General features: G+C 64.9%; 53 protein-coding genes and 1 pseudogene (2 of these 54 cut by a window edge). 37 read left to right on the forward strand and 17 right to left on the reverse strand.

All coding sequences use genetic code 11. The annotated features are described in order from the left end of the window. The 8 genes from AC06E7_RS11055 to AC06E7_RS11090 form a co-directional block, all read left to right on the forward strand. Positions 1-63: the final stretch of a TcfC E-set like domain-containing protein gene (locus AC06E7_RS11055; protein WP_478064670.1), read on the forward strand. It extends 2484 nt beyond the left edge of the window; 63 of the gene's 2547 nt are visible here — the last part of the coding sequence; its start codon lies beyond the left edge, outside the window; the stop codon is at positions 61-63. Next, positions 60-1298 carry a hypothetical protein gene (locus AC06E7_RS11060; protein ID WP_478064672.1) on the forward strand — a complete coding sequence of 413 codons (1239 nt, stop codon included), beginning with the start codon at positions 60-62 and terminating at the stop codon, positions 1296-1298. Before AC06E7_RS11055 ends, AC06E7_RS11060 begins: the two co-directional genes overlap by 4 nt. A gap of 172 nt (positions 1299-1470) precedes the next feature. Beyond that, the gene (locus tag AC06E7_RS11065) at positions 1471-1638 is read left to right on the forward strand and encodes a hypothetical protein (protein WP_176472691.1); all 168 of its coding nucleotides are present in this window, start codon (positions 1471-1473) and stop codon (positions 1636-1638) included. Between the two features lie 315 nt (positions 1639-1953). After that, positions 1954-2856 carry an alpha/beta hydrolase gene (locus AC06E7_RS11070; RefSeq protein WP_478064674.1) on the forward strand — a complete coding sequence of 301 codons (903 nt, stop codon included), beginning with the start codon at positions 1954-1956 and terminating at the stop codon, positions 2854-2856. Between the two features lie 91 nt (positions 2857-2947). Then, positions 2948-4330 carry a YncE family protein gene (locus tag AC06E7_RS11075; protein ID WP_478064676.1) on the forward strand — a complete coding sequence of 461 codons (1383 nt, stop codon included), beginning with the start codon at positions 2948-2950 and terminating at the stop codon, positions 4328-4330. 52 nt (positions 4331-4382) lie between these two features. Then, positions 4383-5435, forward strand: a complete 1053-nt coding sequence (locus tag AC06E7_RS11080) for a heme/hemin ABC transporter substrate-binding protein (RefSeq protein WP_478064678.1) — start codon at positions 4383-4385, stop codon at positions 5433-5435. A 13-nt stretch (positions 5436-5448) separates the two neighbouring features. Next, positions 5449-6489 carry a FecCD family ABC transporter permease gene (locus tag AC06E7_RS11085; RefSeq protein WP_478064680.1) on the forward strand — a complete coding sequence of 347 codons (1041 nt, stop codon included), beginning with the start codon at positions 5449-5451 and terminating at the stop codon, positions 6487-6489. Next, positions 6486-7307, forward strand: coding sequence for a heme ABC transporter ATP-binding protein (locus tag AC06E7_RS11090; protein ID WP_478064682.1), 822 nt, complete (start codon positions 6486-6488; stop codon positions 7305-7307). The genes AC06E7_RS11085 and AC06E7_RS11090 overlap by 4 nt, the downstream gene beginning before the upstream one ends. On the opposite strand, the gene AC06E7_RS11095 is transcribed toward AC06E7_RS11090, so the two are convergent. Next, a complete protein-coding gene (locus AC06E7_RS11095; protein ID WP_478064683.1) occupies positions 7285-9483 on the reverse strand; it encodes a TonB-dependent siderophore receptor in 2199 nt (732 codons plus the stop codon). The genes AC06E7_RS11090 and AC06E7_RS11095 overlap by 23 nt on opposite strands. A gap of 518 nt (positions 9484-10001) precedes the next feature. Between AC06E7_RS11095 and fusA the strand changes: the two genes are divergently transcribed. From fusA to AC06E7_RS11135, 8 genes are all read left to right on the forward strand, one after another. Then, positions 10002-12038 (forward strand): elongation factor G, encoded by a 2037-nt coding sequence (gene fusA, locus AC06E7_RS11100; RefSeq protein WP_478064685.1) that lies wholly within the window; start codon positions 10002-10004, stop codon positions 12036-12038. Positions 12039-12183: 145 nt separating this feature from the next. Then, a complete protein-coding gene (locus AC06E7_RS11105) occupies positions 12184-13104 on the forward strand; it encodes a M14 family metallopeptidase (protein ID WP_478064687.1) in 921 nt (306 codons plus the stop codon). Positions 13105-13168: 64 nt separating this feature from the next. Continuing rightward, on the forward strand, positions 13169-13909 hold the full coding sequence (gene modA, locus AC06E7_RS11110; protein ID WP_478064689.1) for a molybdate ABC transporter substrate-binding protein: 741 nt from the start codon (positions 13169-13171) through the stop codon (positions 13907-13909). A gap of 3 nt (positions 13910-13912) precedes the next feature. Next, complete coding sequence (gene modB, locus AC06E7_RS11115; protein WP_478064690.1) at positions 13913-14596, forward strand: molybdate ABC transporter permease subunit; 684 nt, start codon at positions 13913-13915, stop codon at positions 14594-14596. Next, entirely contained in the window at positions 14586-15254 is a 669-nt protein-coding gene (locus tag AC06E7_RS11120; RefSeq protein ID WP_478064692.1) for an ATP-binding cassette domain-containing protein, read from the forward strand. Before modB ends, AC06E7_RS11120 begins: the two co-directional genes overlap by 11 nt. A 114-nt stretch (positions 15255-15368) precedes the next feature. Continuing rightward, complete coding sequence (locus AC06E7_RS11125; RefSeq protein ID WP_068851863.1) at positions 15369-16793, forward strand: basic amino acid/polyamine antiporter; 1425 nt, start codon at positions 15369-15371, stop codon at positions 16791-16793. A 13-nt stretch (positions 16794-16806) separates the two neighbouring features. After that, on the forward strand, positions 16807-18234 hold the full coding sequence (locus AC06E7_RS11130) for a basic amino acid/polyamine antiporter (protein WP_478064694.1): 1428 nt from the start codon (positions 16807-16809) through the stop codon (positions 18232-18234). After that, a complete protein-coding gene (locus tag AC06E7_RS11135; protein WP_478064696.1) occupies positions 18231-19952 on the forward strand; it encodes an alpha/beta hydrolase in 1722 nt (573 codons plus the stop codon). The genes AC06E7_RS11130 and AC06E7_RS11135 overlap by 4 nt, the downstream gene beginning before the upstream one ends. 7 nt (positions 19953-19959) lie before the next feature. Here AC06E7_RS11135 and AC06E7_RS11140 read toward each other — a convergent pair whose 3' ends face one another. Genes AC06E7_RS11140 through AC06E7_RS11150 form a run of 3 tightly spaced genes read right to left on the reverse strand, consistent with a single transcriptional unit; the run spans position 19960 to position 21496 of the window. After that, positions 19960-20511 carry a TIGR00645 family protein gene (locus AC06E7_RS11140; protein ID WP_210132500.1) on the reverse strand — a complete coding sequence of 184 codons (552 nt, stop codon included), beginning with the start codon at positions 20509-20511 and terminating at the stop codon, positions 19960-19962. Positions 20512-20523: 12 nt separating this feature from the next. Next, the gene (locus AC06E7_RS11145) at positions 20524-21018 is read right to left on the reverse strand and encodes a DUF6491 family protein (protein WP_217538095.1); all 495 of its coding nucleotides are present in this window, start codon (positions 21016-21018) and stop codon (positions 20524-20526) included. A gap of 16 nt (positions 21019-21034) precedes the next feature. Beyond that, positions 21035-21496, reverse strand: a complete 462-nt coding sequence (locus AC06E7_RS11150) for an outer membrane lipoprotein (RefSeq protein ID WP_068851874.1) — start codon at positions 21494-21496, stop codon at positions 21035-21037. A gap of 312 nt (positions 21497-21808) precedes the next feature. On the opposite strand from AC06E7_RS11150, the gene arcA reads away from it, so the two are divergent. The 6 genes from arcA (at position 21809) to AC06E7_RS11180 (ending at position 31748) form a co-directional block, all read left to right on the forward strand. After that, entirely contained in the window at positions 21809-23059 is a 1251-nt protein-coding gene (gene arcA / locus AC06E7_RS11155) for an arginine deiminase (RefSeq protein WP_478064699.1), read from the forward strand. Between the two features lie 73 nt (positions 23060-23132). Beyond that, positions 23133-24293 carry an efflux RND transporter periplasmic adaptor subunit gene (locus AC06E7_RS11160; RefSeq protein WP_478064701.1) on the forward strand — a complete coding sequence of 387 codons (1161 nt, stop codon included), beginning with the start codon at positions 23133-23135 and terminating at the stop codon, positions 24291-24293. Further along, positions 24290-27439, forward strand: coding sequence for a multidrug efflux RND transporter permease subunit (locus AC06E7_RS11165; RefSeq protein WP_478064703.1), 3150 nt, complete (start codon positions 24290-24292; stop codon positions 27437-27439). The genes AC06E7_RS11160 and AC06E7_RS11165 overlap by 4 nt, the downstream gene beginning before the upstream one ends. Further along, on the forward strand, positions 27432-28850 hold the full coding sequence (locus tag AC06E7_RS11170; RefSeq protein ID WP_478064705.1) for an efflux transporter outer membrane subunit: 1419 nt from the start codon (positions 27432-27434) through the stop codon (positions 28848-28850). Before AC06E7_RS11165 ends, AC06E7_RS11170 begins: the two co-directional genes overlap by 8 nt. 40 nt (positions 28851-28890) lie before the next feature. Beyond that, positions 28891-30357 (forward strand): DcaP family trimeric outer membrane transporter, encoded by a 1467-nt coding sequence (locus tag AC06E7_RS11175; protein ID WP_478064707.1) that lies wholly within the window; start codon positions 28891-28893, stop codon positions 30355-30357. Positions 30358-30365: 8 nt separating this feature from the next. Continuing rightward, positions 30366-31748, forward strand: coding sequence for a MipA/OmpV family protein (locus AC06E7_RS11180; RefSeq protein WP_478064709.1), 1383 nt, complete (start codon positions 30366-30368; stop codon positions 31746-31748). Here the strand turns inward: AC06E7_RS11180 and AC06E7_RS11185 are convergent. Next, positions 31745-32341, reverse strand: coding sequence for a DUF308 domain-containing protein (locus tag AC06E7_RS11185; protein ID WP_184123654.1), 597 nt, complete (start codon positions 32339-32341; stop codon positions 31745-31747). The genes AC06E7_RS11180 and AC06E7_RS11185 overlap by 4 nt on opposite strands. A gap of 146 nt (positions 32342-32487) precedes the next feature. Between AC06E7_RS11185 and AC06E7_RS11190 the strand changes: the two genes are divergently transcribed. Then, on the forward strand, positions 32488-33879 hold the full coding sequence (locus AC06E7_RS11190; protein WP_478064712.1) for a metal-dependent hydrolase family protein: 1392 nt from the start codon (positions 32488-32490) through the stop codon (positions 33877-33879). 5 nt (positions 33880-33884) lie between these two features. On the opposite strand, the gene AC06E7_RS11195 is transcribed toward AC06E7_RS11190, so the two are convergent. Next, positions 33885-34259, reverse strand: a complete 375-nt coding sequence (locus AC06E7_RS11195) for a hypothetical protein (RefSeq protein WP_320458676.1) — start codon at positions 34257-34259, stop codon at positions 33885-33887. A 279-nt stretch (positions 34260-34538) separates the two neighbouring features. On the opposite strand from AC06E7_RS11195, the gene AC06E7_RS11200 reads away from it, so the two are divergent. The 6 genes from AC06E7_RS11200 to AC06E7_RS11225 all read left to right on the forward strand — a co-directional run bounded on the left by AC06E7_RS11200 (position 34539) and on the right by AC06E7_RS11225 (position 42627). Then, positions 34539-37715 (forward strand): autotransporter family protein, encoded by a 3177-nt coding sequence (locus AC06E7_RS11200; protein WP_478064714.1) that lies wholly within the window; start codon positions 34539-34541, stop codon positions 37713-37715. A gap of 101 nt (positions 37716-37816) precedes the next feature. Next, positions 37817-38281, forward strand: a complete 465-nt coding sequence (locus AC06E7_RS11205) for a hypothetical protein (RefSeq protein WP_478064716.1) — start codon at positions 37817-37819, stop codon at positions 38279-38281. Between the two features lie 44 nt (positions 38282-38325). Then, entirely contained in the window at positions 38326-39114 is a 789-nt protein-coding gene (locus AC06E7_RS11210) for a CHAD domain-containing protein (protein WP_478064718.1), read from the forward strand. A gap of 307 nt (positions 39115-39421) precedes the next feature. Continuing rightward, on the forward strand, positions 39422-39808 hold the full coding sequence (locus AC06E7_RS11215; protein WP_478064720.1) for a DUF1622 domain-containing protein: 387 nt from the start codon (positions 39422-39424) through the stop codon (positions 39806-39808). Between the two features lie 231 nt (positions 39809-40039). Continuing rightward, a complete protein-coding gene (locus AC06E7_RS11220; protein WP_478064722.1) occupies positions 40040-41137 on the forward strand; it encodes a DUF4062 domain-containing protein in 1098 nt (365 codons plus the stop codon). A gap of 680 nt (positions 41138-41817) precedes the next feature. Continuing rightward, the gene (locus AC06E7_RS11225; RefSeq protein ID WP_478064724.1) at positions 41818-42627 is read left to right on the forward strand and encodes a hypothetical protein; all 810 of its coding nucleotides are present in this window, start codon (positions 41818-41820) and stop codon (positions 42625-42627) included. 266 nt (positions 42628-42893) lie between these two features. Here the strand turns inward: AC06E7_RS11225 and AC06E7_RS11230 are convergent, their stop codons facing one another. The 8 genes from AC06E7_RS11230 to AC06E7_RS11265 form a co-directional block, all read right to left on the reverse strand. Further along, a complete protein-coding gene (locus AC06E7_RS11230; protein ID WP_478064726.1) occupies positions 42894-43343 on the reverse strand; it encodes an HIT family protein in 450 nt (149 codons plus the stop codon). After that, on the reverse strand, positions 43343-44200 hold the full coding sequence (locus AC06E7_RS11235) for a macro domain-containing protein (RefSeq protein WP_478064728.1): 858 nt from the start codon (positions 44198-44200) through the stop codon (positions 43343-43345). Before AC06E7_RS11235 ends, AC06E7_RS11230 begins: the two co-directional genes overlap by 1 nt. Before the next feature lie 13 nt (positions 44201-44213). Beyond that, positions 44214-44723 carry a TIR domain-containing protein gene (locus tag AC06E7_RS11240; protein WP_478064730.1) on the reverse strand — a complete coding sequence of 170 codons (510 nt, stop codon included), beginning with the start codon at positions 44721-44723 and terminating at the stop codon, positions 44214-44216. Between the two features lie 300 nt (positions 44724-45023). Beyond that, positions 45024-45629, reverse strand: a complete 606-nt coding sequence (locus AC06E7_RS11245) for a hypothetical protein (RefSeq protein WP_478064732.1) — start codon at positions 45627-45629, stop codon at positions 45024-45026. Positions 45630-46271: 642 nt separating this feature from the next. Next, a complete protein-coding gene (locus tag AC06E7_RS11250) occupies positions 46272-46865 on the reverse strand; it encodes a hypothetical protein (RefSeq protein WP_478064734.1) in 594 nt (197 codons plus the stop codon). Positions 46866-46951: 86 nt separating this feature from the next. Further along, positions 46952-47707: a hypothetical protein gene (locus tag AC06E7_RS11255; protein ID WP_478064736.1), complete on the reverse strand. Its 756-nt coding sequence runs from the start codon at positions 47705-47707 to the stop codon at positions 46952-46954. Positions 47708-47824: 117 nt separating this feature from the next. Beyond that, complete coding sequence (locus AC06E7_RS11260) at positions 47825-48706, reverse strand: hypothetical protein (protein ID WP_478064738.1); 882 nt, start codon at positions 48704-48706, stop codon at positions 47825-47827. A gap of 164 nt (positions 48707-48870) precedes the next feature. Next, positions 48871-49602 (reverse strand): SDR family NAD(P)-dependent oxidoreductase, encoded by a 732-nt coding sequence (locus AC06E7_RS11265; RefSeq protein WP_478064739.1) that lies wholly within the window; start codon positions 49600-49602, stop codon positions 48871-48873. Between the two features lie 154 nt (positions 49603-49756). On the opposite strand from AC06E7_RS11265, the gene AC06E7_RS11270 reads away from it, so the two are divergent. Beyond that, complete coding sequence (locus tag AC06E7_RS11270) at positions 49757-50074, forward strand: winged helix-turn-helix transcriptional regulator (RefSeq protein WP_249834295.1); 318 nt, start codon at positions 49757-49759, stop codon at positions 50072-50074. 69 nt (positions 50075-50143) lie between these two features. On the opposite strand, the gene AC06E7_RS11275 is transcribed toward AC06E7_RS11270, so the two are convergent. Both AC06E7_RS11275 and AC06E7_RS11280 read right to left on the reverse strand, forming a co-directional pair. Beyond that, positions 50144-50686: an alpha/beta fold hydrolase gene (locus AC06E7_RS11275; protein ID WP_478064950.1), complete on the reverse strand. Its 543-nt coding sequence runs from the start codon at positions 50684-50686 to the stop codon at positions 50144-50146. Between the two features lie 11 nt (positions 50687-50697). Continuing rightward, on the reverse strand, positions 50698-51042 hold the full coding sequence (locus AC06E7_RS11280) for a hypothetical protein (protein WP_478064742.1): 345 nt from the start codon (positions 51040-51042) through the stop codon (positions 50698-50700). Between the two features lie 259 nt (positions 51043-51301). Here AC06E7_RS11280 and AC06E7_RS11285 point away from each other — a divergent pair, with 259 nt between their 5' ends. Next, positions 51302-51802 (forward strand): hypothetical protein, encoded by a 501-nt coding sequence (locus AC06E7_RS11285; RefSeq protein WP_478064744.1) that lies wholly within the window; start codon positions 51302-51304, stop codon positions 51800-51802. Between the two features lie 45 nt (positions 51803-51847). On the opposite strand, the gene AC06E7_RS11290 is transcribed toward AC06E7_RS11285, so the two are convergent. Further along, on the reverse strand, positions 51848-52201 hold the full coding sequence (locus tag AC06E7_RS11290; protein ID WP_478064746.1) for a response regulator: 354 nt from the start codon (positions 52199-52201) through the stop codon (positions 51848-51850). A gap of 178 nt (positions 52202-52379) precedes the next feature. On the opposite strand from AC06E7_RS11290, the gene AC06E7_RS11295 reads away from it, so the two are divergent. The 6 genes and pseudogenes from AC06E7_RS11295 to AC06E7_RS11320 all read left to right on the forward strand — a co-directional run. Then, on the forward strand, positions 52380-53528 hold the full coding sequence (locus AC06E7_RS11295; protein ID WP_478064748.1) for a two-component system sensor histidine kinase NtrB: 1149 nt from the start codon (positions 52380-52382) through the stop codon (positions 53526-53528). A 1-nt stretch (position 53529) separates the two neighbouring features. Next, positions 53530-53949 carry a hypothetical protein gene (locus tag AC06E7_RS11300; RefSeq protein WP_478064749.1) on the forward strand — a complete coding sequence of 140 codons (420 nt, stop codon included), beginning with the start codon at positions 53530-53532 and terminating at the stop codon, positions 53947-53949. A 40-nt stretch (positions 53950-53989) separates the two neighbouring features. Continuing rightward, a complete protein-coding gene (locus tag AC06E7_RS11305; protein WP_478064751.1) occupies positions 53990-54475 on the forward strand; it encodes a DUF4126 domain-containing protein in 486 nt (161 codons plus the stop codon). Positions 54476-54691: 216 nt separating this feature from the next. Further along, on the forward strand, positions 54692-55558 hold the full coding sequence (locus AC06E7_RS11310; RefSeq protein ID WP_369968758.1) for an SDR family oxidoreductase: 867 nt from the start codon (positions 54692-54694) through the stop codon (positions 55556-55558). Between the two features lie 33 nt (positions 55559-55591). Continuing rightward, a pseudogene (locus AC06E7_RS11315) lies at positions 55592-55741 on the forward strand (NAD(P)-dependent dehydrogenase); the annotation flags it as partial. A gap of 43 nt (positions 55742-55784) precedes the next feature. Further along, positions 55785-56695, forward strand: partial view of a glycoside hydrolase family 15 protein gene (locus tag AC06E7_RS11320; protein WP_478064754.1) — the 5' end (the start) only. 913 nt of this gene lie beyond the right edge of the window; the window shows 911 of its 1824 coding nt (coding positions 1-911); its start codon is at positions 55785-55787; its stop codon lies off the right edge, out of view.

Consider the following 56695-nt stretch of genomic DNA (forward strand, 5'->3'; position numbering starts at 1 on the left):
CCTTCCGACCTCACACAAGCGCAGCCCGGTGCAACCGGATCGGCTGCTGGAGCAATGCCATGACCCTTGGTACCCACGCAGACACAATATTCCAACGCCTGCGCTGGGCGGTGTGCGCGCTGGCGCTGCTCGCGGGCACAGGTAACGCGGCCGCGGCCGACATCTACATCTCGGCCGAGTTCAAGCCGAGCACCCTGAATCCGGACAAGCGCGAGTTCGTCAATACCACGCCCTGGTCCGGCGTGTGCAACAGCACGCACCTGCAGGCATGCATCAACAACAACTGGTGGAGCATCGATACCAAGATCCGCGGTACCAAGCAGGCGGTCTACGAGCCGAACTACGGGCCCAACGGGTTCTATATCGGTATGCCAGACGCACGAACCGTACGCGTCACCTCCGATGACGGCCTGCATACCTTTGACCTTGGGTTCAACATCATCGGCGCAGCCATGCGACTGGTGGATGAGGATCGGGATGGGCCATGGGAGCCCGCGTCGGTGGGAAATCCGTCCAACTGCAACAGGGGACTGTCAAATGCCAGTGCGCAGAACCGCTCCACAATGCGAATGTTCCTGCGCCGCGATGGGGGACATGGTGTCGTGGCCTGTGCATTGCACTGGCAGGCGACGAACAACTACCTCATTACCGAGCTTGACTTCACCTACAAACTCACCACGCCGGAGCCGCTTGGGATGCCCAGCGGGGTGTATCACGGTGTCACCACGTTCACCGTGGGTGGTACGGGTGAGGGCACCGACTTCGACCTGGGTAACGGCGTAGCGCTTGATGACAGGGTGGTGAACATCCACTTCGAGTTGGACGTCCACCATCCCTTCGAACTCGAGCTGCCACCCGGGAGTGAGCGCGCGGTGCTGGCGCCCAAGGGCGGCTGGACGCAGTGGAGTGACCACGGCATCGTGCCGAAATCGCTTGAGCGGGAACTTCCGTTCACCATCAGCAGCTCTGGCCAGTTCAGTGTATCGCTGCAATGCGAGTACCCGCTGCCGGATGGCCGGTGCGCGATGCGGAACACGACGAAGCAGGCTGACGATGCGCCCTTGGACGTCCAGCTGACCTTGCCGGGCTTCCGCGTGGCATCCACCGGTGCAGATGCGGTGGGACTGGCGTTGACCACGACGATGGCGCCGCCGATCTTCACCACGCAGTCGCTGGCGATCCGCAGACCCTCGCAGCTTTATTTCGCGGTGAACGGTGACGCCGTCCGCAACATGCTGGACCATGCTGGCAGCCGCTATCGTGGTGATGTGACCGTGATCTTCGATGCGGATCCTTGAATCACCTGTTGTGCGACAACGGCGTGACGACGAACTCGCCCAGTTCTGAACTGTTTACGTACATGCGTGATCCGTTGACGCGCGGCATCGTCAGCGCACGCGGCGGTAACGCGGCGGTCCCTAGTCTTGGCTCACCGGCATCGCTTTCGACGCCGTCTACCGGAGAAGCATGATGGGCAACCAACAGAATCCGCAGCAGGGCCAGCAGAATCCGCAGCAGGGCCAGCAGAACCAGCAGAACCAGAAGGACCAGCAGCGCCAGGGCCAGCAGCAACAGCAGGACCAGAACCAGAAGGGCGAGCGCAACCAGCAGGGCGGCCAGCAGGAAGAAGAAGAATAAGCTGCAGCAGCAACGCTATGACCGGAGTCCGGCCTTTGGGCCGGACTTTCCGTTTGTTGGGTCACGACCAACGGTCGTGACCTACCGTTGCCGCTGAGACAAACCGTCGTGACCTACCGTTGCGGTTGAGTCACGATCAACAATCGGGTGCCGTTGCAGGGTGTTCACGAAGCAAGTGATACCCATTCGCATTTCGGGTACACTGGGGCGATCGCCTTGCCCTGGGTCGTGCCCGCCGTGTTTTCACGTCTGATCCCCGTTTTCTCTCCGTGGTTGCGCAACGCTGGCGTTGCCGCAGTACTCGGCGTGGTCGCGATGGCGCCGGTTGCCGCCCAGCAACGCAACCCGCTGCAGAAGGTCGGCGAGACCGTACTGGACCAACCGCCGCAGAGCTATCGGTTCGAGCGTTTCGTGATTGAAAGCGGCGAGCCTGCACGGCGCTGGCGCGTCAACGTCGGCGTGCCTGTGCGCAAGGCAGACGCGCCTGCGCCGGTGCTGTACATGCTGGATGGCAACGCAGCGGCCATGGTGTTCGACCAGGCGATGCTGAGCGACCTGGCCGCACATGCCGCGCCGGTGCTGGTGTTCATCGGGTACGACAACGACCTGCGCATCGATTCACCCGCCCGCACGCTCGACTACACCGCGTGGGTGGATACGGCCGATGATGAGAACGGCATGTCCCAGTCCAGCGGCGGCGGCGCCAAGGCGTTCCTGGAGGTCATCCAGCAGCGGATCAAGCCCGAGGTGGAGCGCCGCGCCCGGGTGGACACGCAGCAGCAGTCGCTCTGGGGCCACTCGTTGGGCGGGCTGTTCGTGCTCAGCACGCTGTACACCCAGCCGACCGCATTCCAGCAGTACGTGAGCGCCAGCCCCTCCTTGTGGTGGAGCCAGGGCGCGCCGCAGGGCGCGATGGAGCAGGAGTTCATCGCCCACCCCGCGCCGGCGAAGCTGTGGCTGATGCTCGGCGGTGACGAGCGCAGCGGCAACCGCGGCGTGCGTGACATGAGCAACCCGCGCGTGGTGGCGCACCTGCGCCGCATCGCCGGTGCCACCCCCGATGCCGCGCATGCCCTGAGCGGGCGCCTGGCCAAGGTGCCCGGGCTGCAGGTGACCTACCGCGAATTTCCTGGCCTGGGCCACGGCCCGATGCTGCCGGCTTCGCTGAAAGCAACGCTGGCGGCGCTGTACGGCGTGGCCGACAAGAGCGCCGATTGATTTTTCCTTACCCAGGCTGCGCCGATCCGGCCCTGCCAAGGCAACCCTTGTGACACGCGCCGCTGGCGCGCCCCTACAGAAGGAGTCTGCTATGTCCCGATTGATTTCCCTCCCGCGCGTTGCCGCGTTGGCCCTGGCCTTGTCGCTGGCCAACGGCGCGGTGTCCGCACAGCCGGTGTTCGATGCGCCGGCCAACGGCTTCCGTGGCAAGGTCAGCGCCCGCAACGAGAACGTGATTCCCGGCAGCACCGCTGAAGTGACCGGGCGCGCGTTCGTACCCGGCCAGCAGGTGACGCTGCTGCGCGGCGAGACCGTGCTCAACGCCACGCCGGTGGTGGTGGACGAACAGGGCAACTTCAAGGCCAGCGTGCAGATCCCGGCCGACGCCGTGCCCGGCCAGCACCCGGTGGTGGTGCGCGCCAGCCAGCCGGCTGCTGCGACCGTGGTGGCCCTGCGGGTGTCGCCGAACCTGCCGCTGAGCGGCCAGCAGGCATTCCAGCAGAGTTCCGGCAAGCTGGTGCAGGGGCTGTACCAGAGCGCCTACAGCGCGGGCAGCAACGCGCTGTTCGTGACCTCGGCGGTGGGCAGCCCGCCGGTGACCCAGTCGCAGCTGCTCAAGGTGGACCCGAAGACGCTTAAGGTGGTCAAGGCGATCACGCCGGCACAGGTGCCCGATGCCAAGGGCGGCAGCGTGTTTGCGGTGTATGGCGTGGGCGTGGACGATGCCAACGGCAACGTGTGGGTCAGCAACACCCGCCAGGACACGGTGGCGGTGTACCGCCAGTCGGATCTTTCGCTGGTGCACCAGTTCCCGGTGGGCGCGGTGCCGCATGCGCGTGACGTGGTGGTGGATGCCAAGCGTGGCAAGGTGTTCGCGTCGGCGGCTGGCGAAGACCATCTGTCGGTGTTCGATGCCAGAACCTTCAAGGCGCTGGAGCCGATCACGCTGGCATCCGGCGTGGACGACGAGAAGTTCGTGCCGATGAGCCTGGTGCTGGATGAAGCCAGCGGCAAGCTGTTCACGGTGAGCATCGGGACACCGGAAGCGGCAGTGATCGACGTGGCCAGCGGCAAAGTGGACAAGGTGATCGACCTGGGCAATTCGATCAGCGCCTCCGGCGTAGCCTTCGATGCGAAGCGCAACCGCCTGTTCGTGGCCTCGCAGGGCACCGACAACCTGCTCATCGTCGACGTAGCCAGTGGCAAGGTCCTGCACGATGTGCCGGTGGGCGCGGGTGCGCTGAACGTGGCGTTCGAACCGGTGTCCGGCCTGGCCTACGTCACCAATCGTGGTGCCGGCACGGTGACCGTGGTGGATGGCGACGGCAAGGTGGTCGGCAACCTGGACGGCGGCACGTTCCCGAACCACGTCCGCGAAGACGGCAAGGGCAACGTGTTCGCGGTCAACAAATCGCGCGCTGCGGAAGACCCGAAGGGCGACCGCATCACCCGCATCACCCCGACCCGCCGCTGATGCATTCCGCGCGCGGGGCTGCGGTCCTGCGCGCACCTGACGGAGTTATGACATGTCCAGTTCCCTGACCGCGCGCCGGCATCTGCTGGTGCTGGCCTTGGCAGCCGCACTGACTGCCTGCGGCGGCAAGCCCGCGGAAACCGCAGCGCCTGCCGCAGCCGCGCCGAAGGCGGCCAACGCAAACGCATCATCGCCTGCCGCGCTGCCGCAGGGCTGGCTGCACCTGGCCGGCGCCAATGTGCCCTCCAGCACCAACCTGATGCCGGTGCTTCCGGTGACGGTGACGTCCGACGACGGCGAACAGGTCACGGTGAAAGACGCCTCGCGCATCGTGGCTGGCGGTGACGATGTCATCGCGGTGATCGAAGCGCTGGGCCTCGGCGGCCAGGTGTATGCCGCGCCGCTGCGTTCGGCCACCGAAGCAGGGCGCAAGGCCCCCAAGCAGTTCCTGTTCAACCGCACCACCGGCGTGGAAGGCGTGCTGAGTCTGGAGGGGACGCTGTTCCTGGGCAACAGCCTGCGCCGGCATACCGAGCTGGCGAAGAAACTGCGCGGTGCCGGAGAGGCGGCCGTGGTGATCGATGACCTGCAGCCGGCGCCGGACAAGGTGCGCAAGGTGGCGGCCGCGCTGGGCGTGGCCGAGGCCGGCAACGCGCTGGCAGCGCAGGTGCAGGCGCAACTGGAGGAAGCCGCCGCGATCGCGTCGAGCAGCAAGGTGCACCCGCGGGTGATCCATCTTTCCGCGACCGGGGCTGGCGGCGCGCCGACCGTGGCGGGCGCCGACAGTGCCTCGGGCAAGCTGATCGGGTTGGCCGGTGGCGTGAACATCGGCACCGAAGCGGGCGTGGCCAACTATTCCGCGCTGAGCAATGAAGGCGTGGTGGCCGCAGCGCCCGAGGTCATCCTGGTGACCGAAAACGATCTGCAGCTGTTCGGTGGCGAGGCGGGCCTGTGGAAGGCCTACCCGACGTTGAAACAGACCCCGGCCGGCGCGGCCAACCGGGTGTGGGTGATGCCGGACGTGCAGTTGAAGGCGGCCAGCGTGGGCTCCGGCAGCGGTGCGGTGGCCTTGGCCAAGGCGCTGGCCGCACTGCCGTCGCCGTGAGCAGGACGCTGTGATGGAACGCGCTACACGCAGACGTGCAGGCGGATGGGTGCTGGCGATGATGGCGCTGGCCCTGCTCGGTGCGATCCTGGCTTCGTTCGCGGTCGGGCCGTTGCGCCTGCCACCGCTGGAGGTGGTGCAGGCGGTGGCGGTCAAGCTGGGCATGCTCGACCCCGCGCAGGTCAGCCAGCGCGACATGGCGGTGGTCTGGAACCTGCGCATTCCGCGTGCGCTGCTGGGCGCGCTGGTGGGGGCATCACTGGCGATGGCCGGGGCCAGCCTGCAGGGGCTGTTCGGCAATCCACTGGCCGATCCGGGCATCGTGGGGGTGACCCAGGGCGCGGCGCTGGGCGCGGTGGCGGCCATCGTGCTGGGCGCCGGCAGTGTGGGCGGCTGGACGCTGCCGCTGGCGGCCTTTGCCGGGGGTGCGGCGGCGATCAGCCTCACCTATGCGCTGGCGCGACCCGGGCGTAACACGGGCACGGCGACCTTGCTGCTGGTAGGCATTGCGATGGCGGCGTTCTGTTCGGCGGCGATCGGGTTCCTGACCTACATCGCCAGCGAAAGCGAGCTGCAGTCGCTGGTGTTCTGGCAGATGGGCTCGCTGGCACAGGCCGACTGGACTGACCTGGCGGCGGCGCTGCCGGTGTTCGTGCTGGGGACGTTCGCGCTGCTGCGGCTGTCCACGCCGCTGGACATGCTGGCGCTGGGGGAGCGCCAGGCGCAGCACCTGGGTCTGGACGTGAAGCGCACACGGCTGAAGCTGATTGCGTTCAGCGCGCTGCTGGTCGGCGCGGCCGTGGCGTTCGCCGGTTCCATCGGCTTCGTGGGGCTGGTGGTGCCGCACGTGGTGCGCATGCTGGTGGGCCCCGGGCACCGCTGGTTGCTGCCGGTGTCTGCAGTGACTGGTGCGGTGTTGATCGTGGTCGCCGATACCGCCGCACGTACGCTGGACCCGCCCGCGGAGATTCCGCTGGGTTTGTTCTCGGCAGCATTGGGTGCACCGTTCTTCCTGTGGCTGGTGCTGCACCAGCGCCGGAGCGGCACGGTATGAGCGCGCCGTTCCTGCAATTGGACGGCGTGGGCGTTCGTTTCGGTGAGCGGTCCATCCTGCACGACATCCACCTGGGGTTCGTGCCGGGCACGGTGACGGCGCTGGTCGGACCGAACGGGGCGGGCAAGTCGACGCTGCTGGCGGTGGCCAGTGGCGACGTCGAGGCCGATGCCGGGCAGGTGATCCTGCACGACAAGCCGATCGCGCACTGGAAAGCGATGGCGTTGGCGCGCGAGCGGGCGGTGATGCCGCAGGACCATGCAGTGCGCTTTGCGTTCACGGTGGACGAGGTGGTGGCGATGGGGCGGTTGCCGCACCCGGCCGATGCGTTGCGCGATGCGGCGCGGGTGGAACAGTCGCTGGGCCAGGCCGAGATGGTGGGGTTGCGGCGGCGCGAGGTGCAGACGTTGTCCGGCGGTGAGGCGGCGCGGGCCACGTTCGCGCGGGTGCTCACCCAGGACACGCCGTTGCTGCTGCTCGATGAGCCGACCGCGGCGCTGGACCTCCGTCACCAGGAGCGGACGCTGCGTGCGGTGCGGCAGCTGGCCGACAGCGGCGCGTGCGTGATCGTCGTGCTGCACGACCTGAACCTGGCGGCGGGGTATGCCGACCGGATCGTGTTGCTGGAGCAGGGCAGGGTGGCGGCTGATGGAACGCCGGACCAGGTGCTGACGCGCGAGCACATCGAGCGGGTGTACCAGCAGCCGGTGCTGGTGCTGCGGCACCCGCAACGCGATGTGCCGTTGGTGGTAGTCGCCGATCCCCCGCATAGCGCCACGCCCTGCGTGGCTGGGATTACCAGCCAAACGTCGCCGTAGCCATCACCGTACGGCCGCTGCCGTAATAGCAGGACGACACGCCGGTACAGGTAGACACATACCGCTTGTCCGCCAGGTTGCTGGCGTTGAGCGCGAGCTGCACGTGCGTGTTGCCATGCTGGCCCAGGTCATAGCGCAGCGCAGCATCGAACAGGGTGTAGGACGGAATGCGGTACAGGTTGGCGCTGTCGCCGTAGCTCACGCCGTTGTAGCGCGCGCCAGCCGCCAGGCTCACGCCACGCAGCGCACCGGCCTGGAAGGTGTAGTCGGCCCAGAATGAAGCGCTGTAGTCGGGCACCATGGCCAGCTGCTTGCCCTTGTAGGCCGCTGACGTCAGCATTTCCGAGTCCATACGCGAGGCCGCACCGATCAGGCTCAGGCCCTCGATCGGCGTGATGCGGCCTTCCAGTTCGATGCCGCGCACGCGGCCTTCGTCGCCCTGGATCGAGCAGACCGCCGTGCCGGTGGCGCCGCAGTTGCGGTGGCTGGCCACGGGGTCATCGACAATCATGTCCTGCTGGCGCAGGTCGTACACGGCCAGGGTGACCAGCCCATCGACGCTGGCCGGCTGGTACTTCAGACCGGCTTCCCATTGCGAGCCGGTCACCGGGTCGAACGCGGTCTGGGTGAAGCTGTCCAATGGCGACTTGTTGGAGGGCTGGAACGATTCGGCATAGCTGACATACGGGGTCAGACCGCTGTCGAACACATACAGCACGCCGGCACGACCGGTGAACGCTTCGTTCTTGATCACGTTGTGCGCACCCGGTTGCGAGATGCCGGTGGCGATGTTGCGGGTGGCGCTCAGCGTGTCGTCCTTGGTCCAGTCATACCGGCCGCCCAGGGTCAGGCGCCAGTGGCCGGCGGCCAGCTGGTCCTGCAGGTACACGCCGCTCTGCCGGTTGATGCCGGCGGTGGGTGTTTCGGTGGTGACGGTGGGCTGGTACGGGTAGTAGACGGGATCGAAGATGTCGATCGCGCGCGGGTTGGTCATCGCGCTGCGCACGCCTTCCCAGTCTGCCCGTTGCCAATCCCAGCCGAGCAGTACGGTGTGGTCCACCGCGCCCGTGCTGAAGCGGGCCTGCAGGCGGGTATCGAAGGTGTCGCCGTCGGAATCGCCGGTGCCCTGTACGCCGCGCCGGTTCTGGGTGCGGCCATCGGCATTGAGCGCGCCGAAGGTGACCACGCCGCGGTACAGCGAATCCACATGGGTGCGGCGTGCGTTCTGGGTCAGGGTAAGGTGGTCGTTGAACTGGTGTTCGAACATCCAGCCGGCCGTCCACAGCGTGCGGTCGAAGGTATTCCAGTCCGGCTGGCCGATGAAGGTGCTGTTCTTCATGTGGCCATGGGGCGTGGCGTTGAGGGTGCCGGCCATTGGCAGGAACTGGTAGGTGGAGCCGCCGTCGTCCTTCTGGTACATGCCGAGCAGGGTGAGGCGGGTGCGTTCGGCGATCTGCCAGGTGTAGCTGGGCGCGAGGAACCAGTGTTCCTGCGCCGTGTGCTTGATCTGGGTGTCGCCATCCCGGTACAGGCCGACCAGACGCAGCAGGTGCGTGTTGTCGTCGCTGCCGGTGCCGACGTCGAAGGCCGCGCTGTACTGGCCGTTGGCATCCACGCCCAGGCGCAGCAGCTGCTGCGGGTCCGGGGTGGGGGTCTTGCTGACCTGGTTGACCATGCCGCCGGGTGCGACCTGCCCGTACATCACCGCGGACGGTCCCTTGAGCACTTCCACGCGTTCCAGGTTCCAGCTGTCGAACATGCTGCGGTTCCACTGGCTGCCCTGCGGCGCGCGCATGCCATCGAGGGTTACGTTGTTGGCCCAGCTGCCGGCATCGAACCCACGGATGCGGAAGTCGTCCACGCGGTTGTCGATGCCGCTGCTTTCCAGGCTCACGCCCGCTACGTAGCGCATGGCGTCGTTGAGAGACTGCACGCCACGCGCATCGAGTTCGGCGCGTTCGATCACGGCGACGGACTGTGGCGTTTCCGCAATGCTGGTGGTGGTCTTCGTGGCGCCACTGGTGCTGTTGGCCGCGCGGTAGGCATTGACCTGGACGGCATCCAGATCGGTGGCGTTCTGCGCAAAGGCGACAGGAGCGGCGGCGCTGGCGATGCAGCAGGCGAGGGCAAGCAGGTTGGGGCGCAACCGGCGGAACGAAGCGGGGGAGGGGGTCATGTACTGCCAGCGTCAAGGTCGTCGCAGAGCGACGTTGACCCGCCATTTTAAGGATTCCGACACGCAATGCAATTGCGACCTATTCGCATGTACTAGCGGGGGCGGAGGGAGTTAACTCCGCGCCCGCGTGATAATCCGCTCGACATAGCCGTCAGTGTTCTACCCGTGGCAGCAAAAACCGCTTGCAACCCGTACGCAGAGGTCTAGAATTCGCCGCAGATCCTCTCAACCGCCGCCATGAACTCGATGCCGCTCCTGACGTTTTTTACTCGCACCCGCGCTTTCGCGGGACGGGCGCGTCTGCCTCGCGGCTCCTCTGGCGGCTGATCGGATTCGATCACCGCAGGACCCCAGACAGAGCGCCCATTGGGCGCTTTTTTCGTTTCAGTGTTCCGTAACACCACGCATCAAGGAGAACGTGCCATGCACCAGATCGCCGAGCCCCAAACCTGGCCGCACGCCCGTTAGCCAACGGCGGCGTGCGGCTCCCTGATGTTGGCAGCAGCGAGACCCCTTTTATGAACACCCAGACCCAGAACCTCCGGCGCAACCTCGGCATCATTGCCCACATCGACGCCGGTAAAACCACGCTCACCGAACGCCTGCTGTGGAAAACCGGCGAGATCCATCGCGTCGGTGAAGTCCACGATGGCGCGGCCACCACCGACTTCTCGGCGATCGAGCGCGAGCGCGGCATCACCATCGGCGCGGCCGCCGTGCAGGCGCATTGGGCGCCGCGTGGCGAACCCACCCATCACCTGACCCTGATCGACACGCCCGGGCATATCGACTTCGCCATTGAAGTCGAACGTTCGCTGCGCGTGCTCGACGGTGCGGTGGCGGTGTTCTCCGCCGTGGATGGCGTGCAACCGCAATCGGAAACCGTGTGGCACCAGGCCCGTCGCCATGGCGTGCCGCTGATCGCGTTCGTCAACAAGATGGACCGCATCGGCGCCTCGTTCGAGCGCGTGCTGGCGCAGCTGCAGGACAAGCTGCAGGCGCGGCCGTGGGCGCTCGGCTGGCCGTTGGGCGCCGAGAACGCCTTCCACGGCTGGGTTGACCTGGTCGACCGCAGCACCGTGCAGTGGGACGACGCCGGCACGCCGACCCGCACCGCGTGGACCACCGCTGAGCACAGCGAGTGGGAGCCGCGGCGTGCGGAACTGGTGGAAGCGGTGGCCGACCACGACGAACTGCTGGCCGAAGCCTGGCTGGACGGAAGTGCGGTGGAACCCGCCGCGCTGCGCGCTGCGCTGCGCCGGGCCACGCTGGCCGGTGCCGGCGTGCCGGTACTGGCGGGTGCGGCGTTCAAGAGCAAGGGCATTGAAACCCTGCTCGATGCCATCGTGGACTACCTGCCCGCGCCGGAAGACCGGCCGGCCGTGGTGGCCACGGAGGAAGCGGGCGAGGTCAGCCTGCCGCCGGATCCGAATGGGCCGCTGGCGGCGCTGCTGTTCAAGATCACGCACCAGCACCATGGGGCGTTGAGCTTCGTACGGGTGTATTCGGGCACGCTGAAGGTGGGCGATGCGTTGGCCAGTTCGCAGCATGCGCAGGGACGCCGGGTCAGCCGGCTGGTGCGAGTGCAGGCCGACCAGACCCACGACATCAAGCAGGCGGTGGCCGGTGACATCGTGGCGGTGCTGGGCTGGAAGGATGCGGTGAGCGGTGAAACGCTCAGTGCACCCTCGCGCCCGCTGTTGCTGGACACCATCCAGGCGCAGCACGCGGTGCTGGCGTGGCGGTTGACTGCGGAAAAGTCGGCCGACCTGATCCGCATCGCGCAGGGCCTGTCCAGCCTGGCCCAGGAAGACCCGTCGTTCCGCGTCGAAACCGAAGCGGACAGCGGCGAAACCCTGGTCTGGGGCATGGGCGAGCTGCACCTGGAGGTGATGGTGGAACGGCTGCGCACCGAGTGGAACGTCAACGTCCGCACCGGCGCGCCGCGCGTGGCCTACCAGGAAACGCTGAAGCAGGCGGTGCGTGGCATCGAAGGCAAGGTGGTCAAGCAGACCGGCGGCCAGGGCCAGTACGCCCGGGTGGTGCTGGATGTCAGCCCACGCGGGGACGGCGAGGTGCATTTCGTCGACCGCACCGTAGGCGGGGTGATCCCGCGCGGTTTCGTGGCGGCGGTGGAGAAGGGCGTGCGGAGCGCGCTGTCGGAAGGGCCGCGTGGCCATCCGGTGGTGGGCATCGAGGTGGCGCTGGTCGATGGGCAGACCCATGCCAAGGATTCGTCCGACATGGCGTTCCATCGGGCCGGTGCCGAAGCGGTGAAGGCCGCGCTGCTGCAGGCTGGAACACGCCTGCTGGAGCCGGTGATGGAAGTGGCCATCCACGTGCCGTCGGTGAATGTCGGTGACGTGGTGGGCGACCTCAACCGCCGCAGTGGCCGCATCGCGTCCATCGAGGACCAGGGGGGGCGTGCGGAAGTGGTGGGCTACGCGCCGCTGGCGCAGTTATCCGGCTACACCACCTCGCTGCGCTCGCTGACCCAGGGCCGCGCATCCAGCGACATGCGCTTCAACGGCTACGAAGAAGTACAAGCCGCCTGAATGTCAAAAGGAAAGGGGCCGGCAACGCCGGCCCCAACCAGGCGACCAAGGATCGTAGTGACACGCCATGCGTGTCAAAGCCATGACCCTGCGCACGTAAAACAGCCATGCGTGATAATAGGCGCAACCGTTTCAGGAGCGCCCCATGACCACCCCCCATTTCTACCCCGTCGGTACCCCCGGCCAACCCTGGGGCGATGCCGAACGTGCGGCATGGCGCGCGCGCCAGGTCGTGCAGCGCCACTACGCCAACGACGTGGTCGCCGCCTTGAATGCGCTGCCCGATGCACTGGAAATCGTCCAGTACGGCCAGCTTGAATCCATCACCGACACCTACCCGCTGCTGCTGGCCAAGACCCGCAACTGGAACCCGGCGCTCCCCACCGCACTGGTCACCGGCGGTGTGCACGGTTACGAAACCAGCGGCGTGCACGGTGCACTGCAGTTCCTGCGCGACCACGCGCAGGAGTATGCCGGCCGCATCAACCTGATCGTCGCCCCCTGCGTGTGCCCCTGGGGCTACGAACGCATCCAGCGCTGGAACCGCGATGCGATCGATCCCAACCGCAGCTTCCGCGACGGTGGCCGCATTGTTGAAACGGCCTCGCTCATGCACTGGGTCGCCGCCCGCAACGACGACCTGCTGGTGCACCTGGACCTGCACGAAACCACCGACAGCGACGCGCATGAGTTCGACCCGGCGCTGGCCTCGCGCGATGGCAAGCCGTGGCACCCGGAAACCATTCCCGACGGCTTCTATGTGATCGGCAACAGCGAGAATCCGGAACCGGCCTTCCAGCGTGCCCTGATCGCCGCCGTGGCCCCCATTACCCACATCGCCCCCGCCGACGCGCAGGGCAACCTGGTCGGGCTGCCGCTGCAGTCGCCGGGCGTGGTGTGGGGCGAATCGCGCTCGATCGGTGCCTGCGCGGGGTTCACCAGTGCCCGCTTCGCCACCACCACCGAGGTGTACCCGGACAGCCCGCGGACCACGTCGGCGGAGTGCAACGCCGCACAGGTGGCTGCCGTGCGCGCCGGGTTGGACTTCGCGCTGCAGGCAGGGTAACGGTCTTCGCGCGGCGGGCATCCCGCCGTGGCTATCATCGGCGCAACCCTCCGGGACCTGACCGATGAAACGATTGCTGTGCCTGTTGCTGATGGTGGCCGCGTTGCCGGCCACTGCCGCCGAACTGACCGTGTCGGCCGCGTCCAGCCTGACCGAAAGCTTCCGTGACATCGCCAGCGCGTACGAGGCGGCGCATCCAGGAACGAAGGTCGATCTGAACTTCGCCGCATCGGGCGTGCTGCTGCAGCAGGTTTCGCGCGGTGCGCCGGTGGATGTACTGGCCACTGCCGATACCGAAACGATGGTGCAGGCGGCGAGGGCCGGACTTCTGGAAACCGATTCCCGCCAGATCTTCGCCACCAACCAGCTGGTGGTGGTGGTGCCGCCGGGCCGCAGGGATGCACCCACATCCTTGGCCGCGCTGGCAGGGAAGGGCGTGCAGCGGGTGGCGATCGGCAATCCGGACAGCGTGCCGGTGGGCCGCTATGCACGCGCCGCGCTTCGGGACGCCGGGTTGTGGGAGGCGATGGCAGGCAAGACCATCACCACCCAGAACGTGCGCCAGTCCCTCGATTACGTGGCGCGCGGCGAAGTGGACGCCGGTTTTGTCTACGCCAGCGATTACCAGGCCACGCCCGGCCGCGTGGTGCGTGCCTTCGACGTGCCGCTGAAGACCCCGATCAACTACCCGGTGGCGGTGATCAAGGACAGCGCCCGTGCGGCGGAAGCGCGCCGTTTCGTGGCCTTCGTGGTCTCGCCGCAGGGTCAGGCGATCCTGCGCCGCCACGGTTTCGGCGCGCCCTGATCGATGGCGCTGGACTGGTCCGCGCTCTGGTTGTCGCTGAAGGTCGCCGGCTGGGCCACGGCGATCAACCTGGTATTGGGCATTGCGCTGGGCGCGCTGCTGGCGCGGCGCCGTTTCCCCGGGCGTGAGCTGCTGGACACGCTGCTGACCCTGCCGATGGTGCTGCCCCCGACCGTGCTGGGGTATTACCTGCTGGTGGTGATCGGGCGCAACGGACCACTTGGCGCATGGTTGCAGTCCAGCTTCGGCATCAACCTGGTGTTTACCTGGCAGGCAGCGGTCATCGCCTCTGCTGTTGCCTCGCTGCCGCTGGTGTTCAAGCCGGCACGCGCGGCGTTCGAGGACGTGGACGGGCAGCTGGAGCAGGCTGCGCGCACGCTCGGTGTCTCCGAGTTCGCACTGTTCCTGCGGGTCAGCCTGCCGCTGGCCTGGCGCGGCATCCTGGCGGGGCTGCTGCTGGCATTCGCGCGGTCGATGGGAGAGTTCGGTGCCACCTTGATGGTGGCCGGCAGCATTCCCGGGCGCACCCAGACCCTGTCCATCGCGATCTACGAAGCCGTGCAGGCCGGGCATGACGACACCGCCAACGGGCTGGTGATCCTCACCTCGGTGGTGTGCATCCTCATCCTGCTGGCGGCGGCGCGGCTGGTCGGCGGGCGCCGCCGGGAGATACGCGATGTGGCTTGAGCTGGACATTCGCCGCACGCTGGAAGCACCCGGCCAGCAGTTCACGCTGGACGTGCAGCTGCAGTGCAGCCAGCGGCAGGTGGTGCTGTTCGGCCCCTCCGGCGCGGGCAAGAGCCTGACCCTGAAGGCCATCGCCGGCCTGCTGCGGCCGCACGATGGCCATGTGCGGCTGGGCGGTGCGACGCTGTTCGACGCCGCGCAGGGCGTTTACCTGCCACCCCAGCAGCGCCGGTTGGGTTACGTGTTCCAGGACTACGCTCTGTTCCCGCACCTGACCGTGCGCCAGAACATCGCGTTCGGCCTGCGTCGCGGCTGGTTCAATCCCCGGCGACGCGAGGCCGACCCCGAGGTGGAACGCTGGATGGCGGCACTGCGCATCGAGCACCTGGCGCAGATGGTGCCGGCCCAGCTGTCGGGCGGACAGCGCCAGCGCACGGCGTTGGCACGGGCGCTGGTGACACGCCCGCAGGCGCTGCTGCTGGACGAGCCGTTTGCCGCACTGGACCACGCGTTGCGCGATCACCTGCGCCAGGAACTGCAGGGCGTTCTGGAGGCCACCGACATTCCGCTGCTGCTGATCAGCCATGACCCGGTGGACGTGGCGATGTTCGGCCAGCAGGTGGTGGAGCTGGTCGACGGACAGGCAAAACACCGCTGAATACCGCTGAAAACACGCTCCGATGACGGTTTCCGGATAGTGGCAAAGCACTCACGTCGAATTGACGATTTGCTCTCCATCCTGAATGCTCCAGCCTGCCAGTGGACGCCTGCCATGTCCTCGAACGTCGTGAAGATGACGCGCACGCAACTTACCGCCATGGTGGTCGGCGGCATGATCGGCGCAGGTATTTTCTCCCTCCCGCGAACCTTCGCCGGTGCCACCGGCCCACTGGGTGCGGTGGTGGCGTGGCTGATCGCCGGCCTGGGCATGTACACCCTGGCCCGCGTGTTCCAGCTGCTGGCCGAGCGCAAGCCGGATCTGGACGCCGGTGTGTTCGCCTATGCGAAGGAGGGCTTCGGCGACTACCCCGGGTTCCTTTCCGCGTTCGGCTACTGGATCGGCAGCTGCATCGGCAACGTGTCGTATTGGGTGCTGATCAAATCCACCCTGGGCGCGTTCTTCCCGATCTTCGGGGATGGCAATACCGTCGTTGCGATCCTGGTGGCCTCGGCCGGCATCTGGTTGTTCCACTTCATGATCCTGCGCGGTGTGCAGCAGGCCGCGGCGATCAACAAGATCGTCACCATCGCCAAGGTCATCCCCATCGTGGTGTTCCTGGTGATCATGGCCTTTGCCATGAAGATGGACGTGTTCCAGTTCAATTTCTACGGCGGAGGGCTGGAAGGCGGCATCTTCGAACAGGTGCGCGCGACCATGCTGGTCACGGTGTTCGTGTTCCTCGGCATCGAAGGCGCCAGCGTGTACTCGCGCTACGCCAAGGAACGCAAGGACGTGGGCGCGGCCACCATCACCGGCTTCCTGGTGGTCACCACGTTGATGGTGCTGGTGACCCTGCTGCCGTTCGCGGTGCTGGAGCGGGCCGACATCGCGGGCATGCGCCAGCCCTCGATGGCCACCGTGCTGGAAGCGGTGGTGGGCCATTGGGGCGCGGTGTTCGTCAGCGTCGGGCTGATGGTGTCGGTGCTGGGCGCCTACCTGGCGTGGTCGCTGATCTGCGCCGAAGTGTTGTCGGCCGCGGCGCGCACCAAGGACATGCCGGCCATCTTCGCCCGTGAGAACGCCAACGGGGTGCCGTCGGCGGCACTGTGGGCGACCAACATCATCATCCAGCTGATCGTGATCACCACCTACTGGTCGCGCGATGCGTTCTCGCTGATGCTCAACCTGACCAGCGCGATGTCGCTGATTCCGTTCCTGCTGGTGGCCGCGTACGGGTTGAAGATCACCCGGCGCGGAGAGACCTACAACGAGCGCCCCAACGAACGCGGGCGTGACCTGACCCTGGCGATCCTGGCCACGATCTATACCGCGTTCCTGCTATACGCCGGCGGCATCAAGTTCATCGTGCTCTCGGCGGTGCTGTATGCACCGGGCAGCCTGCTGTACTTCTGGGCGCGGCGCGAGCAGGGCGAGAAGATCTTCACCAAGGCATCGGATTTCATCATCCTGGCCGTGGCGGTGATCGCTGCCATCGTGGGCGTGTACTGGATCGCAACGGGCTACATCCAAATCTAAGGACCACGCCGCGATGAGCCCCGCCGTGGGTAGCCGCAAGCTGTCGCTGCTGGAGCTGACCGCGCTGGTGGTCGGGTCCATGATCGGTTCGGGCATCTTCGCATTGCCCGCTGCGTTCGCCGCCAACACCGGGGTGAACGGTGCGCTGCTGGCCTGGGCGATCGCCGGCACCGGCATGCTGATGCTGGCCTTCGTGTTCCAGTCGCTGTCGCGGCTGAAACCGGAGCTGGACACCGGCATCTATGCGTATGCAAAAGCAGGGTTCGGCGACTACGCCGGCCTGCTTTCGGCGGTGGGCTACTGGCTGGGCTGCTGCCTGGCCGACGTGGCCTGCCTGATCCTGATCAAGGCCACCCTGGGCCAGTTCTTCCCGGTGTTCGGCGACGGCACCACGGTGGTGGCGATCCTGTCCGCCTCGCTGCTGCTGTGGGGCTTCCACTTCCTGATCCTGCGCGGCATCAAGGAAGCGGCGCTGATCAACACCATTGCCACGGTGGCCAAGCTGGTGCCGCTGGCGGTGTTCATCGTGTTCCTGGTGCTGGGCTTCCGTGCTGATGTGTTCGCGCTGAACCTGTGGGGCGGCGAGCCGCCGGGCGCCGGCACGCTGTGGGAGCAGACCCGCGGCACGCTGCTGCTGACCGTGTTCGTGTTCGTGGGCATCGAAGGCGCCAGCGTGTACTCACGCCATGCGCGCCGCCGCGAGGATGTGGGTATTGCCACCGTGGCCGGCTTCCTGGGCGTGCTCTGCCTGCTGGTGATGGTCACCATCCTGTCCTATGGCATCCTGCTGCGCCCCGACCTGGCCGCACTGCGTACCCCGTCCATGGCGGGGGTGATGGAAGCCATCGCCGGGCGCTGGGGCGCGCTGTTCATCAGCATCGGGTTGTTGATCTCGGTGCTGGGCAACTACCTGTCCTGGTCGCTGCTGGCCGCCGAAGTGCTGCACTCGGCCGCGCTCAACGATGCGATGCCGCGTGCGCTTGCCCGCGAGAACCGTGCAGGGGTGCCGGACGCCGCGCTGTGGCTCACCAACGGCGTGATCCAGACCTTCCTGCTGGTCAGCTGGTTCGCCGACTACGCCTTTACCCTGGCGCTGAAGATGACCAGCGCGATGACACTGGTGCCGTACCTGCTGGTCGCCGCGTACCAGCTGAAGCTGTCGTTGGGCGCCGAGGGCGGCGTGGATGCGCCTGCCCATGCACGGATGCGCTGGATTGCCGGCATCGCCACGGTCTACGCCGCGTCCATGCTGCTGGCCGGCGGCAGCCGCTATCTGCTGCTGTCCAGCCTGTTGTACGTGCCCGGGTCGCTGCTGTTCTGGGCCTGGCAGCGCCACCGCGGCATCGCTTTCCGGCCGCTGGAAATGGGGGTGCTGTTGCTGCTGTGCGCGATGGCGGTGGCGGCGATCGTCGGCCTGGCCAGCGGCTGGCTGCGCCTGTGACCGGACCACCGGCCAGCCCGTCCCGCAGCGTGCTGGCGCGCCTGACCGCGCCGTATCGCGGCCCGCTGTGCCGTACCGGGCAGGTGCTGGGCGCGCTGTTGTTCATTGCCTCGCTCACCCCCAGCCTGGTGCCCCGCGGTTACGTGGCGCAGGGCCTGTTGTCGGGTGTTTGCTTCGGCGTGGGCTACCTCATCGGCGTGGCGCTGGCGGCCCTGTGGCGGCGCCTGATGCTGCCCGAGCTGGGCCGTGGACGGTTGCAGCAGGTCCTGCGCTGGCTGCCGTGGGTGAGCCTGCTGGCCTGCACGCTCACCGTGTGGTGGGTGCGCCCCTGGCAGGATTCGGTGCGCGCGGTGATGGGCCTGCCGCCGATGGACGAAAGCTTCTCGCTGCGGCTGCTGGTGATCGCGCTGGCCGTGTTCGGTGTGCTGCTGGTGCTGGGCCGCGCGTTCGCCTGGGTGGCGCGCCGGGTGGGGGCGTTGTCGCGGCGGGTGATGCCGGCGCCGGTGGCGCGCCTGCTGGGCATCGTGGTGGCGGCGGTGCTGTTCTTCAACATTGCCAATGGCGTGCTGCTGCGCGGTGCGTTGCATGCGGCCGACGCTTCGTTCCGCAAAGCCGACGCGTTGATTCCGCCCGATGCCATCGCGCCGACACGCCCGGGTGCGACGGGTGGACCGGGCTCGCTGGTGGCCTGGGAACAGATGGGCCGGGCAGGGCGTGATTACGTCACTGCCGGCCCCGATGCGGCGGACATTGCCGCGTTCACCGGAACACCCGCGCTGCAGCCGATCCGGGTCTATGCCGGGTTGCCGGCGGCCGCCGATGCCCGTGCCCGTGCGCAGCTGGCCCTGCGCGAGCTGCAGCGCCAGGGCGGTTTCGAGCGCGCCAACCTGGTGGTGATCACCCCCACCGGCACCGGCTGGGTCGACCCGGCGGCGGCAGACAGCCTGGAATACCTGCTGCATGGAAACGTAGCCAGCGTGGCGGTGCAGTACTCCTATCTTTCCAGCCCGCTGTCACTGCTGGTCGAGCCGGAGTACGGCGAGGAGACGTCGCGGCTGCTGTTCGCCGAGATCTACGCGTACTGGCGTACCTTGCCGGTGGAAACCCGGCCGCGGTTGTTCGTGCACGGATTGAGCCTGGGCGCGATGAATTCCGAGCGTTCGGTGAACCTGTTCGACATGATCGACACGCCGATCGATGGCGCGCTGTGGAGCGGCCCGCCCTTCGCCACCCGCACCTGGCGGCAGACTACGAACCAGCGCAACGCCGGCTCGCCCGAATGGCTGCCGGTGTTCCGTGACAGCCGCTCGGTGCGCTTCATGAACCAGGGCGGCAGCCCGGTACCGGCGGACGCGCCCTGGGGGCGGATGCGGGTGGTGTACCTGCAGTACGCCAGCGACCCGATTACCTTCTTCACCCCGTATGACGCGTGGCGGCAACCGGACTGGATGGCCGAACCACGCGCACCGGACGTGTCACCGGCGGTGCGCTGGTACCCGCTGGTGAGCATGCTGCAGCTGGCGCTGGACATGCTGCTGGCCGACCGTACGCCGATGGGCTACGGGCACGTCTTCGCGCCCTCGCACTATATTGCCGGGTGGCAGGCGGTATTGGGCACGCAGGGCTGGAGCGCGGGCGACATCCGTCGGCTTCAGTTCCTGCTGGACCCGCGCCGTCGCCAGCAGATCGAACAGCGGCGCAGTGCCGCCGGCGGCTGAGCAGCGCTCAGGGCTCGCGGGGTGGGTGCGGCATGCGGGTCTGTTGGGACAGGCGTTCGATGATTGCGAGGATGAGCGCCGACAGCAGCAGCATGCCGTGGATGACCGACATCCAGCGCAGCACCTCCGGCTCGACCACCAGGCCTTCTTCCAGCTTCATGAAGATCCGCAGCAGCGCGATGGCCGAGATCGCGATGATCGAACCCATCAGCTTGGTCTTCATTGCGCCGAAGTCGACCGTGCCCATCCATGCCGGCCGGCGTTCCTGGCCGGAATCGATCCGGGTCACGAAGTTCTCGTAACCGGCCAGGGTGACGATCAGCAGCAGGTTGGCCACCAGCGACATGTCGATCAGCGACAGCGCCAGCAACACCGCGTCAGCTGGACCAATACTGGCGATGTTCAGTACGTAATTGGCCAGCTGGCGCAGGAACACGAACAGCAGCAGCAACAGGGCCACCACCAGCCCGAAATAGAACGGCGCCATGATCCATCGCGCATCGAACAGACTGCGCGATACGTTGCGGCGGAACAGGCCGCGCAGGCGCTCCATCGGCATGGCACTCCGTCCTCAGTCGTCGAACCGATCGGACACGTCCGGACCGGTGTCTTCCACCAGGTCGGCCGGGCGGTCACCGTAGATCGTGTTGCGCATCTCGCGGCGCGCATCGCGGATCGCGGTGCCATCCAGCGGGCGGATCCGGATGATGCGGCAGGACTGCGGCATCGCCACGCTCGCGGTCCGCGGGATCACGCTGTCCCAGCGGGCGTTGACGGTGCCGAACGAATTGGTGATCTGCACCGTGTGGGCGATGGACAGCCCGGTACAGCGGCCGCGCAGCTCCAGCAGGTGACCCCGGCTGGAGCTGGTCCATACCGCCAGCGCCCGGTCACCCAGCGGCGTCCACTGCGTCTGGCGGACGAAGCGGGCCAGCTGGAACGACGCCACCGGTGGCCCGGCATGCTGCACGTAGAGGTTGAAGCGCTCCTGGGTGGTCATCGTGGGTGTGGTGGCACACCCGCTGAGGGCGGCCACGGCGAGCAGTGTCATCAGCAGGTGGCGCATGACGGTTCCTTTCGTGTCAGCGGGTGACGCGGGTCGTGGCGCCGTCGCTGGAGACCCGCACGCGGTCGCCCACGCGGTAGTCGTTGGGGTTGCCATCCTGGACCACGGCGACGGTCCGGCCGTTCTCCAGCTGCACGGTGATCTCCACGCCATTGCGTGCACTGCGGGCGAGCGCGTTGCCTGCGGCCCCGCCTGCTGCCGCACCTGCAATGGCGCCGATGGTGTTGGCACGGCTGCCACCACCGATGGAGCTGCCCGCCACGCCGCCGATGCCGGCGCCGACGATGGTGGCCACGCCACGTGAGTCATTCTGGATCTGCACCGCCCGGATGGACTGGACAGTGCCCATCTGCACGTCCTGGGCACGCCCGACCTCGGAGCGGTTGAAGGTGCTGGGCGTGGTGTGGGTGGCGCAGGCGGTCATGAACAGGGCCGATGCCAACAGCGCCGTCGCGGCGCCTGCCTGGGAAAGTTTCATCGTGTGTCTCCATCAAATGAATGCGCGGGACTGCGAAGTGGCCAGCCGTCCTGGCCCTGGAATGTGCTCCATGGAGCAGCGATTAACTACGCGACCGGTAACGGCGACGTGAAAGAAATCGCCGCGCCAAACACAGCAACACATCCCGCATTTACAGGGCTTTCTGCGCACTATCCAGATTCCGACGCTCACGTGAGCTTTACCTTTTCGGGACTAGTTCTGCACGCAACGAGAGCACATCCCGTGGCCGCCGCGATGACAGGCGGAGGCTTCGCTTTCCCTGTTTGTTTTCGCGAAATGGAGAGGCCTGCAATGTCCAGTGCAACTGTCTATGGCGTTCATTCCGAAGTCGGCGTCCTCAAGAAGGTGATGGTCTGTGCCCCCGGCATGGCGCACAGCCGGCTGACGCCCCGCAACAAGGACGACCTGCTGTTCGATGACGTGATCTGGGTAGACAACGCCAAGCGCGATCATTTCGATTTCATGTCCAAGATGCGCGCCCGTGGCGTGGACGTGGTGGAGATGCACGATCTGCTGACCGAGACGCTGGAGCTGGACGAGGCCCGCAACTGGATCCTGGACCACCAGATCAACGCCAACGAAGTGGGCGTGGAATTCATGACTGAAGTGCGCGCCTACCTGCAATCGCTGTCGGCGCGGCAGCTGGCCGAAACCCTGATCGGCGGCCTGAGCGTGTTCGACCTGCCGGACGACTTCGCCGGCCCCACGCTGCAGGCCGCGCGCGCCCAGCCGGACATCGTCGGTTACCTGCTGCCGCCGCTGCCCAACACGCTGTACACCCGCGACACCACCTGCTGGATCTACCAGGGCGTGACCCTCAATCCGCTGTACTGGCCGGCGCGGCATGAAGAAACCATCCTGACCACCGCGATCTACAAGTTCCATCCGGATTTCACCAAGGCCAGGTTCCCGATCTGGTTCGGTGACCCCACCGTGGACCACGGCAATGCCACGCTGGAAGGCGGCGATGTGCTGATTCCGGGCAACGGCATCGTGCTCATCGGCATGAGCGAGCGCACCTCGCGCACCGCCATTACCCAGCTGGCCCAGTCGCTGTTCAAGAACGGCGCGGCCAAGCGGGTGATCGTGGCGGTGATGCCCAAACTGCGCTCGGCCATGCACCTGGATACGGTGTTCACCTTCGCCGACCGCGACGTGGTGACCGTGTTCCCGGGCATCGTCGACCAGATCCACACCGTCTCGCTGCATCCCAGCGACAAGGCGCCGGGCTTCGAGATCGTGTTCGAGAAGAAGCACTTCAACGACGTGGTGGCCGAAGCGCTGGGCTTCAAGCAGCTGCGCATCGTCGAGTCCGGCGGCGACCGCTATGCGGCCGAGCGCTCGCAATGGGACAGCGGCAACAACCTGGTGGCGATGGCGCCGGGCGTGGTGGTGGCCTACGACCGCAGCACCCAGACCAACACCGACCTGCGCAAGCAGGGCATCGAAGTGATCAGCATCGTCGGGGCCGAGCTGGGGCGTGGCCGCGGTGGTGGCCACTGCATGACCTGTCCGTTGATCCGCGACGCGGTGAGTTTCTAGACGCTGCGCCGACATTTCCCGTCACGGCGGCCGGCCCTGCGCCGCTGCCGTGCGAACCGCGGAGGCCGGAAGGATGCAATCCCCTGGAAGGATGGCGCGTGCATGGCTGTTGGCGGCGGTTGCGCTGGCCGCCGGCTGTGGGCGGGGTGGTGGGCCTGACGGCGGCGAGCGACCGCCCACGCTGGTGGCCGTGGAAGTGGTCAAGGCACAGGCCGTGCCGAACCTGGTGGAACTGCCGGGGCGGGTCGAAGCCAGCCGCTCGGCCGAAGTGCGTGCGCGCGCCGATGGCATCGTCGAGCGCCAGCTGTATGTGGATGGCACCGAGGTCGAGGCCAACGCGCCGCTGTTCCAGATCGATCCTCGCGACCTGCAGGCACGCCTGCAGCAGGCGCGTGCGTCACTGGCCTCGGCCCGCGCCGCCAAGGCGCAGACGTCTTCGCTGCGTGCGCGGCTGTCAACCCTGGTACAGCGCAAGGCAGTGAGCGTGCAGGAATACGAATCGGCGCAGGCCTCGTTCCGCCAGGCAGATGCCGCGCTGATGGAAGCACAGGCGGCGGTGGACCGCGCCACGCTGCAGCTGGACCACGCCACCGTACGCGCGCCGATCAAAGGGCGCACCGGTCGGGCCCAGGTCAGCGAAGGCGCGCTGGTCAGCGCGGCCGCGGCCACGCTGCTGACCCGGATCGACCAGGTCGACCCGGCGTTCGTGATCTTCAATCCGTCCAACATCGCCATGAACGAACTCGAGCGCGGCGTGGCCGACGGCCGCATCGACGTGGGCGACGACCACCGGGTGCAGGTGACCATCCTGCTCGACGGCAATGTCCGGCTGCCCGAAGCAGGCGTCGTCGACTTCAGCGAAACCGCGATCGATCCGGCCACCGGCAGCCGCACGCTGCGCGCACGCTTCGCCAACCCCGATGGCCGGCTGCTGCCGGGCCAGTTCGTGCGCGGCATCCTGGCCATCGGCAGCATCCGTAACGGTACCAGCCTGCCCGAGCGCGCCATCCAGGTGGGCGAGGACGAAGCCACGGTGATGCTGGTCAATGACGAGAACGTCGCCGTGCGTCGCGCGGTGACGCTGGCCGGGCAGGCCGGCGGACGCTGGGTGGTGCAGTCGGGCCTCACCCCCGGCGACAAGGTGATTGTCGACGGCTGGCACAAGATCCAGCCCGGCCAGCCCGTGGCGATCCAGCCCGATGCAGACCCCAGGGCGAAGGCCAAAGCCCCATGAGTGGCTATTTCGTCTACCGGCCGGTGCTGGCGTGGGTGATCGCGCTGTTCGCCATCCTGTTCGGTGGCATCGCCCTGGTCAGCCTGCCGGTGGAGCAGTACCCCGACGTGGCGCCACCCTCGCTGAGCATTTCGGCCACCTTCGTCGGTGCCGACGCGCAGACGCTGGACCGCACCGTGACCTCGGTCATCGAGAACGAACTCAGCGGCGTGGACGATTTCCTGTTCATGACCTCCACCAGCCGTGCCAACGGCACGGCGCAGATCCGGGTGACGTTCCGCAGCGGTACCGACCTGGATATCGCCCGGTCGCAGGTGCAGGACCGCCTGGCCCGGGTCGAGCCGCGGCTGCCCGATGAAGTGCGGCAGATGGGCGTGCGCGTCACCCAGGCCAGCAACGGCTTCCTGATGCTGATCTCGCTGCAGTCGGACAAGGGCCGCTATTCGGCGCTGGAGCTGGGCGACTACGCCAACAGCAACATCGCCGACGAACTGCGCCGCGTGCACGGGGTGGGCGATGTAACCCTGTTCGGCTCCAGTTACGCGATGCGGATCTGGCTGGACCGCGAGAAGCTGGTCAGTTATGGCATCTCGCCCGGCGAAGTGATGGCGGCGGTGCGTGAGCAGAACGCGCAGACCGCCGGTGGTGGCCTGGGCCTGCAGCCGACCACGCCGTCCACCGAAACCACCGCGCAGATCGTCATGCGCGGGCGTTTCAGCACCCCCGAACAGTTCCGCCAGGTGATCATCCGCGCCACCCCGGGCGCTGCCACCGTGCGGCTGGGCGATGTGGCGCGGGTGGAACTGGGCAACGACAACTACGCCTTCAACCTGCGTTTGAATGGCCAGGAAACCGCCGGCCTGGCGGTTTCGCTGGCCACCGGCGCCAATGCGCTGTCCACCGCCACCGCCGTGCGCCAGCGCATGCAGGACCTGGAAACCAGCTTCCCGGACGGCATGCAGTGGACCACCCCGTTCGACACCACGCCCTTCATCACCGAATCGGTCAACGGCGTGGCGGTGACCATGCTGCAGTCGCTGGTGCTGGTGTCCATCGTGGTGCTGTTGTTCCTGCAGAGCTGGCGCGCCGTGTTCCTGCCCACCATCGTGGTGCCGGTCTCGCTGCTGGGGGCGTGCCTCGGCCTGCTGGCGTTCGGGGTTTCGATCAACCTGCTGTCGCTGTTCGCGATGGTGGTGGCGATCGGCATCCTCAACGACGACGCCATCGTGATCGTCGAGAGCGTCGAGCGGATCATGCGCGAGGAGGACCTGCCACCCCGCGAAGCCACCGCCAAGGCCATGGGGCAGCTGTCCGGCGCGATCATCGCCACTACGCTGGTGCTGCTGGCGGTGTTCATTCCGATGGGCTTCTTCCCCGGTTCGGCCGGCGGCATCTACCGGCAGTTCGCGGTGACCCTGAGCGTGTCGCTGGTGGTCTCCACGATCCTGTCCCTGACCCTGGCCCCGGCCATCTGCGGCGCGATGCTGCGCCCGGCCAAGGAACAGGTGGGGAAGGGCGGACCCGGCCGGCGCTTGTTCAGCGCCATCAACACCGGGCTGGATAAGAGCAGCCGCAGCTACGCTGGCTGGGTGGGCAGCATGCTGGTGCGCCCGTGGCTGTGGATCGGGGTGTTCGTGGTGGTCACGCTGATGACCGGCCTGCTGTATGCGCGCCTGCCGGGTGGCTTCCTGCCCACCGAAGACCAGGGCTACATCTTCGTGGCCTACAACGCCGCGCCCGGCGCGACCATGGAGCGCACCCGCGCAGCGGCCGAGCAGGCCGAGGCGATCCTGCGCCAGCAGCCGGAAGTGCGCAACGTGGCCACGGTGATCGGCTTCAGCTTCTTTGGCCAGGGCCAGGCGGTGGGCATGTCTTTCGTGGACCTGCACCCGTGGGCCGAACGCAGCGGCAGCGAGCGCAGCGCCATGTCGCTGGCCGCACGCATGAGCGCGGCGTTTACCCGCATCCCGCAGGCGCAGGTGTTCGCGCTCAACCCGCCGGCGATCCAGTCGCTGGGCAACGCCTCGGGCTTCAGCATGAAGATTGAAGACCGCAGCGGCGTAGGCGGTGCCGGCTTGAGCGCGGCCGCCATGGGCATTGCCGCCCGCGCCGCCGCCAACGACCGCCTTGCTGGCGTACGCCCGGAAGGCATGCCGCGCGCGCCGCAGCTGTTCGTGGATATCGACCGCACCCAGGCGCGTGCGCTGGGTGTGCAGTTGTCGCAGGTCAACCAGGCGCTGGGCATCATGTTCGGCTCGGCCTACGTCAACGACTTCGTGCGCCAGGGCAACGTGCTGAGGGTGTTCATCCAGGGTGATGCCGAACAGCGCATGCGCGCCGAAGATGTGTCCGACCTGCGGGTGATCGGCAGCAATGGCCAGTCGGTGCCGTTCTCCGCCTTCGCGACCACGCGCTGGACGGTCGGCGAGCAGCAGGTGGAGCGCTACAACGGCTTCCTCTCGGCCACGGTGTCGGGGCAGGGCGCGCCAGGCGTCTCCAGTGGCGCGGCGCTGGTGGAGATGGAGCGCATCGCCGACGAGGTGCTGCCACCGGGCATGCGCCACGAATGGACCGGTACGGCGCGTGAGGAGCGCGAAGCGTCGGGACAGGTGGGCATGCTGCTCGGCCTGGCCTTCATCGTGGCGTTCCTGCTGCTGGCCGCGCTGTACGAAAGCTGGGTTACCCCGGTGATCGTGCTGCTGGTGGTGCCGCTGGGCATCCTCGGCGCGGTGGTGTTCACCGCCGCACGCGGCATGTCGGCCGATGTGTACTTCACCGTGGGCCTGGTCACCATCATCGGCCTGGCCGCCAAGAACGCGATCCTGATCGTGCAGTTCGGGCTGGACGAGGAAGCGCGCGGCGTGCCGGTGCGCGATGCGATCCTGCAGGCCGCGCAGCAGCGCCTGCGGCCGATCCTGATGACCAGCCTGACCTTCATCGTGGGCATGGTGCCGCTGGTGATCGCCACCGGCGCCGGCGCGGCCAGCCGCCAGGCGGTGGGCACCGGCGTGCTGGGCAGCATGCTCAGCGCCACGCTGTTCGGCATCTTCTTCACCCCGCTGTTCTACTTCCTGCTGCGCCGGCGTGCACGTCCGCCCACGCTCGATCCCGCCGCGCCCGTACCGAAAGAGGACGCTGATGCGTAGCGGCCTGTTCTGGCGTGCGGGGGCGGTGCTGGCACTCTGCCAGCTGGCCGGCTGCAACTTCGCGCCGGACTACGTGCGCCCGGAGGCGCCGGTTCCCGCGCGGTTCCCGGCGTCGACGACGGGCGGTGCCGCCGCGCCGGCCATTCCCTGGCAGGACTTCTTCCACGACCCGGTACTGCGCGACCTGATCGGCAAGGCGCTGGTGTACAACCGCGACCTCGCCGGCGCGGCTGCGCGGATCGAACAGGCGCGCGCCCAGTTCCGCATCCAGCGCAGCCAGCGCCTGCCCGGGTTGGATGCCAGCGCCTCCGGCCAGCGCCTGCGCACACCGCTCAGCGCCGCCGACGGCGCGCCCCGGGTCACCGTGGACAGCTATGGGCTGCAGGTCGGTATCCCATCATTCGAGCTGGATTTCTGGGGCCGCGTAGCCAACCTCAACGAAGTGGCGCGCCGCCAGTACGTGGCCACCGAGGAAGCCCGGAACACGGCGGAACTGTCGCTGGTCGCCAACGTCGCGGCCAGCTACTACGCGGTGCGCGCGAGCGACGAAGGCATCGTGCTGGCCGAGCGCTCGCTGGCCAGCCGTAACGAAACCCTGGAACTGGCCCAGCTGCGCATGGACGCCGGGCTCACGTCCTCCATCGACTTCAACCAGTCCTATGCGCTGGTGACCCAGACCGAACTGCAGCTGGCGCAACTACGGCGCACCCAGGGCCAGGCGCTGCAGCTGCTGCAGTTCCTGGTCGGCGCGCCGCTGCCGCCGGCACTGCCGCCCGGGCTGCCGCTGGATCCCGACGCGCAGCTCACCCGGCTCGACCCCGGGTTGCCTTCGGTGCTGCTGGTAGCGCGCCCCGATGTGCGCCTGGCCGAACACCAGCTGCGTGCCGCGAACGCCAACATCGGCGTGGCGCGGGCGCTGTACTTTCCCATCATCGCCTTGACCGGCGCGGGCGGCTACGCCTCCAACGAGTTGTCCGGGCTGGTGTCGGACAGCAACCGGGTATGGTCGTTCGGTGCCGGCGCGGTGTTGCCGCTGCTCGACTGGGGTGCCCGACGTGCGCGCGTGGACGGAGCCAACGCCGTCCGCGACGAGCGGGAGACGGCCTACCAGTCCACCGTGCAGAACGCCTTCCGCGAAGTGGCCAGCGGGCTGGTGGCCGCCGAACAGAACGACCGGCAGATCCAGGCGCAGATCCGTGCGGTGGAAGTGCAGCAGGCGCTGGTGGTCACCGCGCACGACCGCTACGACGTCGGCCTGACCCCGTACCTGGAAGTGTTGGATGCCGAGCGCAACCATTTCGCCGCCGAACAGAACCTGCTGCAGCTGCGCGCCGCCGCGCTGCAGGACGCGGTGAACCTGTACGCCGCACTGGGCGGCGGCCAGGGCCAGCGGGAGATCCCCGTCGACTGATTCTTTTCATGTTCCCGATATCCCAGCGAGGCCGTTTTCCATGCGCATTCCCACCCGAACGCTCTGCCTGGCCGCCGTGCTGCTGCCGGGCGCCGTCGTCGCCCAGACCCGCGACGCTTCCCAGGACGCGGAGATCCAGCGGCTGCGCCAGACCGTGGACATGCTCACCGCGCGGATCCAGGCACTCGAATCCGGGCAGACCAATGCGCCGCACACGGCGCCCGCCACGGCCACGCCCACCGCGCCAGTTCCTGCCGCGGCGGCTGCGCCGGACGCGGTATCGGTGCCCGCCGCACCGCTGGTCGCGGCGTCGCCCGCGGCGTTGAACGTGCCGCCGTCGCCGCTGCCGGCGCGCGACACCTTCGACGAGGACGAACAGGCGTCGGCCCGCGTGGACAACGAAGTGCCCCCCGGCGATGAACTGGAGGGCTTCTTCCTCATCCCCGGCACCGGCACGTGGCTGCGGCTGGGTGGCTACGCCAAGCTGGATGCGATGTTCGACAGCGGCGATGCCGGCGACAGCGACCAGTTCATCACCTCCGACATTCCGGTGGATGGCGGCCGCGACAGCACCCGCTTCAACATGCACGCCCGCCAGACCCGGCTCACCCTCGAGGGCCGCCGCGATACCGGCGCCGGCCAATTGCGCTTCCTGATCCAGAACGACTTCTTCGGCTCCGGCGGCAGCTACGGCTACCGCCTGCGGCATGCGTGGGGGCAGCTTGGCAACACCTACGTCGGCTTTGGCTGGTCGGCCTTCATGGACCTGGACTCGGGCCCGGACACGCTGGATTTCGCCGGCCCTGGCGCGTCGCCGTCGGCGCGCGTGGCCAGCATCCGCCAGTACTTCCCGCTGGGCAACGGCAACCAGTTCATCCTCGCGGCCGAGCATCGCGCCCCCGAGCTGCAGTTCTACGGCGCCACCCAACGCTCGCGCACGGCCGCCCCCAACCTGGTGCTGGCCGCCCGCCACGAAGCGGACTGGGGCAGCCTGCAGGCGTCCGGCCTGTTGCGGTACCTGGCCTACGATTCGGCGCAGGACAGCAATGAGGGCAGCGACAGCGCCACCGCCGGCGGGTTGGCCCTCAGTGGCACCTGGGGCTGGGGCGACAACGGCGACTACATGGTGTTCGGTGCGCTGGGCGGGCAGGGCATCTCGGCCTTCATCGGCGATCTTGGGGGGTTGAACCTTGACGGTGTGGTCGACCCCGAGGGTGACCTGCAGGTGCTGCAGCAGTACGGCGGATGGCTGGGCTACACGCACCATTGGTCGCAGCGCTGGCGCACCACAGTGACCTACAGCCGGCTGTACCTGGAACGTGACCAGCTGCTCGACCCGACCGTGTTCCGCCGCAGCGACTACGCCGCCGCCAACATCATCTGGCAGCCGGCGCCGAGCTGGAGCTGGGGCGCCGAACTGCTGTACGGCAAGCTGCAGGAGCAGAGTGGTGCCAGCGGCGATGTGTTCCGCCTGCAGACCGCGCTCAAGTACGACTTCGTGAAATAGGAGACGTCATGGCTACGCGCAGACTACGAAGAATGCTGCTGGTCAGCGCACTGGCCGCCGCCCCCCCGGTGGCCGCGCAGGACGCCATGCTCGGCACCATCCTGGAAGAGCCCGGCAGCGCCGGGCTGGGCTTCCTCGGCAGGATCGAATCGTCACCGTACAAGGGCGCCGACGACCGGGTCGATATCATGCCGCTGTACCTTTACGAGGGCGAGCGCTTCTTCCTGCGCTCCAACGCGGCCGGCGTGCGCTTCACCCCGCGTGAGGACCAGGGCCTGGAACTGTTCGTCGAACGGCGGCTGGAAGGCTACCCGGAAGACGAAACCCCCGACATCCTCGAGGGCATGGACACCCGCAACAGCGAGGCCGACATCGGTGCGCGCTATTACTTCAGGCACGACAACCACGCACTGGATTTTACGGTCCGCCAGGACATCTCCAACAACTCCAACGGCACCGAAGTGCGCGCCGGATACGGGTATACCCTGCGCGGCGACCGCTGGGCGCTGCAGCCGGTGCTCACCCTGGGCTGGCGCAGCGCCAAGCTCAACGACTACTACTTCGGCGTGGAGTCCTATGAGGTGACTCCGGAGCGCACCGAGTATTCGGCCGGCAGCGGGTTGGACATCACCGCCGGCCTGTACGGCCGCTACCGCATCCTGCAGAACTGGAGCCTGGTCGGCGGCGTGTTCGCCAAGCGCTATTCCAGCACCATCCGCAACAGCCCGCTGGTGGACAGCGACATGCAGTGGGGCGCGATGGTCGGCGCCGCCTACGACTTCGGCAACGGCCAGGTGCGCTGGGACAAGGAGGGCACCCCCACCTACGTGAAGGTGTTCTACGGGCGTGATTCGGACGACGGCTGCCACCTGGTCAAGATCATGACCTTCAGCTGCGTCAGCCTCAACGATGACGATCCCACCGACATCTGGGGCATACACGTGGGCCGCCCGTTCGTGTCAGGCCTCAACGGCTGGCCGCTTGACCTGGTCGGCTACGTGGGCGTGCTGCGCCACGACGAGAAGGGGCACCAGCCGGATTCGTGGCAGATCGATGCCTACATGAAGGGCTTCTATTACGGGTTCCCGTGGTCGCACCGGGTCAAGACCCGGCTGGGCTTCGGCTTCGGCGTGTCCTACGCCGAGCGCGTGCCGTATGCGGAAGTGCAGTCGCAGGCGCGGCGCGAGCGCAACACGTCCAAGGTGCTCAACTACCTGGATCCCAGCATCGATGTGAGCCTGGGCGACATCTTCGGCAGCGAGCGCTGGCACGAGCTGTATTTCGGCTTCGGGGTATCGCACCGCTCCGGCATCTTCGGTTCGGCGCAGATGCTGGGCACCGTCGATGGCGGCTCCAACTACATCTACACCTACCTGGAAGGCGCGTTCTAGCGCCGCGCAGGGGAGGCCGCAGGATCCCGGTCCTGCCGGAACAGGAGGGCGATGGCGATGTACGCCACGCCCATGGCCAGCAGCGCCAACCCCACGCCCCAGGACGCGGAGGCGCGCCCGGCCCAGGCCACGCCGCTCACGCACACCACCGCAGCGACCAGCGCTACCAGCCCCGACACCAGGGAGATCCAGCGCTTGCCGCCTGGTGCAAACCGGAATGCCAGGCTGATCTGCGCGATGGCCTGCACCACCAGTACCGCGGCCACCGTGGTCGCCACGGCGTACGCGGCCCACTCGGGGTGCGTGTAGATGGCGATGCCGCCGATGATCTGCGCCGCCCCCAGCAGGATGGTCATCGCAAAACTGGGCAGGCCGTGCAGCAGGAAGGCCTCGGTCAGCTGCAACGCACCGGCAATCACCAGCAGGCCGGCCACCAGTACCGTCATGGTGCGGACCATGAAGGAGGAGGCGTAAATGCCGAACGCGCCCAGCACCAGCAACAGCACGCCCACGATCAACAGGCGCTGCCAGCTGGACTTCATTGCCACGCCGATGGAGCCGGGGTCCTTGCCAAGTCGGGAGAACACGGTCATGACAGGCCACTCCTGGGAGATCGTCCAATTACCCGCCCGGCAGGGTTATGCAGCAGTGAAACCCGCACCAGTATTTTCCGCAAACACATGGCCCTAACGTGCCCGCTCCTATACCAGCGCAACAACCGCCACGGGGGCGCAGTGCCATGTCGCAACGACTGACTGTCCGGATTCTGGGTGCCTTGGTTTCGATCGGCCTTGCCGCGTCGGCAGGCGCGCATTCGGCATTGCAGCAGGCACCGGAGGGCGATGCCTCCCCGCCGCCGGCGACCGGCGTGGCACCTGCCGCCACGCTGTTCACCAACGTGCGCATCTTCGATGGCACCCACGGCCGCCTCTCCGCACCCAGCAACGTGCTGGTGCAGGGCAACACCATCGCGCGCATCTCGGCCGGTGCGATCGACGCGCCCGGCGCGCGCCGTATCGACGGGCGCGGCCGCACCCTCATGCCCGGGCTGATCGACATGCACTGGCACAGCATGTTCGCCGGTATCCCGATCCAGACGTTGATGACGGCCGATACCGGCTACATCAACATTGTGGCCGGGGCAGAGTCCCGCAAGACGCTGCTGCGCGGCTTCACCACGGTGCGTGACGTTGGCGGCGCGGTGTGGGGTCTGAAAGCGGCCATCGACGCCGGCCATGCCGACGGGCCGCGCATCTGGCCCTCCGGCGCGATGATCACCGTGACCAGCGGCCACGGCGATTTCCGTGAGGCCTCCGACCTGCCGCGCACCGTAGGCCAGCCCGGCTCGCGCCATGACGTGCTGGGTGACAGCGCCATTGCCGATACGCCCGACGAGCTGCGGGTGCGGGTACGTGAGCAGCTGATGCGGGGCGCCAGCCAGATCAAGCTCACCGCCGGCGGCGGCGTCTCTTCCCCGCACAGCCCGCTGGACGTGGTGACCTTCACCGAACCGGAAGTCCGCGCGGCGGTGGAAGCAGCCACCGACTGGGGCACCTACGTGACGGTGCACGCCTACACCCCGGAAGCGATCCAGCGCGCCATCCGTGCCGGGGTGAAGTGCATCGAGCACGGCAGCCTGATGGACGACGCCACTGCCCGCCGCATCCGCGATACCGGCACCTGGCTCAGCACGCAGCCGTTCCCCCCGGAGCTGGCCAACGCCTTCCCGAAGGGCTCAGAGCAGTGGGAGAAGGCGCAGGAGGTGTTCGCCGGCACCGACCAGACCTATCGCTTCGCCATCAAGTACAAGCTCAAGACCGCCTTCGGCACCGACGTGCTGTTTTCCAGTGCGTTGGCCTCGCAGCAGAACCGCATCCTGGCCAGCCTGACCCGCTGGTACACGCCGGCCGAAGCGCTGGTGATGGCCACCGGCACCAACGCCCAGCTGCTGGCGTTGTCGGGCAAACGCAGCCCTTATGCCGGGCGCGTGGGGGTGGTGGAGGAGGGGGCGCTGGCGGACCTGCTGCTGGTCGAAGGCGATCCGCTGGCCGACATCAACGTGATCACCGATCCAGACGCCAACTTCAACGTGATCATGAAGGACGGCAAGATCTACAAGGATGCGCGCTGAGCGGGTCAGCCACCGGTGTTCATGCTCATCCCGCCGCCCGCCTTGAAGTACAGCACCAGGTACACCACGCGCCAGAAGATGAAGGCGTAGGCGCCGCACAGCAGGATCTGCAGGAGCAGGTGCGACTTCATGCGGCTCAGCCGCCACAGCCCGTCGCCCAGGTTCAGCAGCAGCAGGCTGACCCCGATGGTGACCACCACGTAGCCGGCCACGGTGGGATTGACCAGGTCGAGGTCGCCCGGCCCCGCGCGGACAACTTCCAGCCCGGCGGCAGTAATCAGCGAGGACACCGCCATGTTGCGCGTGTTCTCGAAGATCAGCCGCAGCACACCATTGTCGAACAGCTGTACGGCGATACGTCGGAGCAGGGCGGGCAGCATGGGGCATTCCTCGCGGCGTGAACCGGACTCCGCACAGGGTTGTACCGGGCGCATGAAAAGCGCGTGGAAGAACGGGCCAGTAGATTTACTGAGCGTGCCGGGCGGCAATGGGATGGTCGCCGGCCAGGCGCAGGAGGACCATGGGGGTCAAGGTAGCCGCGCCGGGTTGCGCGGCGGCAGAGGACCGTCATGCCAAGCAGGGCTGCGTACGGCGCCAGCTGTGCGATTGCACTGGGTGCATCCCTCGGGGTGGCGCCGCCAGTCCGCGCCGATCCCTGCGTGGTGGTTTCCGCCCGCGTCGCCCTTTCCTCCGGTACCTGCGAGATCCCACCCGGCACCGAGCTGCGCGCCACCAATACGAATGCAGCAGTGTCGGCAACGAACCCCGGCACGCGGATCGATCTGCGTCCGGGCGCGACGATCATCACCTCCACGTCCTCCACCCGCCATGCTATCGACATGATCAACGGCGGGCAGGTGGTGATGGGCCCGCAGACCCTCATCCAACTCAATGCGAGCGGGCTGGGGGTGCTGGGCATCAGCGTCAGCAACAGCCGGTTTACCGAGTCACTCGGCAGCGGCATCGTACTGGAAATGAACAACGCCACCACGGGCAACAACGTCTCCGGCTATGGCGTGCGGGCCGTGCAGAACAGCGACATCACGCTGGGACTGACGCTCACCGCCAATTTTTCCCGCAGCGCATACGGAGTTCGTGCCGACAGTCTGAGCCGCGTGGTGTTGGTCGACGGCAGCAGCATCGCACTCACCGGCGCGGACAGCGCCCCGGGTGGTGCCGCACTGATGGCGGTGGATGCGGGCAGCGTGATCGACGCGCGCAACGGAACGCGCATTGCCAACAGCGGCCACGATGTCACGGGCCTGTATCTGTCCAACGGCGGACGGGTGTACGCCGATGCAACCACGCAGCTCACGCTGGGTAACCCGGCCACGGTGAACGCCGGCTCCGCCGGCATCGTCGCCGACAACACCCTCGTGCCCGCAGGCACCCTGGATGGCACATCGATCACCTTCACCGGGATTGCCGGCACCGGCATCACCGCCACACGCGGGGCGGACATCACAGCCAGCGGCCTGACGGTACAGGGGGCCGGCATGGGGGTGGTGGCGGACACGCAGTCGCGTGTGGCGATCAGCAACGCTGCTTTCACCATCAGCGACTCGCATGGCGGCATTGTCAGGACCATCGAGCCCAGCGGCGCGACGTTTGGCACGACATTCCTGCGCCAGGGCGCGGGGCTGTTCGCGCTGGGCGGCGTACTGGTGGCTGACCAGGTCAGCGTCCAGGTTCCCGCCGATGGCGTCTACGGTGTATTCGCTTCGCACTCCATTCTTGCACCGGCGACCATGGGCAACCTGCGCTTCGTCAACGGAACGATCATCACGTCCGGCAGTGGCGCCTACGGTGCCGTGGCGGCTGGCAGCCCGTTCGTAGATGGAACCCCCACGGTGACGTTGCAGGGCGCGAGGGTGACGACCCTCAATGCCATGGCGCACGGCCTCGCGGTTGTCTCCGGCGGCAGCATCACTGCCGTTGACAGCGTGATCCGTACGCAGGGCGCGGACGCTGCAGGGCTGTATTCCAGCACGACCAGCGCCACCCGTTCCAACGTTGCCTCGTTGTCCGGCGGCCGTCTGGTGAGTGCGCAGGCGCCCGCCATCCAGGTGGCCGGTTCGCGGTTGGATCTGACGCTGGCAGAGGGCGTGGAGGTGGGAAGTGGCAGCGGCACCCTCTTCAGCGTGGCCGCGGTCGGCGCGCGCAGCGGCAGTCTCGGCCTGACCGCCACCGGCGCATCGCTGGACGGGGCTGCGCTGACCGAGCCCGGGAGCTATTCGGAGATGCAGTTGCAGGCCGGGACACGCTGGGCAATGACCGGTTCCTCGGTGGTATCCCGGCTGGCCAACCGGACAGCTGACATCGTGTTTGGCATGCCCGTTGGTTCTGCCGCCAGCCTTGCGAGCTATAAGACCCTCACGGTGACCGGGTATGTGGGCGAGGGCGGGGCGGTCACGCTCAACACCTGGTTGGCGGGCGACGGCTCACCGTCGGATCGCCTGGTGATCGCGGGCGGCACCGCCAGCGGCCAGACCGGGTTGCGCGTGCTTCGCAGCGGCGGCGAGGGTGCACTGACCGGCGGCGACGGCATTCTGCTGGTCGACACCCGGAATGGTGCGGCCACCAGCGTGGATGCGTTCGCGCTGCTGCAGCGTGTGGTGGAAGGACCATACGAATACCAGCTGGTTCGAGGAAGCCGTGACGCGTCACGCCCGCAGGCATGGTTCCTGACCTCGCAGCGCTTGCCTACCGAGCCGCCGCCGGAGCCGCCGCCCGAACCGCCGCCAGGTCCTCCCGTTCCGCCGACGCCTCCGGTGCCACCGGACCCGCCCGTGCCACCCGAGCTGCCGTTGCCGCCAACACCGCCTGCGCCGCCATCGCCGCCGGTCGTCCCGGAAGCCCCCTCACAGGAAATCGAGCCCTTGTATCGCCCCGAAGTGGGAGCGTACCTGGCGAACCAGCGGCAGGCCGCTGCCCTGTTCGTACACGGCCTCCACGACCGCGTGGGCGAGAACGGATGGCCTGGTCGGAACGATGACGAGAGTGACACGACCCATGCCTCGGCATGGCTGCGCGTAGTCGGCCGCGATGGCCGCAGTCGCAGCCGCGACGGCGCCTTCGATATCGATACCGACGCCACGCTGGTGCAGGTGGGCAGTGACGTAGGACGCTGGCAGACCGGCACCGGGCGGGGCACGTTCCACCTTGGCGGGATGCTGGGCCATGGCACGGCAGACACCGACGCGACCGCCGCCGGCAATCCCGCGCGGTCACGCGGCAAGACCGAGGGATGGAGTGTGGGGGCCTACGGCACCTGGTATGCGAACGCACCGGGGGAGACCGGGCCGTACCTGGATGGTTGGGTGATCCATGGCCGTCATCGCAACAGGGTGCAGGGCGACGGCCTGCCTGAGGTGAGGTACGACGCGCGCACGTGGGCCCTTTCCGCAGAAGCGGGCTATGCGTTGCGGCTGGGGCAGGGCAGCGAGTGGCTCCTGGAGCCGCAACTGCAACTGGTGCGCCTTGAGTACAACGACGACGACCCCGTCGAGGTCAATGGCACCCGCGTCTCCGGCACCGATGGCACCGGATGGGTCTCGCGGCTTGGCGTCCGTACGCACCGCACGTGGGTGTCCGGCGACCACCGGTTCCAGCCCTACCTGACCTTGAACTGGTGGCATGACCGTGTCCCGGACCGGCTGGCGTTCAATGGCGTGCAACTGGGAGACCTGTACCCGGGAGACCGCTACGAGCTGAAGCTCGGCGTGAACGCATGGCTGGGGCGCGACTGGAGCACATGGGCGAACGTGGGCTACCAGCAAGGCGGCCAGCACTACGCGGAGACCATTCTGCGGATTGGCGCACGCTATCGATGGTGAGCTAAGTAAGAGTACGCACGAAGGTCCCGCGGCTTTACTGATGCGCCGGAGCGGGCCCGCCGCCAGACTCAGGCCAGGTGATCGCTAGTGGGGCAGGCCCGATGTCCAGACTGACTTCCAACCGTACCTCCGCCGGCATGGTGCAGCTGCGTGGCCCGCGCCCGCCCGAGCTGTGCGGCATCTCCGATGTGTCCTGCGGCAGGTACAGCCGCCTGCCAGCCGCCCGGCTGGTACGCTTCGGGGCTGAGGTGCGGGATCAGGAGCAGGCAGCCCAGGCAGGCGACGTATGGGGCGACGCGTCGCGGCAGGCCGGGCAGGCTACTGTCGCCAGCGCCACCTTGGATGCGTCGTATCGTGCACAGGATTTCCATGTGACCGCGTGGCAGCCGCAGGGCAAGCCCGCCTTCGTGTTCGTGGTCGCGTTGCGGGACCAGCGCTGGATCCAGCCCGATGTGGCCGAAGCGGCCGACTTCGACGAGGTGCTGCGCAATGCGGTGGCGTTTGTCGAACGTGTCCTGGATGCCCAGCTGGATCCTGAGCAGCCCGACACGCCGGGGCCGGGCTGAGCGGATTCGATACACTCTGGCGACGTCATGGCGCGGAGTCACCCATGCTGGCAGATGCACCTGGTGCGGTAGCGCGGGAGCTCCTGGCGCAGGACGGCGCCCGTGTCGTGGCAGCGTTGGCTGCGCCGGACGACCAGAACGAAGGCATCCATGCGGCACGCAAAGCCATCCGGCGCATGCGGGCGGTGCTGGCGCTGCTGGATGAGGATGAATTCGAGCTAGAGGGGGAGGATCGCTCGCTCAGACGGCTCGGCAAAAGCCTTTCAGCGCTTCGGGATGCTCATGTGGTGGTCGAGGCGGCCAAACGGCTTCAGGCCTTGCACCCCGGTCCCGCGTGGGCAGCGGTAGTGAGCACGCTTGAGGAGAGGCGCGCGGGCATTCTGCAGCAGGCTGCGGCCATCGACCCGCAATTTGCACGCAGGCGAAGCACGATCGAGCGCGTTCTGCAGCGGCTTGAGGCCCAGCCATGGGAGCGCCTGCGACGGCGGCACGTTCGGGCCGCGCTCGCACGCAGCGAGCGACGGGTGAAGCGGGCGGCCTCCTGCGCGGCTTCGGACGGTGACGCCGAAGCCATCCACCGTTGGCGAAGACGTGTGCGACGACTGCGCATGCAACTCGATGCCGGGCAGGCGCTCGGTGCGTTGGGCGGAGATGCCACGGGCAATGTTGCCAGCAACAGGAAGGCGAAGGCACTGCACAAGACCAGTGACGGGCTGGGCTGGCTTCAGGACCTGCAGATGCTGCGGAACCTGGTCCGGAGGATGCCGGCGGAAGAGGGCAAGGCCGACGTGCTGCTCCAGATCGAGCGGCAACGCGACGAGGTCAGCCCCTGACCTGCAGTTCCCGCCCATTTGCGTGACGCATCACGCGAGCCGGGATCGACCGCCTGCTGAACGCGTACAAAGGGATAGATTGACCGCCGGTAGCTGCAGATTTCACCACAATGTCACCCATGCCACCCCAATGACAAGCCACGTAATTTTACTGGCCTGGGCTAGGTATTTAAACGCTGGTTGCCCTGTCCGAACCTCCTCAGGCTAGACACTCGCAAGCTGCGGCTGGATTGCAGACGCTTGCCGATTTGGCGCTCGCTGAGGGCGTCCAGTTGGAATGGGAACACTGACCTTCCGGAGCATTTTCATGCTGAGCGAAGAGGCTGCGATCCATTGGGTCGAATGGTCGGCTCTGGCGATAGAGTTGCTGGCAATCGCGTTGATCGTCGTGACCATCATGGTGTCGACAGCGGTTTACGTGATCGCCTTGGCCGTGCAGCACAAGGACCGCGTGGAAAGCTACGAACGGTTCCGTCGCAGGCTCGGACGGGCGCTGTTGCTGGGTCTGGAAATACTGGTGGCGGCGGACATCATCCGTACGGTTGCGCTGGACAGCACGATGCGCGCAATTCTTTCCCTGGGCCTGCTTGTCATCATCCGCACTTTCCTCAGCTGGTCGGTGGTCCTGGAAGTCGAAGGGTTCTGGCCATGGAAACGCCCCTTGGATCGCACGCCGGCGGGAGAGGAGAAGTAGCCAGGGCGTGCGGCGAGCATGGGGATTGCTGGGAGCCTCTGGCTGCAATGCGCGTTCCCTATGAACACAACTTGCGTCTTACATAATATACATTATGCGAAATAGAGGGCGCCCAAGTCATTTCCCCTCGGGACCGCCAAGTTTGGGGTCACAGCCTTTCCAACGAACCTCGGGCGCCGCACGGTCTTTCCAGTCGGTAGACTCAGCATTCGGGTTTTCTCGAGAGGCACTATGTCTACGGACGACAGAAAATTTCAGGTATTTGTTAGCTCGACCTACCACGACCTGCAAGCAGAGCGCCAAGAAGTGATGCACGCATTGCTTGAGCTCGACTGCATTCCTTCGGGCATGGAGCTGTTCCCTGCGGCCAATGAAGATCAATGGTCGCTTATCAAGGGTGTGATAGATGACTGCGACTACTACATCGCCGTCCTTGGCGGTCGCTACGGCAGCATTGGCCCCGACGGTCTCAGCTATACAGAGATGGAGTATCGGTATGCGGTTCAAACCGGCAAGCCTGTGATCGCCTTCCTGCATGGAGATCCCGCTGGGATAGCTGCAGGGCGCTGCGAGACGAGCGACGATGGCCGCCAGAAGCTCACTGCGTTCCGAGAGTTAGCTCAAAAAAGGATGTGCAAGTCTTGGACCACGGCCCATGAACTGGGGTCGGTCGTGAGTCGCAGCTTGATTGCGCTGAAGAAGAAGCATCCGGGCGTGGGCTGGGTTCGAGGTGACAAGGTTCCTAGCACCGAAGCCACCGCTGAGATGCTAAAGCTCCGCAAGCGGATTGAGGAGCTAGAAGCAGAGCTTAGTAAATCACGCACAGAGCCACCAAAGGGTGCCGCTGGCTTGGCGCAGCATGAAGAAGTGATGGAGATCAACGTCAAATACGACACGCGGAAGTGGAATGCCCATGAGTACGTGGACTATTCCTGGGATCATACTATCCCTTTGACCTGGAATGACCTCTTCTTTGTCATCAGCCCTCTCCTGCTCCACGAGGCGACCTCTGATCAACTGCAGGCGAGGCTTACTAGTGAGATACGCGAGCGAGTGCTCGCGCTATTCGAGGCTGCCAACGACGGACAGGAAAACACGTCGTTTGATGAGGCGCGCGCAGGTCATAAGGTTTGGAGGAAGGCTGAGATCAATGTATCGCCTACCGACCTCGAGACGATCGTCGTGCAATTCCTCGCTCTCGGCTACATCACACACAGTACAAAGAGTCGCAGCGTAAAGGATCGTGGTGGATACTGGACACTTACGCCATATGGAACAACGGTCATGAATCAGCTTCGGGCAGTCCCCTCTCACCCGCAAGCTATGTAGGGACGACCGCATCGAGCGCGGACTTGCGAAGGAGCGTTATCAAATCACCGGAAGGTCGAACAGAAAAGACATGTTCGGTTGATGTATATCCCTGCGCTCACATCGTGAGCAGGTTTATCCAAGACCAACGGCCCGCGATCATCTTCCCGCTGAAGTCCTGCGCCCAGGTTTCTCCGTTATGCGAATCCTCGGCGCTTACAATCCAATTTGCAGTTTGGCTGTGAGTCAAGTCGACCGGGAGCACACTATTGATGTGTGGTGCGTCTCCCGGTATTTGCACCGCGAAGCGCCTTCTGAGCAACCCCCACCTCCATCCAATGTTAGTTACGCGTATTGGGCGGTCGCCGATGTTGACGATCGAGAAGTTGACGTGCTGCCTTGGCGGTGAGCCATTCCCAAGAATAGTGACAATCGCACATCTCAATCTCACGCTCGGCTGATGGAACTCCGGAATTCCTAAGAATTGGTAGTGCTCCATTGCCTTTCCTTGCGTCAATTGGTATGAGGGACCCGCTGCGAGTGGCTGGACTCAAATTTACCTCGGTCGCCCGCCACCTTTAGGTTCTGCGTGGCCGCAAGCCCGGTGGCGAACCTCAAAGTAAATCATTTTTGGCCACTTAGCCCCCGCAGCAGTGCGGTGTTCGTGTATTGAAACAACGCGCCGCTGAGAGTCCAAGAAGATGTATCCTTCGGTCATGCCAAAGTATCCAAAGCTCCCGCCATGGATTTCTTATGCCGCGATCATCACTGCCGCGTCGATCGCCGTAGTTCTGTTCGCTGCTGATGGCTCCTTTGAACGAAAGGATCTAGCCGCCGGCTTATTTGCTCTATTCGGAACGTTCGCTGGCGCCTTACTTGCGTTTCGGCTAGAGGAGTCGCGCGACAAAGCGAAGGAAGTGCGGATGCAGAAGTCGGCAATCAATCGGGCACTGGTCGTACTTGGCTATCAACACAACGAAGTGCGGACATATCGGGACTTGATGCTTCCGTACAAGTTGGACATCGAGTTAGCTTTTAACTTCCCAGCATCGCAGCCTCCCGACCATGTGGATATGCGACAGCGATTCGATGACTTGGATTTTCTACTTGACTCCAAGAGGCCGCAGATCTTGTTTGAATTGATAATTGAACAAGAACGATTCGATCAGGTGATGGCGATGATACGGCACAGAAACGAGTTTTATGTGGAGAAGGTTCAGCCTGCATTTGCACGTTTGATTGGCAATGGGAAGCGCGTCTCGGGCGGTGAAGTGGAGGCTGCACTAGGGGAGTACCTATACGGAGGCGCCATTCAGGGTGCGATCTCGATGCGTGAGCAAATTGACGGCAGCAACGTGAGCATTCCGAGCCTGCAAGATAGACTGCGCGAGGCTGCGAAGGAGCTTTATCCGGGTGAAAAGTTTGTCCGTTTTGATACTGTTCCGTTGGCTAACGAAGAGGCCGAACAGGCGGCGAATGCGCGCGCGACTGATTCTGGGGAGCAAGGTTGACGGCTGATCGTCTGCCGTGGAGTTGTTCCGGAACTGTCAGAAGTGGGAAGCGCTTCTGCATACCTAATGCGTCACACCTGGTTCGTTTTGGACTGTCGCGACAACTCATCCTGTCAAGCCACACCTTGGATGACCATATCTTGCCGGAACTCCACGGCCGCACCAGGGGCGACACTGCCGCCGCGCCGCAGGCTGCATCTCTTACCTAAGTCGTCCATGATGGCTCTTCGTGGCGCCCTGCTCTACCGGAATCTGGCGCTTGATCTCTACATTGGAAGTAAAGCAATGCCTTGGCGTAATCTCTCAGCAATTGCATTGGTCTCTTCCACCGACAGCTCTGCCACCTTCCCGCGCTCGGTCCCTCCCCCGTCCAGGGTTCCGGCAACATGGAAGTGCAGATGCCGGATGGTTTGATCTGCGTCCACGCCATTGTTCTGCCATACCGCGATGCCTGGACGCTTGTATGCGCGATCAATCAGTCGTGCCGCGTCACGAACTGCAATCATAAGCGCGAGAGCCTCATTGTCCGGCAGCTCAAGCAAGGTGGGGCGGTGAGCAATTGGGATCACCAGCAAGTGCGGCTCTCCGCGCTGTTCACGCGTGACCAGCGTTGCGGTTAGATCATCTCGCCTCAGCACAGTGTAGGGGCGCCTACCGCTTAGGTAATCGCAAAACGCGCACCCGCCATTGTTCGGAAGCACGAGGCCTTCACTCATCAGGAACTCCTCAGCGAATTCAGGAACGCCTGTAACTCTAGCCGATCCAAGCTATTGAAGAACGGCTCAGGCACTACCACCGTCAGCTCATCACTGATTTTCTGGTGTCGAGAGGCGAACATGAAGGTGAGTATGATCAAACGAATTGAGTCTTGTGCTGGCAGAACGCGCGATATTCTTGACAGTCCGCCACCCCAAGGCACGATCGATACCGGCTGACCGTTGCCTCTGCGGCCCACTTCGTCCCAAAGCATGTAAAGACTCTTAGTTACTACCTCAATATTTGTGCTGGCATTATTATTGCCCGACATCTCCGAGTAGGCCGAGAAAAAGATCCGGCGGGGGCCATTAGCTACGGTGGCAACGGTGCCCAGTTCGTAGAGATTTCGCTTACCTGGCTTCTCGATGGTGCCAATCACCGGCTTCGTACTAAGCGCGGTCTCGAGATCGGCATCCAAGCGTTTCCAGTCGTTGCGATACAAACGCGCGATTGTCTGCCCGAGTAGACTTTTCTGCTCGATTATATGAGGAATCTCGGTGTCAAAGGAGTTGGCGATTCCAACAACGATATCCCCGTCTTGCTCGAATAGATCTCCTTTGACAATGCTGATCTTGGTCTGAGGTGATGCATACTCGCATTGGACTGGACGTGGCCAACTCAGTGCCAACCCTAACAGAGTGCAGCAAATCAAGACGATCACAAAAACGGTCCCGCCACCGAACCAGTCTGCGCGCTCTGGCAGCAATGCCACTACGCCTTTCACGACGACGGTTACCGTGCCGAGTAGCGCGAAAGTCTTGGTCAGAAATTTCAGCCAAAACCGACGGGTCTGCATGTCTTGCAGAAGTTCTTTCATGCCGATCAATCCCTTAAAGTTCAAGGCCTTCATAGACTGATGGCTTGTACTGATGCGGACCCTTCCCCTTATTGGCAGGATAGGCTGCCGGATGATGATCGAGGGCGTACTTAATGATCTTCATCTGAAACGAGACGGACATAGTGTAGTAGTCGACATCAAGCAACGGCTTTGGGATGAAGTTACGATCGACCGAGCGATCACCATCTAGATTGGCCACGATGACCGGTAGGTCGAATTCTTTGATCACTTCGATTTCGTGCGCCAAAAATGAACTGCCATTCCCGCCCTTCCTCTTAGCGTCTGCACTTCCGAGCAGCACGACTTGCTTGGCGTTTTTGAGACGCTCGCGCAAGTTTCTTTTGATCGTTTCAGATGTACTACTATCCCGGGAAACAAACAGGTCATGCGCATCAAAGAAGCCAAATTCGATCTTGTCATTGTCCCGCCAAGCTTCCATCATGCGGTAATACTTGATGTCCTCGCTTGCAAAAGCGATGTAGGTCTTATTCTTGTAGCTCATCCGATTGACTCCCCTCAGTCGTGCCACTGTCGCGCGCACCATGCGCATTAGCCATGTAGTGTGGCTGCGTCTACCTGGTAACGTCTTGGAAACGTCGCAACCCATGGGTAAGATTGTGCCGGAATGCCGCCCCTTCATGATGTAGGGATAATCTGACCTTCAGAAATATGCTGGCGTGTTGACCGGCAATGGCTTTACTGGCGCTGACGCTTGAATTGTGTATTGGCATTACTCTACCTCGCGATCAGAGTCACGCTATTGGGTTGCAGGGGCGATAGACCGCCAAGTAATTGGAGTAGATTAATCTTCTTCGCCATTTGCTGCGCGAATCATGCATTCGCCGTACTCGCTCGCCGCACCCCAGACATCTGTCCTAATGAGTGCGGCAACGGAGGCAAAGACCAACATCACACCCCAGGCGGAAGCCGTTATGGCAAGGGTATCGGTTAGCTTCTGAGTTGCCACAGAGAGAAGAAGTCCGCCCCCGACGATGAAGCTGGCAAAGTAGCACAGCCATACTAGGGCGCGCCGAGTGGAACGAGCAAGCGAAGTGTTCGCCATCGGCTTCCAGCAAGCTGTGCCTGTTAGATGATCCCACTGCACCAGAGGCCACATTGTAGAAAGCCTAAGTAGGGTTTGGGCCGACTCCCGATTCGATTGCTGGCAAACACGCCGCACCACTACCGCAGGTAGATAGGTCCCGGTCAACTGCCGGATAAGAACCTCGACCGACAGGTCATCAAGTTTGCTCGGGTCCGTCCAATGGCTGAGAAAGTCCTTCCTGCGGACGAACTGCACATCATGCCTGGAAAGACACCATCGGAGTATTGCCAATGCGGCTGCGGAGACCGGTACTACGAACGTCAAACCCGGCATGCTTTCGAGAAGACCCTTGAGCCAATCCATTGTCAGTCCAATTGAGGCAACCTGTCGATCTTCTCCTGACGGAACGGAAAGTGCACTCGGGAAAGTCCCTACAGCAAGTGGTGTTCCAATCCTGCGTCCAGGGGCGTAAGGAAATTCGGGGCTACGCCCCAGCTATCGCGTTCTGCACCGCTGCCAGCCGCCGGATGTGGACGAAACTTGCTCCCATCCGTTAGGAAGCTTCCGCATCGCCTGCCCGCCCACGCAGGCGCGCCCTGATCGCGCTGCCTCATTAGATCCGAGTGCCGGTAGAGATATGACATCGTCGGACGGTCCGGGGCGACCTGCACGCCGGGCTTCATCCTGCAGGGTTCGAGCTTCGATCCGGTCGCAGTAAGGCTTCACACCCGGGTGCGGGTGGTTCGGCCACCGGTACTGTTGGCAGTTGAACGGCGTGGTCGTCTTCGCCATCGAGTTGTGCGCCGGCTTCTTGGCACCGGGTTGTGGCCGGGGTGCATGACCCGTGGCCGTGTGAATCTGTGCAGCCGCAATCGACGACATCAACACCCCAGCCGTGAGCGCCAGCAAACGAACGTCCATGTTACCTCCTCGTTTCTCCCATACCGATTCTTCACGGATTCGGGCGACGGTCCTATAGGGTGTTCCCCGACACGTATAGACGCACTAGCAGTTGGTTTTCCAGGACGTCGAGATCGACTTATACTGGTCGGAACTCGTGCGCCAATGCATTTCTTTGTACTGCTCCCGGACCAGGCCCGATTCGCCTGTCGGTCGAATGTGGGTCAGCAGATTCGCGCGCCTGCCAACCCAGCCCGGTTGCAGGGGCACGACTCGCCACGCTTCCCCGCCAACCGAGATGTACTGCACGTATGGCGAGGTTGGGCGGCCCATGTCGTACCAGGTGCTGCACCACATGTAAGTGGCTACGACCGACCACGTCGATGAAGCCGGGTCGTAGTCCATGACGACCGGGATCAGGAACGATCGCCACACAGGAGGCTTGGCAGCGCCATCCACCTGCGCGATCCGCAGTGTCGTCTCCTTTGGCTTCCAGCCCGTTGCACGCATCGCGATATCCCGCGTGATGGTGCCCTTCGCAGTGCGCTTCACCACGATCAGCCGGCCGTCGGACAGCCGCACTTCCTCTTTCCACGACTCACTCATGCGACTGCAGCCGAGCATTGTCAGCACCAGCGTGCATAGCAGGATCACGCGCAAGGCTTGGACCTTCGCGGCGGTTGCCCTTGCAATCTTCATCCTGAAGCCTCCTTGGATTGTCAGAGATCCCTCATCTGGCCATTGCGGACCGCAGGGTTCACGGTCAGGACTCGGGATTGCGCGACCTAGAACTCCGCTTCCTTGCTGGCAGCAGGCTGCAGAACTTGCTGCCCAAGATCATTGCCGATGCTCAGGAACCCGATTCCGCCCGACAGCCCTTGTGCTCGCATGGGCTGCGATTGCACGACCGAAGAATAATCCGCAAAGAAATCAGGCTTGCGCCATTGGGCGGAAATCGATTCGCGATTGCCGCCCAGAGCGTTGTTCCAGGTCACCGCTTTTTCCGCACTGGGTGAACCGAACTTGCGCTTGAGCAACTCCATCACACGCGGCTGCGCCTCGAACCCGGTGGTGTTGAAGCGCAGGGCGATCACTCGCCCGTTGCGCAGTAGAACCAGGCCGCCCGCACCTTCCAGAGAAAAAGCGTCATCCGCGCCCGCGCCGATCGCCATGCCGATGGGCGCAACCCACGCCGGGAACTCATCCGTGGCGAAGACCAGGTAACCGTACTCGCCTGCCGCGAATTCGGTATTGCCTACAGCCATGTTTGTCGTGCCGGGCGCGACGCACAACCCTGTTGCCGGTGGGGTGGCCTTCGGCGGTTCCGGCGGCGGGGTCATCAGCTTGTTGAACGCCCTGGCCCCTATCCCTTTGTTGCTTCTGGGGGCAGCTGGGGCGGGAATGGATAGCTGGCAAAGGGGCAGCGCCAATGGTGCCCCTAATTTGATACCGAATATGTCAGGTTCCGCCGCAGAGACCGGGACGGTAGACGCCATGGACAGTAGAACGACGAGCGAACTGGCTGCTGCAGTGAAACGCATAGGGCAAATCCATCCTGGATCATGGTTGAGGGGGAGTATATCCCCTATGGGAGGCCTGATCCTGGCGACAAGCTCGGGATGGCCTCACCCCCAAGCTTCGAAGGGGAGAGCCCGGCTCTACGCTGCGCCGGGTGGCATCGCGCGCAGGATCGCCTCGACCTGGCGGTCCAACGCTTCGCGTTCGGCATCGGTTCCCAACCGTCTACGTGTGGCCTGCTCGAAAGTGCCCTCATAACACCAGCCCTGCAGCAGACACAGCCTGCTGGCAGGCGGGCTCTCTGGTCCGCACTCAAGGCCCATGCGGCATGCCGCGACCTGCCAGGCGCGCCCCGCGAGCTCGCCGTCGGCTAGAGCCGTGTAGGGCTCGGCAACTTGCATGCCGAAGAACTCACCCATGGCATCACCCAAGGCGAACATCGCCGCAGGATCGTTGGACGCCAGCACCTCTTCCAGCAGGGCAGCCGCTTGGAACTTACTCAGTGGTGGCTGTGGATTGAAGACGGTCTCCGCGACCCGTGCAGGCAGATCGCCGCCTTGTGCCGCCTGCGCATACAGTAGGCGCATGTCTTCCCATTCGATCGGTGCCCCGTCCTCCACGGCAGCGCACTCCTGCAGAGCGTGTTCCAGCAGGTACCCCAACACGGTCGCCTTTTCTTCGGTCTCCGCGCTCCGGATGCTGCGCTGGATCCGCTCCTTGTACTGTCCGACGTTTGGATTGATGTACATGCACCTGTCGTAGGCCTGCGCGAGCAGACGCTGAGAGGCTGGGTCGCCCGCGTCGGCGCGCTGCTTCAGGGCCAGGAACCAGGCGCGCTGGGGACTGGTCTTGGTGGAGTCAGGCCTTTGCGAGGAACCGGCTTTAATTGGCGGTGCGGGCTCGTGGGCCGGCGTCTCCGCTTGGGCGGCATGGGTGGGGAATGAGGTGGGCTTCCATGTCAGCCACACGACCAAGGCCAGGGATGCTGCCGCCAGTGCCAGGAAAATGTGCTTTGCTGCCATGAACCCAGGTTCGTCCGTCGATCGTCCCTCATCTTAGCGTTTCACACGGAACGCCATTACGGCAGCCGGGGCGTCGCTGCCGGCGCCCCGCTTGTTGCCCTCTCACCCGCCCGGCCCCCACGCTCAATGCCCAGCCCGCGCATCCACAGCTAACCGCTTGATGCCTACACTTGGCCCATGCCTCCATCCACGCACAACTCCACGCCCGTTATGAAGCTCGACTCGTCGCTGAGAAGGAACAATGTCGCAGAAGCGACTTCGGCGGGCTTGGCCATTCGACCGAGAAGAATCGGGGCGACGATTGATCTACGCATCTCATCAGGGACTCGCTCCATCATCTCGGTATCTGTAGGCCCTGGGGCCACCACGTTGATGCGGATGCCGCGGGGGGCCAGTTCTGCCGCCCAGGTGCGTGCATACGAGCGAAGGGCAGCCTTCGTTGCGGCGTAGGTTCCGTAGTTTGCGATGCCGAGTGAGCTTGCTACCGACCCCATCAGCACCACGGCTGCACCTTCTTGAAGCAAGCCAAGGGCCTTCTGAAGGCCAAAGATCTGGGCGCGCACGTTCACCGAGAAGTGTCGATCAAAGTGTTCTTCGGTCACTTCGGCAAGTGATGCCGGCTCACTCAGGCCTGCATTCAGTACGAGGGCGTCGAGACGAGTGAACTGGCTGCCAACCTCTCTCATTACCCGATCGATGTCTTCACGGACGCTTGCATCGGCAACGATTCCACGGCCACCTGGACCTATCGCTGCGACGCCCTCCTCCACCTGTTTGCGGTCACGCCCGGTGATGAACACCGTTGCGCCTTCCGCAGCGATCCGAGCAGCCACGGCCAAGCCAATGCCCCTTGCACCGCCAACGACCAGGGCAACTTTTCCGTCCATCTTCTTCATTCGAGAGCACCTGTAAAAACCAAGAGTGCTGCTAAGATATACGCTGGATATCAAGTATCAAGAACGCACCATGGCTAGCCTAGATATACCCGGTGATACCTGTTCGGCTGAGAGCTCTGCGAAAGTCCTCTCTGACATGGCGCAGGTACGACCGATGCTGGAGAAGATCGCGGACAAATGGACGATCATGATTCTTACCGTGATCTGCCCGAAACCGTCCCGCTTCAACGAGATCAAGCGCCGATTGGACGGAATCACGCACAAGTCTCTCGCAGACGCGCTTAAGCGCCTCGAGCGACATGGCCTGGTAACGCGGACCGTACTGCCAACCGCACCAATTGGCGTCGAGTATGCGATCACCCCTCTTGGTCACTCCCTGAAGCAGCCCTTTGAAGCGCTGTGTAGCTGGGCCTTGAAGAACGGCGGTGAGCTTGAAGCCGCGTGCACACGATACGACCAAGGCAAGCATTGAACTTGCGTAAGCCTGCCGCTCCCATTGGCGTGTTGGGCCTGAACGCATTCGGGTCGGTAGCAACCTTGCTTAGTGCGCGCTCGCTGCATCAACGAATGCAGAGAGATCTTGGTTGAATCGTGCGGACTCCTCGAAGAAGGGCGAATGGCCTGACCTTGCGTACAGTTCAACAGCGGTCCTCGGATAAAGCTCCTTCGCCCGCGCTGCGGAGGTGCCAGGCTGAACAAGCGCATCCTGCTCACCGTAGATGAGCAGTAGCGGCTTATGCATCGAACCAAGTCCTTTGGCAGCATCGATCGACATGCCGTGGACGGCCCTCTGCATCTCGCTTGATGCCATGGCCGCAGCGGCGATCGTGCGCTGGAACGTTGCGTCGTCAGGCGCTGTACTGAAACACAGCGCGACGAATTCCTTCTCGCCTTCAAGATGCAGTCGCAGGTCCGATGACGCCATGCCGCTGTAAACGGTGGGTTGAGCGACCAGTTGTTCCGGCGCAATCGCGGATGCGGCAGCACGCTGGTGCAGCGCAAAAATCGTCGAACCGGAGAGCACTTCCTGGGGTGAAGCCAATTCCCGCGCTGCAGGGGTAGCGGAGATCAGGCCCGGCGTCATTAGAAACCGTATCACAGCATCGCCAGGTCCTCGCTCGAGGCAAACATCGACGGCCGAGCAGTGTTGGGGGCATACGCCATCTCGCCTGCCGCCGCTATGACTTCCAAAAGGCGCGGCGCAACCGGGCCAATAGCCTTCCTTACTCCGAGGAAGTGGACCCATGAACCCTCCACCTCAACCTTTGCTGCGGCGAGCTCTGGGCACTGACTCACAAATGCTCGAAGGTTCTGGATCCAGGTCTCGCAAGGCAGCGCATCCAACTGGACCACGATGGTGCCATCGCCCACGTACAGATCGGCCATCTCCATTCGAATTACACGCGGCGTTGCTGCCCTGAATTGCGGATAGGCGCTCATAAGTCTCTCCTGACATGGTTGGAAGCAAATATCCGCTGCACAGAGCGGACGGGATGTCAGCTTAGCGTCAATGGTCCGTCAAACCGGTCAGTTCCTCGGTCCGCCGAGCGCAGCGGGTAAACAGACAATTCCGAAAACACATTGCCTTGCAGCCAGCTCTTCTAGAATTCCCTGGCCAGCCGACGCCTGGCCTGTCGGGAGGAATCGCTATGAGCTACAGGCGCAGCCAGACCTTCAACATCGAAAATCCGATCACGCCATGGACGTAACCGCTTGGCATGTCCTCTATATTGTCTGGTTGGCTGCGGGCGCCATGGACTTCGCGCTGCACAGGGCCAGCAGTATTGAATCCACCTCGGGCATTGCGGAGTCAAGACTGCACGTGGCTCAGATTGCGATCCTTGGGTTGGCGACGGTTCTTTGGCTGGGATTGCGAGCCTCGACTGGGCTTGTTGCCATCCTCCTGGCATTGGTGTGCCTGCACGCAATAACTGGCTATTGGGACACGCGGGTGGCCTATCCCAAGCGCGCGATTCGCCCCTTGGAGCAGCATGTTCACAGCATTCTGGACTTGGCGCCGTGGGTCGCGACAGGTGCCGTTTACTGGTCACTGCCCAACGCCGGTGTCGGATCAGTCTTGGCGTTTGACCCGGCCCCCGCCCCCGCATGGGCCTTTGCGCTTCTGCCCGCGATGCTTCTGGTGGTCTTGCCGGCCCTCGTCGAACTTCGTCGGTGCTTGAGCTATCGGCGTACAGGATAACGAAGCGATGTTTTGACGAAAACCAGCCGAAGTCATAAGACCCGGTCAGGCCGATAGCTCCCCTTCAAGCTCCGTGATCGCACGATGGATGTCTTTGAGGCGAAATGGCTTCTCCATCACTTGGGCGCGCTTGAAGCGCTCAGGCAAAGTGGTTTTACCAAACCCCGTTGTAAAGACAAACGGAATTCCGCGCTGCATCAAAACGTCTGCAACGGGGAAGGACTCTTGACCATGTAGATTGACGTCCAGCATTGCTACATCGAACGCATCGCTTTTCGCACGCTCTAGAGCGTCTGGGAGATACTCCGCCTTCTCAACGACTGCGTAGCCAAGGGTCTTGATCGATTCCTCGAGCACATACATCAAACCCGGCTCATCCTCGACCAAGAACACGCTCACTGCTCCAACTCCGTCTGCCATACGGCCACCCTCCAGCGCTTCGCGTTTATCGGTGCAAGAAAAGTTTGAGGTCGGCGCGGCATCTTTGTGTAAAGCCCACATCAAAATGAGCAAAGGAACGCACTTTTTTACGGTTTCTTTACAAATCGTCCCTTAGGGTAATGCAATCCCGGGGAGGATGGACGTGACACAGTTGGAACACCCCAAAGACGTGTTGAATGACGAGTCCCGGCAGTTCGCTCTCTTGGTCAACTCCGTCACCGACTATGCAATTTACATGCTTGACGAGCATGGCGTAATTCGGACTTGGAACCCTGGTGGGCAGCGCATCAAGGGCTACACCGCCCAAGATGTCATTGGAACGAATTTCTCCCGGTTTTACCTCCCCGAGGATGCAGCTGCGGGCGTGCCGCAGCGTAACCTGAGGACAGCAGCCGCGGAGGGACGGTGTATCGAGGAGGGGTGGCGGGTCCGGCAAGACGGTTCACGCTTCTTGGCAAGCGTCGTGATCGATCCCATCCGGGTCGACGGCGTATTGGTGGGATACGCCAAAGTAACCCGAGACATCACTGAGCGTCATGATGCTCAAGAGCGGTTGGAAAAGGTCCAGCACAGCCTCCTGCAGGCGCAGAAGATGGAAGCCATCGGCAAGCTGACGCTTGGGTTGGCCCATGACTTCAATAACCTCCTGACTATCATTGTCAACTGCCTTGACCTCATCAGCTTGAGGGTCAAGGACGGCCCGGCGGCCAAGCTGATCGAGACGGCCCTTCGTGCGGCGGAGCGTGGGACGTTGCTCTCGCGTCAATTACTGACGTTTGGCCGAGGCCAGAAATTGTTTCCTGAACCCTTGAACGTCGCTGCCGCGCTGCGTGAATCCCAGGAACTCCTGCAGCGTTCGGCGGGAGACGCGATTGAGGTTACCTTCGACCTCGACCAACATCTTCCCTTGGTATTCGTTGACAAGGCACAACTTGAGGCAGCGGTCCTGAATTTGGTGTGCAACAGCCGCGATGCGATGCCCGATGGCGGCACTATCACCATCTCGGCCTGCGCCAAAGAAACCCTGGATCCCGCTTCAGAGAGTCATGTCCCTGAGCCTCACGTATGCGTGACCGTTGCGGACGATGGCGAGGGCATTCCAATCGCCCAACAGGCGCGCGTCTTCGAACCATTTTTCACTACAAAGCCCGTGGGACGGGGTAGCGGTCTAGGGCTCAGCCAGGTGTTTGGTTTCACCAAACAATCAGGCGGCTTTCCCCAACTCAGCAGCGTTCCGGGAGAAGGCACCCGGATTGTACTTTGCTTTCCTATCCACGAGCCTTGAAATGCCCATTAATTTGCTGTTCGTTGAAGACGAAGCCGACTTGAGATCGGTGGTGACCCACGCGTTGTCCGATCAAGGCTTTGCGGTCACTCCCGCATCCGATGGCATCGAAGCGATCGCCCAGTTGAGGGGTGAGACGCAAATGGCGGCTCGTGGAATCCCGTTCCTAAGCGTGGTGAAAATGTGGAGCCCGCCCAAGCGCCGTTCTCATGGCGGCGGGAGCAGCATAGAGGCTGACACCAACACGGAGCGACCCATGAGCAAACTGCCCCTTAATCCTGGCGCCGACGTGGATGACCAGGATAAAGCGCACACCCCGGACAAGCTCCGGAACGATGACGCCACGTGGAAAGACAAGGACATGCCTGACGCGGAGCACACCGCCAAACCGGAAGATTACGAGCGTCCGGCAAAGCCATGAAGGCCGGCTTCGGCAATTCCACCCCATTCAGGAGAGCCAGATGGCCTTGATCCATTCGATTTTGATGGGAGCCGTCGCGGGAATGCGCGCGATGACCCCTTTGGCCGCAGTGACCAACGCCGCGCGGAGCGGCAACTTGCCCGCCGACAACGGTGCCCCTCGCCTTCTGGCCAACAAGCTCGCCTCCGCAGGGATGCTCGCATTGGCAGGCGGAGAGCTCATCGGTGACAAGATGAAAACGGCCCCCGACCGCATCGTTCCGGCAGGCATGGTTGCGCGCGTCGCTACCGGGCTCATCGCAGGCGCGGCGCTTGCTCCCCATCGGCAGCGAAAGCTTGGCGCGCTTCTGGGTGCTGGCGCCGCCGTTGGTATGGCTTACGTCACCTTCAACCTGCGCATGCGGGCGATCGTCCGCTACGGCCAAAGCAGTACCGGAGCCGTGGAAGACGCCATTGCCGTCGGCAGTGCTGCCCTGATCACACAATGGGCTGCCGGCGGCGCCAAACCGAGAGGACGTCGCGGATGAACCTAAATGAGCCCACGTCCCTCGGTCGGCGGTGCGTCCAGCACACCCGGCTCGATTCGCGCCAAGCCGAGAACAGCATCATGACGACCATCGCCTACCCGATCTGACCCTCCGGTCGATCAGGCCCCTACACATCGCATCGACACCACTGGGCCGCGACGTTTACCAGGGCGCGCGCACACTACCTTTTCCTCAAACCCCATAGAGGCTCAGCCAATGCCCGTGCCCAACTACCCGAAGCCGCCGTTCAAGGCGCAGCAGCAGTCGTTTCCCGGCAAAACCGACAAGCTCGACCCTCGGCCAGACCACGGTGAGGAAAGCTATGTTGGTCACGGCTTGCTGAAAGGCAAGAAAGCGCTGATTACCGGCGGCGACAGCGGTATTGGTGCGGCAGTAGCCATTGCCTACGCCCGGGAAGGCGCCGATGTGGCTATCGCGTTCCTGGAGGGTGAAGAGAAGGACGCCGCCAGCATTGGGGCGCTCGTAGAAGAGGCGGGCCAGAAGGCCGTCCTGTGCCCCTGCGACATAAGCGACGACGCCCAGGCTGAAGCGCTCATCGAGCAGGTCACCCGCGAACTTGGGGGCCTGGACATCCTGGTCAACAACGCCGCGTATCAGCGCTACTACGAATCCTTCGACGACATCACCCTGGACGACTGGCGAAAAACGTTCGATACCAATGTGCATGCCGTCTTCAACCTGACCCGTCTGTGCGTGCCCCACCTGCAGGACGGCGGCTCGGTCATCAACACCGCCTCCGTGAACTCCAAGAAGCCCACCCCCAACATCCTGCCCTACTCGGCCACTAAGGGCGCGGTGGCCAACCTCACCATCGGTCTGGCCGGTCTTCTCGCCGAGAAAGGCATCCGTGTCAACGCAGTATTGCCCGGTCCGATCTGGACGCCCTTCATTCCCGCCGGCATGGCCGCGGAGGAAGTTGAGCAGTTCGGCAGCCAGACCCCGTTCGCTCGTCCGGGCCAGCCGGCCGAACTCGCCTCGGCCTACGTGATGCTCGCTGCCGACAGTGCGAGCTACACCTCCGGCGCACTGCTTACCGTCTCCGGCGGCGCGGTCACCCTGTAAGGCCTGTTCTCCCCTCCTCCCCGAAGGATTCCAATGCCTTCTCGCAACCAATACGACATGAAGAACCCGCTGACCCAGTTCCCACAGCCGACCTACCCGGCTCAGGTTCAAACCCCGCCCGGCACTGTTCATGAGCTCAAGCCGGTGGCCGACCATGGCGAGAAAAGCTCCGTGGGCCTGGGGCCATGAAGGGTCGCATCGGCGCCACCGGCGGCATGCTGCTGCCGTGACCGCTGGCTCCAGCGATGCCGAGAGCGTGCCTGGCGAGCGCGACGCGGACGGGTATGCGCCCATCCACTCCTACGCCGCCATTGGCGACGGGCGCTCCAGTGCGCTCATCGCGCCGGACGGCAGCATCGACTGGTGGTGCGCCCCGTGCATGGACGCACCGCCCCTGCTCGACCGCCTGCTCGATGCCCCGGCCGGCGGTCGTTTTGTGCTCCAGGCCCGCGACGTTCAGCAGGTGCAGCGGCGCTACCGCGACAACAGCAACGTGTTGGAAACGCACGTCCGCACCGCCACCGGACTGGCCCGGGTGACGGAGTCGCTCAACAGCGGCCCGGCCGGGCGGCTGCCTTGGTCCGAGCTGGGCCGCCGGTTGGAAGGCTTGGAGGGAGAGCTCACCTTCGATCTGCTCTACCAGCCGGGCACCCGGGCTGGGGCCTGCGCGCCCTGGATGAGCGATACCCCAAACGGATGCGTGCATCACGCCGGCCCCGTGATGACGATGCTGCGCTACTCCGAACGCGTGCAGATTGGCAATTGCGATGACCGGGAACTCCGCGGCACCGTGACCCTTCGGCCCGGTGACAAGGAGATCATCGCGCTGCTCGCCTCTCAGGACGAAGTGCTCCCAGTTCCGCCTTTAGTGGATATCGATACCCGCATCGACCGCTCCGATCGGGAGTGGCGCCAGTGGGTGGACGACCTGCACTGCGACGCAAGCCGCCGCGCTGAAGTCATCCGATCGGCGCTTGCGCTCAAATTCCTTTGGTTCGCGCCCACCGGGGCCATCGCCGCAGCGGTGAGCGCTTCGTTGCCCGAGCGCATCGGCGGCGACAAGAACTGGGACTACCGCTACGCCTGGGTTCGCGATGCCGCATACGTCATCAAGTCCTTCCTGCGCGTGGGTGCCCT

This window comes from Stenotrophomonas sp. Steno-Z4, assembly GCF_056393145.1.

Excerpts from the sequence above, each read along its gene's own strand:
- AC06E7_RS11255 (WP_478064736.1), bottom strand. The coding sequence starts at position 47,707 with ATGCGTTTCACTGCAGCAGCCAGTTCGCTCGTCGTTCTACTGTCCATG.
- AC06E7_RS11160 (WP_478064701.1), top strand. The coding sequence starts at position 23,133 with ATGCAATCCCCTGGAAGGATGGCGCGTGCATGGCTGTTGGCGGCGGTT.
- AC06E7_RS11070 (WP_478064674.1), top strand. The coding sequence starts at position 1,954 with ATGGCGCCGGTTGCCGCCCAGCAACGCAACCCGCTGCAGAAGGTCGGC.
- AC06E7_RS11270 (WP_249834295.1), top strand. The coding sequence starts at position 49,757 with ATGCTGGAGAAGATCGCGGACAAATGGACGATCATGATTCTTACCGTG.
- AC06E7_RS11065 (WP_176472691.1), top strand. The coding sequence starts at position 1,471 with ATGGGCAACCAACAGAATCCGCAGCAGGGCCAGCAGAATCCGCAGCAG.
- AC06E7_RS11165 (WP_478064703.1), top strand. The coding sequence starts at position 24,290 with ATGAGTGGCTATTTCGTCTACCGGCCGGTGCTGGCGTGGGTGATCGCG.
- AC06E7_RS11245 (WP_478064732.1), bottom strand. The coding sequence starts at position 45,629 with ATGGATTGGCTCAAGGGTCTTCTCGAAAGCATGCCGGGTTTGACGTTC.
- AC06E7_RS11130 (WP_478064694.1), top strand. The coding sequence starts at position 16,807 with ATGAGCCCCGCCGTGGGTAGCCGCAAGCTGTCGCTGCTGGAGCTGACC.
- AC06E7_RS11225 (WP_478064724.1), top strand. The coding sequence starts at position 41,818 with ATGTATCCTTCGGTCATGCCAAAGTATCCAAAGCTCCCGCCATGGATT.
- AC06E7_RS11310 (WP_369968758.1), top strand. The coding sequence starts at position 54,692 with ATGCCCGTGCCCAACTACCCGAAGCCGCCGTTCAAGGCGCAGCAGCAG.
- AC06E7_RS11060 (WP_478064672.1), top strand. The coding sequence starts at position 60 with ATGACCCTTGGTACCCACGCAGACACAATATTCCAACGCCTGCGCTGG.
- AC06E7_RS11080 (WP_478064678.1), top strand. The coding sequence starts at position 4,383 with ATGTCCAGTTCCCTGACCGCGCGCCGGCATCTGCTGGTGCTGGCCTTG.
- AC06E7_RS11250 (WP_478064734.1), bottom strand. The coding sequence starts at position 46,865 with ATGAAGATTGCAAGGGCAACCGCCGCGAAGGTCCAAGCCTTGCGCGTG.
- AC06E7_RS11195 (WP_320458676.1), bottom strand. The coding sequence starts at position 34,259 with ATGCTGCCCGCCCTGCTCCGACGTATCGCCGTACAGCTGTTCGACAAT.
- AC06E7_RS11090 (WP_478064682.1), top strand. The coding sequence starts at position 6,486 with ATGAGCGCGCCGTTCCTGCAATTGGACGGCGTGGGCGTTCGTTTCGGT.
- fusA (WP_478064685.1), top strand. The coding sequence starts at position 10,002 with ATGAACACCCAGACCCAGAACCTCCGGCGCAACCTCGGCATCATTGCC.
- AC06E7_RS11260 (WP_478064738.1), bottom strand. The coding sequence starts at position 48,706 with ATGGCAGCAAAGCACATTTTCCTGGCACTGGCGGCAGCATCCCTGGCC.
- modB (WP_478064690.1), top strand. The coding sequence starts at position 13,913 with ATGGCGCTGGACTGGTCCGCGCTCTGGTTGTCGCTGAAGGTCGCCGGC.
- AC06E7_RS11210 (WP_478064718.1), top strand. The coding sequence starts at position 38,326 with ATGCTGGCAGATGCACCTGGTGCGGTAGCGCGGGAGCTCCTGGCGCAG.
- AC06E7_RS11170 (WP_478064705.1), top strand. The coding sequence starts at position 27,432 with ATGCGTAGCGGCCTGTTCTGGCGTGCGGGGGCGGTGCTGGCACTCTGC.
- AC06E7_RS11235 (WP_478064728.1), bottom strand. The coding sequence starts at position 44,200 with ATGAAAGAACTTCTGCAAGACATGCAGACCCGTCGGTTTTGGCTGAAA.
- AC06E7_RS11275 (WP_478064950.1), bottom strand. The coding sequence starts at position 50,686 with ATGACGCCGGGCCTGATCTCCGCTACCCCTGCAGCGCGGGAATTGGCT.
- AC06E7_RS11180 (WP_478064709.1), top strand. The coding sequence starts at position 30,366 with ATGGCTACGCGCAGACTACGAAGAATGCTGCTGGTCAGCGCACTGGCC.
- AC06E7_RS11240 (WP_478064730.1), bottom strand. The coding sequence starts at position 44,723 with ATGAGCTACAAGAATAAGACCTACATCGCTTTTGCAAGCGAGGACATC.
- AC06E7_RS11085 (WP_478064680.1), top strand. The coding sequence starts at position 5,449 with ATGGAACGCGCTACACGCAGACGTGCAGGCGGATGGGTGCTGGCGATG.
- AC06E7_RS11125 (WP_068851863.1), top strand. The coding sequence starts at position 15,369 with ATGTCCTCGAACGTCGTGAAGATGACGCGCACGCAACTTACCGCCATG.
- AC06E7_RS11120 (WP_478064692.1), top strand. The coding sequence starts at position 14,586 with ATGTGGCTTGAGCTGGACATTCGCCGCACGCTGGAAGCACCCGGCCAG.
- arcA (WP_478064699.1), top strand. The coding sequence starts at position 21,809 with ATGTCCAGTGCAACTGTCTATGGCGTTCATTCCGAAGTCGGCGTCCTC.
- AC06E7_RS11150 (WP_068851874.1), bottom strand. The coding sequence starts at position 21,496 with ATGAAACTTTCCCAGGCAGGCGCCGCGACGGCGCTGTTGGCATCGGCC.
- AC06E7_RS11285 (WP_478064744.1), top strand. The coding sequence starts at position 51,302 with ATGGACGTAACCGCTTGGCATGTCCTCTATATTGTCTGGTTGGCTGCG.
- AC06E7_RS11265 (WP_478064739.1), bottom strand. The coding sequence starts at position 49,602 with ATGAAGAAGATGGACGGAAAAGTTGCCCTGGTCGTTGGCGGTGCAAGG.
- AC06E7_RS11105 (WP_478064687.1), top strand. The coding sequence starts at position 12,184 with ATGACCACCCCCCATTTCTACCCCGTCGGTACCCCCGGCCAACCCTGG.
- AC06E7_RS11230 (WP_478064726.1), bottom strand. The coding sequence starts at position 43,343 with ATGAGTGAAGGCCTCGTGCTTCCGAACAATGGCGGGTGCGCGTTTTGC.
- AC06E7_RS11190 (WP_478064712.1), top strand. The coding sequence starts at position 32,488 with ATGTCGCAACGACTGACTGTCCGGATTCTGGGTGCCTTGGTTTCGATC.
- modA (WP_478064689.1), top strand. The coding sequence starts at position 13,169 with ATGAAACGATTGCTGTGCCTGTTGCTGATGGTGGCCGCGTTGCCGGCC.
- AC06E7_RS11300 (WP_478064749.1), top strand. The coding sequence starts at position 53,530 with ATGCCCATTAATTTGCTGTTCGTTGAAGACGAAGCCGACTTGAGATCG.
- AC06E7_RS11175 (WP_478064707.1), top strand. The coding sequence starts at position 28,891 with ATGCGCATTCCCACCCGAACGCTCTGCCTGGCCGCCGTGCTGCTGCCG.
- AC06E7_RS11215 (WP_478064720.1), top strand. The coding sequence starts at position 39,422 with ATGCTGAGCGAAGAGGCTGCGATCCATTGGGTCGAATGGTCGGCTCTG.
- AC06E7_RS11145 (WP_217538095.1), bottom strand. The coding sequence starts at position 21,018 with ATGCGCCACCTGCTGATGACACTGCTCGCCGTGGCCGCCCTCAGCGGG.
- AC06E7_RS11140 (WP_210132500.1), bottom strand. The coding sequence starts at position 20,511 with ATGCCGATGGAGCGCCTGCGCGGCCTGTTCCGCCGCAACGTATCGCGC.
- AC06E7_RS11095 (WP_478064683.1), bottom strand. The coding sequence starts at position 9,483 with ATGACCCCCTCCCCCGCTTCGTTCCGCCGGTTGCGCCCCAACCTGCTT.
- AC06E7_RS11205 (WP_478064716.1), top strand. The coding sequence starts at position 37,817 with ATGTCCAGACTGACTTCCAACCGTACCTCCGCCGGCATGGTGCAGCTG.
- AC06E7_RS11220 (WP_478064722.1), top strand. The coding sequence starts at position 40,040 with ATGTCTACGGACGACAGAAAATTTCAGGTATTTGTTAGCTCGACCTAC.
- AC06E7_RS11185 (WP_184123654.1), bottom strand. The coding sequence starts at position 32,341 with ATGACCGTGTTCTCCCGACTTGGCAAGGACCCCGGCTCCATCGGCGTG.
- AC06E7_RS11305 (WP_478064751.1), top strand. The coding sequence starts at position 53,990 with ATGGCCTTGATCCATTCGATTTTGATGGGAGCCGTCGCGGGAATGCGC.
- AC06E7_RS11295 (WP_478064748.1), top strand. The coding sequence starts at position 52,380 with ATGGACGTGACACAGTTGGAACACCCCAAAGACGTGTTGAATGACGAG.
- AC06E7_RS11075 (WP_478064676.1), top strand. The coding sequence starts at position 2,948 with ATGTCCCGATTGATTTCCCTCCCGCGCGTTGCCGCGTTGGCCCTGGCC.
- AC06E7_RS11280 (WP_478064742.1), bottom strand. The coding sequence starts at position 51,042 with ATGAGCGCCTATCCGCAATTCAGGGCAGCAACGCCGCGTGTAATTCGA.